We start from the raw sequence: 56,769 nt of genomic DNA, 5'->3' as shown, positions 1-56,769 counted from the left end.
TGGCCGGCGCGGCCATCGGCACCTTGCTGGCTATCGGCGGCATGTACGAGATGCTGATTCCCTTCCTGATCCTGCTCGGCTCGATCATCCCGCCGATTGGCGGTGTGATCATGGCCGACTTCTTCTACGGCCACCGCGCGCGCTACCCGAAACTCGCCGATGTGCTCCTGCCCGCATTCAACTGGGTCGGCCTGGGCGCCTACCTGATCGGTGCGCTGAGCGCCTACTTCTCGCCCTGGGTCGCGCCGCTGGTGGGCATCGCCGTGGCTGCCCTGGCCTACGTCGTGCTGTTCGAACTGAACAAGGCCCTGGTCGGCCGCCAACAGGTCGCCGGCGCGTGAGCCTGACCGTCGCCGATGTACTCGCCCTGCCCGACCTGGCCAGCATGCACCTGCGTGCCGGCCAGGCCGGGCGCGACAATTCCGTGCGCTGGCCCTACGTGGCCGAGAACGAAGGCATCGCCGACTGGGTGATGGGCGGCGAGCTGATCTTCGTCACCGGCATCAACCATCCGCGTGACGAAGCCAACCTGCTACGCCTGGTGCGCGAAGGCCATGAGCGCGTGGTGGCCGGCATGGTCATCCTCACCGGCGCCGAGTTCATCCAGGCCATCCCGCCCAGCGTCATCGCAGAAGCCGAGCGCCTGAACCTACCACTGATCGAGCAGCCCTACGCGCTGAAGATGGTGGTGGTCACCCAGGCCATTGGCACCGCGCTGGTGCAGGCGCAGCAGCTCGGCCGCTCACGCCAGCATGTGCTGGAGCAGGTGCTCGAGGGTGACTACCAGTCACTCGAGGTGCTGCTGCAACGCGGTGACAGCCTCGGCCTGGCACTGCATGTGCCGCGTCAGGTGGCACTGCTGCGCCTCGACGGCAGCGAGCAACTGTTCGGTGACCTGCCCGACGAAGACGCCGAACGTCAGCTACAGACTCGCCAACAACTGCTGCAACGGCGACTGGAGCAGAGCCTCGGCGAACTCGGTAATGCGCTGCCGTTGGTCAGCCAGGGCCGTCACTGGATCGCCCTGCTGCCCTGCCCCGATGCCCACGCCGAAGCGCGTAATCGTCAGGCCATGACCGTGCTGCTCGATGAACTGCGCCCGCAACTCGGCCCGCTACGGCTGTTCCTTGGCCTAGGCAGCGCCGGCTGCGAGGCGCCGCGTTTCGCCCAGGGCCTGGGTGAAGCACGCCAGGCACTGGCCGTGGCGCAGCGCTTTCCCGAGCGCCTGGGCCTGTGCAGTTTCAATGAATTGGGCGTGCTGGAGCTGCTCGGTGCGATCCGCGACCGCAGCCTGCTCGATCGCTTCGTCGAGCGCGTGGTCGGCCCGCTGATCGGCGACGACTCGCGCCACCAACCGGTGCTGATGCCGACGCTGGAGGCCTGGTTCGCCGAGAACGGCAACCTGGCCCTGGCCGCGCAACGCCTGAACGTTCACCGCAATACCCTGAGCTACCGTCTACAGCGCATCGAAGCGCTGACCGGCTGCTCATTCGAAGATCCGCACGACCGCCTGAACATCAGCGTTGCGCTGTTGATCCGGCGCCTGTCGTCGCCTGCCTGAGAGGAAACCTGATGATCATCCACAATGCCCGCCTGCGCGGCCGCGACGGCCTGCACCGCATCACCCTGGACGGCGAGCGCATCGCTGCCATCGACGCCCAGCACGCCTTGCCCCCCATCGCCGAGGGCGATCTGAACGCCGCCGGCAACCTCGTGGTGCCGCCCTTCGTCGAGCCGCACATCCACCTCGACGCCACCCTCACCGCTGGTGAGCCGGCCTGGAACATGAGCGGCACGCTATTCGAGGGCATCGAGCGCTGGGCCGAACGCAAGGCGCTGGTCACCCATGAAGACACCAAGACCCGCGCCAAGAAGACCATCGACATGCTGGTCGACCATGGCATCCAGCACGTGCGCACCCACGTCGACGTCACCGACCCGACCCTCGCTGCCCTCAAGGCCATGCTCGAAGTGCGCGAGGAAACTCGCCACCTGATCGACCTGCAGATCGTCGCCTTCCCGCAGGAGGGCATCGAGTCCTACGCCAATGGTCGCGCGCTGATGGAGCAAGCCGTGGAACTGGGCGCCGATGTGGTCGGCGGCATCCCGCACTTCGAGAACACCCGTGACCAAGGCGTGTCGTCGATCAAGTTCCTCATGGACTTGGCCGAGCGCAGCGGCTGCCTGGTGGACGTGCACTGCGACGAAACCGACGACCCGCAGTCGCGCTTTCTCGAAGTGCTGGCCGAAGAAGCTCGCGTGCGCGGAATGGGCGCACGTGTCACCGCCAGCCACACCGTGGCCATGGGCTCCTACGACAACGCCTACTGCTCCAAGCTGTTCCGCCTGCTGAAGATGAGCGGCATCAGCTTCATTTCCTGCCCCACCGAAAGCATCCACCTGCAGGGCCGTTTCGATACCTACCCGAAACGCCGCGGCCTGACTCGCGTGGCGGAGATCGACCGCGCCGGGATGAACGTCTGCTTCGGCCAGGATTCCATCGTCGACCCCTGGTACCCGCTGGGTAACGGCAACATCCTGCGCATCCTCGAAGCCGGCCTGCATATTTGCCACATGCTCGGCTACGAAGACCTCAAGCGCAGCCTGGATCTGATCACCGACAACTCGGCGCGGGCGCTGAACCTGGGTGAAGGTTATGGGCTGGAAGTAGGTCGCCCAGCCAACCTGCTGATCCTCTCGGCGCCGGACGATTACGAGATGGTGCGCAGCCAGGGGCATGCACTGGTGTCGGTGCGCCACGGCAAGGTACTGATGCGCCGCACGCCGGCACAGATCGAGCGCGCCTGATCACGTTCAATTGGTCGCAGGGTGGATGACGCTTCTTTCATCCACCATTGCGTCAGTCCAAGCGGTGGACAAGCTTCGCGTTGTCCATCCTTCGAACTGTAGGAGCCCCGCCCCGGGGCGAATAGTGGGTTCAACTCATTATCGACGTTGCCTGAACCATTCGCCGCGAGGCGCGGCTCCTACCAGTCAGAATCGCGCTACTCCACCCGCACGCTGGCAGTCATGCCGGCGCTCAGCACCACTCCCTCGGGCACCTGATCCAGCCTGATCCGTACCGGAATGCGCTGCGCCAGGCGCACCCAGTTGAAGGTCGGCTCGACATTGGCCAGCAGTTGCCCATCCGGGCTGGCATTGCGGTCGGTGATGCCACGGCTGATGCTTTCGACCTCGCCGCGAATCTGCTGATCACCGCCCATCAACCAGACCTCCACCGGCGCGCCGACCTGGATGCGCGGCAGCTTGGTCTCCTCGAAATACGCCTGTACGTAGAATGACTGGGTATCGACCAGCGCCATCACCGCCTGCCCGGCATTCACGTAGTTGCCCTGGGCCAGCACCAGGTTGGTGATCTGTCCGTCGCGCGGGGCATGCACTTCGCTGCGCGCCAGGTTCAGCTCGGCCACACGCAGATCGGCCTGCGCTTCGCGGTATTCGCTGCGCGCCATCTCGGCATTGATCTGCGCGTTTTCCAGCAGCTCGGCGCTGATCGCCTGGGCGCCCAGACGGGAACGGCGCGATGCCTCGTGTTCACGCAGGCTCAACTGCTGGCGGCGAATATCCACCACCGCCCTGGCCTTCTCCACCGCCGCCTGATAGCGGTCGCGGTCGATGCTCATCAGCAGGTCGCCTGCCTTGACCTGCTGGTTGTCACGCACCTTGAGTTCGACCACCCAGCCGGACACGTCCGGGGCGATGGTCACCACGTCGGCGCGCACGCGGGCGTCGCGCGTCCAGGGCGAGTACATATAGTGCTGCCAGATCCAGGAGCCGGCGAAGATCGCCGCCACCACCATGGCCAGGGTGATGCCGACTCGAATGGTCGAACGCATGCTTTTCTCCTTACCGCCCCAGCACGGCGATCACCGCAGCCAGGACACAGACATACAGGGCACAGTCGAACAGGGCTTCGTGCCAGATCCAGCGCGACAGCCCGATGCGCTGCAGCCCCAGGCGCAACACGCCGGTCAGCAACAGCGCCAATACCGCGTAGGCCGCCATCGGGCTCAGCAATACGCCGCCCAGCGACCATTCATGCAAACCCATGCGCTCCTCCCTCCAGAACCAGTGTACGACCTGCTGCGCGTCGGCCCTGCTGCGTTAAAAACAGGCTCAGACTGCTCATTTACCGCTTGTAAACTCCGCGTCTTCGCCTGTTTTTGCCTTGCACGGCTCTAGCTCGCTAGGCCCTACACAGGTTCTGAGTTGGCACCAGTGGCGCCAGCCGTTTTGCAGCTGCAACAGCGCCGCCTCGGCCAGGCGCTTGTCGATGCTCGGCGTGCAGGCGCGCAGGGCCTCCTGCAGTTCGGCCACCGCAGCGTTCAGATCGTCTTCACGCCCTGGTGCGGGACCACGCTCCAGCGCGTCGTCGAGGCGCTCCAGGAAACGCCGCTGCGACCGCGCCAGGCCAGCATCGGCATTGGCCAGGCACTTGCGCAGGTGCAGCAACTCGTCGCCCAGATCAAGGCCGGCCACGCCATCGTCCCAGCGGCTGCGCGCCTGATCCGGCCGCGCCGGATAATGCCGCGCCAACTGCAGCAGACGATCAGCCATACGCCCGCCGAACCAGTTTTCGGCACGCCCCAGGTCGCGGCGGCTCAACCGCCCAAGGTCGGCCAGGATCGCCTGCATCAGGCGCCGGCCATGCCAGACCGGATTGCGCAGCACCACCAGCTTGAAGGCCATCACCGCACAACCCACGCCTATCAGCATGCCTGGCGCTTCATTGAGGAAGAACTCGACGTTGTAGCCGACACCCGGCGCCGGCAGGCAGAGCACGATGAAATGCAGGCAGAACGAAGTGGATGTGGCGGCCGTCGCCGGCTTGGCCATGCCCAACACGCCAAAGAACAGCGGTACGCCCAGCACCAGGCAGAGCATCACGAAGCCGTCGATCTGCGGCATCAGAATCTGCCCGACGAAGAACGCCACTGGCAGTGCGTAGAAGATCCCGCGCAGGAACATCATGCCGATCTGCGGCGCCGCTTCGAGCCGGGCGAACAGGCTGCACACCACGCAGGCCAGCAGCAGCGCACCGGTGGCGTGGGTCCAGCCAGTGGCCAGCCAGAATGCAGCCAGAACCAGGAAGGTCAGCGCACTGCGCGAGCCATACACCAGCGCAGTCTGCCAGTCGTAGTGCCAGGACAAGGCGCGCGGCGCATCGGCCGGCGCTCTGCCCTCCTCGACTGCGAGCAAGGCACGACTGGCGTCCTCGACACGCAACAGCAGCACCATCAACCGCTCCAGACACAGTTGCTGGCCACTGCTCAGTTCATCGTCCTGCGCCGCCTGGCGCAGTTGCTCGACCAGCTCCAGCAGGCCCGCTGGCTGCTCCTGCTGCAAGCGCTCGTCCACCACCTGCAACCAGGGCGCGACCGCCTGCGTCTCGCTGCTGCTCAGTAGCCGCCACTGTCGCGCCACACCGCGGGCCAGACGCAACATGCCGAGCAGATCACGGCTCAGCACCCTCAGCGCCACGGCTCGCTGGCGCCCTTGCGCGCCCTCGAACCAGGCATGCTCACGCTGAGCATCCACGGCGACGATTCGCGCCAGCACTTCCAGCAAGCCTTGCCGCGCGTCGGCCTCACCAGCCAGCGCCTGGCGCGACGCCGCTACTCCAGCCTGCCAGGCGTTACGCGCCTGCTGCGCCAGTTGTCGTTCGACCCGCTGCGGCCAGAGCAAGACGCTGCTCAGGGTGGCGCAGGTGATGCCCAGGCAGATTTCCGTGCAACGGGCGATGGCCTCGTCGAACACCACATGCGGCTTGCCAATGGCCGGCAAGGCGATGATCGCCACCGTGTAGCCGGCCAGCACGAAAGAGTACGACCAGGCGCTGCGCAACATGGTCGAGGATGCCGTGCACAGCGCCAGCCACAGGGCGAACGCCAGCACGAACAACAGCGGCGCCTGGGCGAACAGCCCCATCATCACCACGGCCATGCAGGTGCCGACCAGCGTGCCGAACAGCCGCGCCAGGCCCTTCTGCACGACCATGCCGGACAGCGGCTGGGCGACGATGAACGCGGTCATCAGCGCCCACTGCGGCTGTTCCAGGCCGAAACGCAACGCGCACCACAGCGCCAGACCACCGCCGAGCAGGGTCTTGATGGCAAATTGAACGGCTTGCGAGCTTGGCGCGAGAAACGCCAGCAAGGAATCACGCACAATGGCGACCTGAAAGAATCTCAGCCCTGAACATAGCTGTAGCGATTGAGTTGCGCCTCCGTGCGGAACCAAATTATTAGCTAGCTAAGTATTTATGTCCAGAAGGTGCTGCGACCTCAGGCGGGCAAGGCGCAAATAAAAAAGGGCGACCGAGGTCGCCCGAATTGCCTTGCGTGCCCAGTGAACTGGAAGGATCAGCTCTGCTTGCGCTTGTGCGCATCCTTCCAGATGAAGTAACCAACCCCCCCGAAGAACGCGACCATCAGAAGTACGGTGCCGACTCCGGCGAGAACCACTGTATCGACGAACATGGGCTGCCTCCTGTTGTGCCTGTCTGTCTGGGATGGCTTCACGTTATCAGCACGAGCGGCGGGAAAATTGACCTGGATCAATGGCTGGAGAGCAGGCGTGACCAGGCCTTGGGGAATACTGACCCAGGTCAAGAAATCGGGGGGGGGGTACGGGGCGCGAAGCACAGCCTGGCAGCTGTGCCTGACACGCAAACGGCGGGAGTTTCAGCGCTTCTTGGGCTTGCTCTTGGACTTCTTCCTGCCCTTGCCGATCGGCAAGACCTGCTCGAACACCTGGCGCATCTCGTTGAGGCGCTTGTCGTTGAGATCGTGGATACGCTTGTCGCGCTCGGCGGCGAAGTCGATCAGCTTGTCGTCATTGCTCATAGCGGAAACCGGATCAGGCGAAAGGTCAGGTTCAGGCGTGGCGCGCAGCGTTGGCGCGTCTTCGCCACTTGATGTTGCCAATGATGCTGGGTTGGCCCGCGCATGACCAGTAGCGAAGCATGCTCCAGCGTCAGCGAATGCTCGATGCGCATGCTGCCAAGCCGACGCAGATCGAAGCGCCGGCTGCCGCCCAGATTGAGCGAGGCGATCAACGGATTGCGCCCCAGCTCAGGCTCGGCATCGCTGTGCCAGCCCATGGAGTCCTGGCCGTCGCGGTAATGATTGAGCAGCACGGCATTGAGCGATTGCTCGACTTCTTTCTCGACCCGTTGGCGAATCTCGTCCAGCAGCGGCGTCCAGGGCAAGGGCTCGTGGATCTTCCCGGAATAGCGGTAACGCGCCTCGGGCTCGCCATACCAGGCGGTCAGCCGTGGCGTGCGGTGATAGCGACCATGGATGAACAACTCGGGTTGCTGCCAGGGCGTTTGCTCGACCAGTGCTTGCAGCCAGCTATCGGCCAGGGCAGCGTCGACCCAGCCGGGCAGATAATCCAGCTCGGCATCGGCAAGTGCGGGCAAGGGGTCGGCGAACAGCATCGTGAGGTCTATGAATAAGAGGATGAAATCAGTGTCTCAGACTTCAACGTCTACCCACAGCCCCTGCCTGGGCAGATCACCTAGCGCTTGCTCCAGCTCTTCCGGCTCGGCCTCAGCCAGTTGCTCGGGGGTGTAGCCGCGCCGCTGACGACGACGCTGCTCTTCACGCAGCAGCTCCTCGGTTTCCTGCGGGTGCCGCTTGTCCAAGCTCAGCGCACTTTCCTTGGCGCTCTCCGAAGCCGGGGTCACCGGAGGAATCTCGGGCCTGGGCTTGATCACGTCTTGCGTAGCAGTGACCGGCACCAGACTGTGGGGGATCGGCGGTAGCACGTTTCAGCACCTCCTTTGGTCAGGCTGTCGGCCCCGTGAGCCGCGACTTTAGCCGGTGCTCGCTACACTTTTGACTAAGCCGCACGGCAATAGTGTCATGACTGCTTTGGCCGTGGCGCTGCATCCGTTACCATAGCCGGCTTTTCACGCGGGAGACAGACAGGCATGGCGCAATATCAACCGGGGCAACGCTGGATCAGTGACAGCGAAGCGGAATTGGGTCTGGGAACCATCCTCGCCGAGGATGGCCGCCTGCTCACCGTGCTTTACCCGGCCACCGGCGAAACCCGCCAGTACGCTACGCGCAATGCTCCGTTGACCCGTGTACGCTTCGCCCCGGGTGACGAGATCACCCATTTCGAGGGTTGGAAGCTCACCGTGCAGGAAGTCGAGGACGTCGACGGCCTGCTGGTCTACCACGGCCTCAATGCCCAGCATCAGCCGGTCACCATGCCGGAAACTCAGCTGTCGAACTTCATCCAGTTCCGCCTGGCCAGCGACCGCCTGTTCGCCGGCCAGATCGACCCGCTGGCCTGGTTCGCCCTGCGCTACCACAGCCTCGAACACAACAGCCGCCTGCTGCAGTCGTCACTCTGGGGCCTGGGCGGTGCTCGCGCTCAACCGATCGCCCACCAATTGCACATCGCCCGCGAAGTGGCCGACCGTATCGCTCCGCGCGTCCTGCTGGCCGACGAAGTGGGCCTGGGCAAGACCATCGAAGCCGGCCTGGTGATTCATCGCCAGCTGCTCTCCGGCCGCGCCAGCCGCGTGCTGATCCTGGTGCCGGAAAACCTGCAGCACCAGTGGCTGGTGGAAATGCGCCGGCGTTTCAACCTCGACGTCGCCCTGTTCGACGCCGAGCGTTTCATGGAAAGCGACGCCAGCAACCCCTTCGAGGACTGCCAACTGGCGCTGGTCGCCCTGGAATGGCTGAAGGAAGACGAGAAGGCCCAGGACGCCCTGTTCGCCGCCGGCTGGGATCTGCTGGTGGTCGACGAAGCCCATCACCTGGTCTGGCACCCGGAACAGGCCAGCGCCGAGTATTCGCTGGTCGAGCAACTGGCCGAGGTCATCCCCGGCGTGTTGCTGCTCACCGCCACCCCGGAACAGCTCGGCCAGGACAGCCACTTCGCCCGCCTGCGCCTGCTCGACCCGGCGCGCTTTCACGACCTGGAAGCCTTCCGCGCCGAAAGCAGCCAGTACCGCCCGGTTGCTGAAGCCGTGCAGGAACTGCTCGATCAGGGCAAGCTCAGTGCCCAGGCCCGAGAGGCCATCGGCAGCTTCCTCGGTGCTGAAGGCCGCGAGCTGCTCGATGCGGTAGACAGCGGCGATGAAGCAGCCCGCGCGCGCCTGGTGCGCGAGCTGCTGGATCGCCACGGCACCGGCCGCCTGCTGTTCCGCAACACCCGCGCCGCCGTGCAGGGCTTCCCCGAGCGCGAGCTGCACCCCTACCCGCTGCCGAGCCCCGACGAATACCTGGAACTGCCGCTGGGCGAGCACGCCGAGCTGTACCCGGAAGTCGCCTACCAAGCGCAGGACGAAGTGGACGAGGAGCAGCGCTGGTGGCGCTTCGACCCGCGCGTCGAGTGGCTGATCGACACCCTGAAGATGCTCAAGAAGTTCAAGGTGCTGGTGATCTGCGCTCACGCCGAGACCGCGCTGGATCTGGAGGACGCCCTGCGCGTGCGTTCCGGCATCCCGGCCACTGTGTTCCACGAAGGCATGAGCATCCTCGAGCGCGACCGTGCCGCCGCCTACTTCGCCGATGAAGAATTTGGCGCGCAGGTGCTGATCTGCTCGGAGATCGGCTCCGAAGGCCGCAACTTCCAGTTCGCCCATCACCTGGTGCTGTTCGACCTGCCGGCACACCCGGACCTGCTCGAACAGCGCATCGGCCGTCTCGACCGCATCGGCCAGAAACACCGCATCCAGCTGCACGTGCCGTACCTGGAGAACAGCCCGCAGGAGCGCCTGTTCCAGTGGTACCACCAGGCGCTGAACGCCTTCCTCGCCACCTGCCCGACCGGCAACGCCCTGCAGCACCAGTTCGGCCCGCGCCTGCTGCCGTTGCTGGAAAACGGTGACGACGGCCAGTGGCAGCAACTGCTCGACGAAGCCACCGCCGAACGCATTCGCCTCGAAGGCGAGCTGCACAGCGGCCGTGACCGCCTGCTGGAGCTGAACTCCGGCGGCGCCGGTGAAGGCGAAGCCTTGGCCTCCGCCATCCTCGAGCAGGACGACCAGTTCACCCTGCCGATCTACATGGAAGAGCTGTTCAACGCCTTCGGCATCGACAGCGAAGACCACTCCGACAACGCGCTGATCCTGCGCCCCAGCGAGAAGATGCTGGATGCCAGCTTCCCCCTGGGCGACGACGAGGCGGTGACCATCACCTACGACCGCGAACAGGCCCTGGCCCGCGAGGACATGCAGTTCCTCACCTGGGAACACCCCATGGTGCAGGGCGGCATGGACCTGGTGCTGTCCGGCTCGATGGGCAACACCGCCGTGGCGCTGATCAAGAACAAGGCGCTCAAGCCCGGCACGGTGCTACTGGAGCTGCTCTACGTCAGCGAAGTGGTCGCCCCGCGCAAACTGCAACTGGGGCGCTTCCTGCCACCGGCGGCGCTGCGTTGCCTGTTCGACGCCAATGGCAACGACCTGGCCGCCAAGGTCGGCTTCGAAACCCTCAACGACCAGCTCGAAAGCGTGCCGCGGGCCAGTGCCAACAAGTTCGTCCAGGCCCAGCGCGACGTGCTGGCCAAGCAGATCAACGATGCTGAAGCCAAGGTCATGCCGCGCCATATCGAGCGCGTGGCCGAGGCCAAACGCCGCCTGATCGCCGAACTGGACGAAGAACTGGCGCGCCTTATCGCCCTACGCGCCGTCAACCCGAGCGTGCGCGACAGCGAGATCGACGCCCTGCGCGAGCAGCGCGAACAGAGCCTGGCGATGTTCGACAAGGCCGCCCTGCGCCTGGAAGCGATTCGCGTGCTGGTGGCCGGTTAAGTGCTGCTAGCCCCTCTCCCCCTGGGAGAGGGGTGGGGTGAGGGTGCAATGCCCGCCACCTGCTGCCTAACCTGCGCAGTAGCCCAATGTAATCCGGAAGCATGGTGCCGACCATCCCCGGATTGCATCCGGCTACGAACAGGTGCGTTACCAGCCCAGCTCCTCCAGCCTGTTGTGCAGAAACTGCCGATCCGGTCCCTGCTGCGTCAGCGCCAGGGCCCGTCACGCATGGCCAGCGCCACGGCGCGGTTGAGTTCGATCACCGGCGACGGGTTCAGGCGCAGCAGCTCGTCATACAGCCCGACAATCTGCACCCAATCGGTTTCTTCCAGACTGGCGGCCTCGGCATGTACTGCAGCAATAGCCGCTTGCAGGCTGTAGGGGCCGAAACGCCGCGAGTGCAGCGCACTGCGACACCAGCGCCTCGCCTTCGGCGATAATCTCGCGATTCCACAGGCTGCGATCCTGGGCTTCCAGCAAAATCACCTCGCCATCAACGCCGCTGCGCGTAGCGCGTCGCGACTCGTGCAGCAGCATCAACGCCAGCAGCCCCTGCACGTCCGGATCGGGCAGCAGCTCCAGCAGCAAGCGGCCCAGGCGAATCGCCTCGTCAGACAGTTGGCTGCGGGTCAGCGAATCGCCGGAGCTGGCGAAATAGCCTTCGTTGAACACCAGATAGATCACCCGCAACACCGCCTCCAGACGCTCGGGCAGCTCGCTGCGCCCCGGCACCTCGTAAGGGATGCACGCGTCGCGAATCTTCGCCTTGGCCCGCACGATGCGCTGGGCCAGGGTCGACGGGCTGGAGAGGAAAGCGCGGGCGATCTCCTCGGTGCTCAGGTCGCACACCTCGCGCAGGGTCAGCGCCACCTGGGCATCACTGGCCAGCGCCGGGTGGCAGCAGGTGAAGATCAGGCGCAGACGGTCGTCCCCGAGCAGCTCACCTTCCTCGACACCACTCTCATCTAGCAATTCGACCTGCTCGCCCAACGGCTGGAAGCGACGTTGCCGACGCAGGTTGTCGATGGCCTTGAAGCGCCCGGCGGAGACCAGCCAGGCACGCGGGTTGTCCGGCACACCGCCTTGCGGCCACTGCTCGACCGCACTGCGAAAGGCCTCATGCAGCGCCTCTTCGGCCAGGTCGAAATCGCCGAGCAGGCGAATCAGGGTGGCGGCGACTCTTCGCGGTAAAGGCGCTCGATCAGCTCGGTGACAGGTGGCGATATCGTATGCGCTGCTCCTGAACGAACGCATACGTTGCCCAATACTGCCGATGGCGTCGAGTGGCGGCACGATCCGCCCCTCGATTTGGCATCCCTCGCATTGGCAGCCGTCCGGTCGCTGGGCATAGTCGCGCCATTCCAATAACGAAGGGAGTCTTGCTATGCGTTGGTTGCTGCTCGGCCTGGCGGGTGCTGCGGTATTTCTTTATGGCCGGATCACCGGCGATGCGCAGCTCAGCCTGCTGACCAAGGGCATCCCGGTGATCGCCCTGCTGCTCTGGCTGCGCCAGGCACCGGCTGGCACCTACCGCCGCTGGATCTGCATCGGCCTGGTATTTTCCCTGGCCGGCGACATCCTTCTGGACTGGCCTGGCGACCTCTTCGTGTTCGGCCTCGGCGCCTTCCTGATCGGCCACCTGGCCTATCTGCGCGCCTACGTTTCCGATAGCCGGCTGCCGGCCCTACCCGCCTTGCTGCTGGCGCTGATCGCCGGTGGCGCGATGTTCGCCATACTGGCCAGCAGCGGTCTGGGCGAGCTGCTGATTCCGGTGGCCTGCTATGCCACCGCGATTAGCCTGATGCTCTGGCGCGCCCTGGCCCGCATCGGCCACCCGGACCTACAGCCGGGCTCCACCTGGCTCGCCGCAGTTGGTGCGGCGCTCTTCGTGCTGTCCGACAGCCTGATCGGTATCGACCGCTTCGTCACCAGCTTCGACGCCGCCCCCTACGCCATCATCCTTACCTACTGGCTTGGCCAGTGGGGTATCGCCGCCTCGGCCTTTCGACGCACCAAGGCCTAGGGTCTGTTGCCGTTTCGACGCGAGCCGCGTTGCTGCGCCAAATTGCGCCACGCGAGGCGCGGGATGCAGGTAATGGTCGTTCCCTTGCCAAATCCCGCAACGACGCATGGCGCAATTTGCCGCGCAACCCGAAGGGACGGGCCAGTTTTTGCCTGGTACGTCGTTACTCGACGGCTCATTTGGGCGACCAAACTTCGCGTCTCGCGCCTAGCCCCACGCAAAAACTGGCTCCGTCGCGGCCGTGCGCGAAACGGCAACAGACCCTAGAGCTGTTGCTGCGGACGGACGAACAATCGGGAAAGCCCTGACTATTGCCCGCACTTGGCCAGGCTTTGTACGAAAAGTGCCTACGCTCGGTGATGCTTCGTTAAAAACTGGTTCAGCAAGCCGCTTACGGCTAACGCGCTTCAGCGCGGCCCGGAGGGCGAGCGCAGCGAGTCATGCTCATTTACAACTCGTAAACTTCGCTTCCTCACCCGTTTTTGCCTCGCCTGACCATCGCTCGACGACTTTTCGTACAAAGCCTAAAATGCCGGCCTTTTCCGCTAGCTATTGCGACCGCCGTGAGCCAAGAACCTGATCGTCTATTCGCCCAGCCTCTGCCCGAGGTGCCCGATTTCGTCTTCAACGAGGACGTGGTACGGGTCTTCCCTGACATGATCAAGCGTTCGGTCCCCGGCTACCCGACTATCGTCGAGAACATCGGCGTGCTCGCTGGCCAGTTCGCTCAGCCGCAGACCACCCTGTACGACCTCGGCGCCTCGCTCGGCGCGGTGACTCAGGCCCTACGCCGCCACGTGCGCGTCGATGGCTGCAAGGTGATCGCCGTGGACAACTCGCCGGCCATGGTCGCGCGCTGCAGCGAATACCTGCATGCCCAGGACGCCATGTTCCAGGAGCTGCTGCCGGTAGAGGTGATCGAGGCCGACATTCTCGCCCTTGATCTGCACCCCACCTCGCTGGTCACGCTCAACTTCACCCTGCAGTTCATCCCCCCGGAGCGCCGCCTGGAATTGCTCACGCGCATTCGCCAGGCGCTGCTGCCCGGTGGCGCGCTGATTCTCTCGGAAAAGCTGCGCTTCGAGGATGCCGCCGAGCATGAGCTGCTCACAGAGCTGCATGTAGCCTTCAAACGTGCCAACGGCTACAGCGAGCTGGAAATCGCGCAGAAACGCAGCGCCATCGAGAAGGTGATGCTACCCGACAGCCTCCAGCAGCACCGCGAACGCCTGCTGGCTGCCGGTTTCAGCAAGGTGGTGCCCTGGTTCCAGTGCCTTAACTTCGCCTCGCTGGTGGCCCTGCCATGATGCGCGACCTGGATCTCGACGCGCTGCAGGCGCAACTGGCCGGCACCCCGCTGCTGGACTGGGCTTGTGAGCTGCCCGGCCAGCTCGATGCCAAGCTGGCCATCGGTCACGGCGACCTGGCGCGCTGGTACGGCGCCGTGCAGGCACTGCCTGAATTACCGGTGAGTGAGGTGGAGCTGCTGCAGCGCTTCGCCTTCGGCGGCGCCTGCGATGACGCCACCCGCGCGCAATTGAAAACCGCTCTGCAGGGCCTGATTCCCTGGCGCAAGGGGCCGTTCGAGCTGTTCGGCGTACACATCGACACCGAATGGCGCTCGGACTGGAAATGGCAGCGCGTCGCCCCGCACCTGGACCTGGCCGGCAAACGCATCCTCGATGTCGGTTGCGGCAACGGCTACTACATGTGGCGCATGCTCGGTGCGGGCGCAAACAGCGTGGTCGGCATCGACCCCAACTGGCTGTTCCTCTGCCAGTTCCTGGCGATGAAGCGCTACCTGCCGGATCAACCAGTGTGGCACCTGCCACTGGCCTTTGAGGAGCTGCCAGCCAAGCTGCAAGGCTTCGACACCGTGTTCTCCATGGGTGTGCTGTACCACCGTCGCTCGCCCATCGATCACCTGCTCGATCTGAAGGATGCCTTGGTCAAAGGCGGCGAACTGGTGCTGGAAACCTTGGTAGTCGAGGGCGACAGCGAGCAGGTGCTGGTACCGGAAGACCGCTACGCACAGATGCGCAACGTCTGGTTCCTGCCCTCGGTGCCGGCGCTGGAGCGCTGGCTGCGCCGTGCCGGTTTCGAGGACGTACGCTGCGTCGACGTCAGCACCACCTCGGTGGAAGAACAACGTGCCACCGAGTGGATGCGCTTCCAGTCGCTACCCGAATTCCTCGACCCTGCCGACCACAGCCGTACCGTCGAAGGCCTGCCGGCACCGACCCGCGCCGTGCTTGTCGCGCGCAAGCCCTAGGCACAGCGAGTCTCGTAGGGCGGGTGCAACCCGCCAGACTGCAATTGGCGGGTTGCACCCGCCCTACGGTCGCAGCCAACGCGCACGCCGCTGAGCGATCAAAAGCAGCGGTTCACCGGCGCTCTGCTCTACCACACCACGGGCACCGCCCAGGCGGATCCTTCCCTCGATGTCCTGCGCCAGCAGACGACGCATGCGCCGACGCCAGAACCAGGCGCCAACCCAATCGACGATGGCGTTCTGCAGATCCAACGGCCACATGGCCGGCATATAGAACTCGGGCATGGCTGGGCGCGACTTGTCGCGATTGCTCGAACTGTTCATGACCTTTCCTCCGTTTCGCTGCCGGCCTGTGCCGGGCTTGCGATCAGGATGAAACGCGCCTATCGTTCAAAAAAACGACAAATATCAAACGCTGAATTAAGTAATATTTAACGATCATGAACGCGACAGTTCCCATCTCCCTGCCGCTTCTGGAAAGCGATGTGCTGCGCACCTTCGTCGCCATCGCCGACAGCGGCAGCTTTACCCGCACCGCTGCACAGGTATTTCGCAGCACGGCGGCCGTCAGCCTGCAGATCAAGCGCCTGGAAGAAACCCTCGGCCAGCGCCTGTTCATCCGCGAGGCACGACAGGTTCGCCTGACCGCAGAAGGCGAGGTGCTACTCGGCTATGCCAGGCGCCTGCTCAAGCTAAACGAGGAAGCGGTGGCACGCTTTCTCACCCCGACGCTGACCGGCCGCGTGCGCTTCGGTACGCCGAACGATATCGGCGACCGCGTACTACCGAGTGTCTTGACTCTGTTCGCCCGCAGCCATCCGGCCGTAGAAGTCGAGGTCAATGTCGGGCGCAGTGTGGATCTGGTGGCGAAGCTGGATGCCGGCGAGCTGGACCTGACCCTGATCAACACCGGCAACGACGCCTGGATGATGCGCGTGGCGAAGTGATCTATTCCGAGGAGCTGGTCTGGGCCGGGCGTGACGGTGGCCTGGCCATGCAGCGCTCGCCCTTGCCGCTGGCCCTGGCCAACCCGGGCTGCGCCTGGCGCCGCACCGCGCTCGATGCGCTGGATCGGCAGGGGCTTGCCTATCGCATCGCCTACTCCTGCGAGCAGTGCGCTGGCCAAGAAGCGGCAATGACCGCCGACCTGGCCATCGCGCCTTTCCCCCGCAGCCTGGTCAGACCACCCCTACGCCGACTCGGCGCAGAACAAGGCTTGCCCGCCCTTGGCGAGTACCACATCAAGCTGATTCTCGGCCATCAACACAACGACACCGTCGAGGCGCTCGCCAGGCAGATGGTTCAGGCTTTCAGCCAGGATTGAACGAACGAAGTGGGAGGCGCTTCAGCGGCGATAGACCATCGAAAGTCGCGGCTGAAGCCCCTCCCATAAAGTACGCTAGCCGCGATAGGCAGCGGCGACGATCAGCGCCTTCATCTCGGCGACGGCCTGCTTGAAACCAACGAACAACGCATGGGCGACGATGGCGTGGCCGATGTTCAGTTCGTTGATGCCGGGAATCGCGGCGACAGCCTCGGCATTGTGGTAGTGCAAACCGTGACCGGCGTTGACGATCAGCCCGTGGTTCAGGCCGCAGATAACGCCATCGCGAATGCGTGAAAGCTCATGCGCGGCTTCTTCCGCGGTGTGCGCATCAGCATAGCGACCGGTATGCAGTTCGATGGCCGGCGCGCCGACGCGCATGGCCGCTTCGATCTGCCGCTCTTCGGCGTCGATGAACAACGACACCTCGCAACCGGCCAGCGTCAGACGCTCCACCGCCGCGGCGATACGCGCCTCCTGCCCGGCCACGTCCAGACCGCCTTCGGTGGTCAGTTCCTGGCGGGTTTCCGGTACCAGGCAGACATGCGCCGGACGGATCTGCTCGGCGAATCCGAGCATGAAATCGGTGACGCCCATTTCGAAGTTCATCCGCGTCTGCAGCACGTCGGCCAGCACGCGCACATCACGATCCTGGATATGTCGGCGATCTTCGCGCAAGTGCACGGTGATGCCATCGGCACCAGCTTCTTCGGCGTCCAGCGCGGCCTTGACCGGGTCCGGGTAGCGTGTGCCACGAGCCTGGCGCAGGGTGGCGACGTGGTCGATGTTCACGCCGAGCAGAATACGATTGGCCTCAGTCACGCTTGGACTCCTTGAGCGTCATGAAAAGTTCGCGGCTGACCAGGGGCCTGCCGCCGAGATGAGGTGCCAGCGCCTGGCGCATCAGACGCTTGGCGGCAGCCAGCGCGCCTGGGGTCTGCCAGTCGGCTTCGGCCATGGCCAACAGTTCGCGGCCCTGGAATACACCGGGTTGCAGTTGTACCACCGGCACCAGGCCTATGTCCTGCTGCCAACGGTAAAGTGCTGTCGGATCGATGGGTTGGTCGTGCTGATCACGATCCAGGGCGAAACCATAGCCCAGCTCGTCCAGTAGACGCCATTCGAACGCGCGCAGTAGTGGCTCCAGCGCCCGACCGGCAGCCAGTGCCTGCAGCGTCAGGCCGTAGTGCTCGAGCATCACAGGATGCGGGTCTTCGGCCGGCAGCAGGCGGATCAGCAGTTCGTTGAGATAAAGCCCTGAAAACAGCGCCTCGCCAGTCAGCAACAGAGGAATCCCGGCGCTTTCCAGGCGGCCGACGGTCTTCAACTCGCCGCGCCCGCGCAGTTCCAGCTCCAGCGGGGCGAACGGCCGGGCAATGCTGCCGACCTTGCCGCGCGCGGCGCGCAGCACCGCGCGAATACGGCCCTGGGCAGTGAAGAAATCCACCAGGGCGCTGCTTTCCTTGTAGGGACGGCTATGCAAGACATAAGCGGCAAGCTGCACGTTGCAAGCCTCAGGCAAAAGCCGCGCAGCACTGAACTGGCGGCAGATGACTCAATCCAGGTACCCCAATGAACGCAGGGCGCGTTCGTCGTCGGACCAACCGCCTTTGACCTTGACCCAGAGGTTGAGCATCACCTTGGAGTCGAACATGGTTTCCATGTCCTTACGGGCATCGGCACCAATGCGTTTGATACGCTCGCCCTTGTCACCGATGATGATCTTCTTCTGTCCGTCGCGCTCTACCAGGATCAAGCCGTGGATGTGCAGAATGCGGCCTTCCTGCTTGAACTCCTCGATCTCCACGGTGATCTGGTACGGCAACTCGGCACCGAGCTGGCGCATGATCTTCTCGCGGATCAGTTCGGCTGCGAGGAAGCGGCTGGAGCGGTCGGTGATCTGGTCTTCTGGGTAGAAGTGTTCGGACTCCGGCAGGCGCTCACCCACCAGCTTCTCCAGGGTGTCGAGGTTCTGCCCCTGCAGCGCGGAAATCGGCACGATCTCGGCCTGCGGCAACTGCTCGGCCAGCCAGTTCAGGTGCGGCAGCAGCTCGCTCTTGTCTTCCAGCCGGTCGGCTTTGTTCACCGCCAGCAGGATCGGGCATTTGACGTGCTGCACCTTTTCCAGCACCAGCTGGTCTTCATCGGTCCAGCGCGTACGGTCGACCACGAACACCACCACATCGACGTCCTTCAGTGCGCTCGAGGCGCTGCGGTTCATGTAGCGGTTGAGCGCCTTGTCGTTGTGCTTGTGCAAGCCGGGCGTGTCGACATAGACAGCTTGGATCTCGCCCTCGGTCTTGATCCCGAGCATGTTGTGGCGGGTGGTCTGCGGCTTGCGCGAGGTGATCGCCAGCTTCTGTCCGAGGATGTGGTTGAGCAGCGTCGACTTGCCCACGTTGGGCCGGCCGACGATGGCGACGTAGCCGCAGCGCGTTACAGGTGCATCAGTCATTGCCATTCTCCACCCCGAGGGCGATCAGCGCCGCAGCCGCAGCGACCTGCTCGGCGATACGCCGGCTGCCGCCCTGGCCCAGGGTCTTTTCATTGAGCAGGGATACCTGGCACTCGACCATGAAGGTACGGCAGTGCGGCTCACCCTGTACGTCCACCACCTCGTAACGAGGCAGTTCACAGGCACGTGACTGCAGAAATTCCTGCAGTCGCGTTTTCGGATCCTTGTTGGTATCGACCAGGGTCAGGCCGTCCAGCTCGCCGGTCAGCCAGTCCAGCACGCGCTCGCGTGCCGCATCCATCCCGGCATCCAAATAGATGGCGCCGATCAGCGCCTCCAGGGCATCGGCCAGGATCGACTCACGACGAAAACCGCCGCTTTTCAGCTCACCGGAGCCCAGGCGCAGATACTCGCCCAGCTCGAAACCACGGGCCAGCACGGCCAGCGTCTCGCCCTTGACCAGGCGCGCGCGCAGGCGCGACAACTGGCCCTCACGGGCTTGCGGGAAACGCTCGAACAGCGCTTCACCGGCGACGAAATTGAGGATGGCATCACCGAGAAATTCCAGCCGCTCATTGTTGCGGCCGGCGAAACTGCGATGGGTCAGGGCCAGAACCATCAGGTCCTGGTCCTTGAAGCGATAGCCGAGCTTGCGCTCGAGGCGGGAAAGGTCAGGGTTCACGGCATTCGTACACGAAATTCTTTATCGAAATTGACCACCAGATCGAGGTTCTCGATCAGCGGCTCGCGTTTTTCATATTTGAGGTGGACCAGAAACTCGTTGTTCTCCACCTTCACCTGCAGGGCGTCGCGCATGTTCAGGTCGCGAATGTTGTTGACCTGCATGCCCTTGCTCACATGGTTGTAAAACTCACCGACGGTGCGCACATCCGACGCCTTGTCGGTTTCCACCGAAGTGATGATCTTCTCCAGCGACATATAGTCGAGATAGTGCGGCATCACCTTGAATGCAGTGCTGGCGAAGAATGCCACCACGGCCAAAACCATCAGCCAACCCAGAATTGAAAGCCCCTGCTGCGAGCGCGCGAATTTCATGTATATCACCAGAAGATTCGGTCTTGTTGGAATGCCGATACGGCAAGACTAGTTATAGCCTGGCGCGCTGTATTGAACAGCGCGCCAGTGCTCAATGAATCAGGCCGACACGAGAGAAGTTGGGCAGATTGCTGGTCTTGGGTTCCGGCCAGCTCATCCAGATGGCGAAGGCCTTGCCGACGATATGGTCGTCCGGGACCATGCCCCACAGCTCCTGAGGAATATGACGATCGCGCCAGTAACGGCTGTCGTTGGAGTTGTCACGGTTGTCGCCCATCATGAAGTAGTGCCCTTCCGGCACCACCCATTGGCCGCCGGGCTCGCGGCGCATGCGGGTCATTTCCTTGCGGATGGTGTGTTCGACCTGGCCCAGACGCTCCTGATAGAGCATCGCACCACCCAGGCTGCCCGGCTCCTCACCGATCAGCTTCTCAGCCACCGGCTCGCCATTGATCAGCAGACGCTTGCCCTGGGTGTACTCGATGCGATCACCCGGCAGTCCCACCACGCGCTTGATGTAGTTGATACGGGGATCGCTGGGGTAGCGGAATACCATCACATCGCCGCGCTGCGGGTTATCCACCTCGATGATCTTCTCGTCGATCACCGGCAAACGAATGCCATAAGCGAACTTGTTGACCAGGATGAAATCACCCACTTCCAGAGTCGGCTTCATCGACCCGGAAGGAATCTGGAACGGCTCGACCAGAAACGAGCGCAGCACCAGCACGATAGCCAGCACCGGGAAGAAGGATTTGCCGTACTCGACGAGCAACGGCTCCTTGTTCAGGCGCTCCAGCACCCTGTCGTCGGGATCGTCGACCCGCCCCTGGTACGCCGCAATCGCCGCACGGCGGCGCGGAGCCAGCAGGATCAGATCGATCAGGGCCAGGAAGCCGCAAACGGCAACCGCGATAACCAACAGAAGCGGGAAATTGATCGACATAGAGCCTTAGCTATCCAACCTGAGCACGGCGAGGAAGGCTTCCTGTGGGATCTCCACGTTACCGACCTGCTTCATGCGTTTCTTACCGGCCTTCTGCTTCTCCAGCAGCTTCTTCTTACGGCTCACGTCGCCACCGTAACATTTGGCCAGTACGTTCTTTCTGAGCGCCTTGACAGTGGTCCGCGCGATGATCTGACCGCCGATGGCTGCCTGGATCGCCACATCGAACATCTGCCGAGGAATCAGTTCCTTCATCTTCTCGGTCAATGCACGGCCTTTGTAGGCGGCGTTATCGCGATGCACGATCAATGCCAGGGCATCGACCTTGTCGCCGTTGATCAGTACATCCAGCTTGACCAGATTGGCGGACTGGTAGCGATCGAAATGATAGTCCAGCGAGGCATAACCCCGGCTGGTCGACTTCAGACGGTCGAAGAAGTCCAGCACCACTTCGTTCATCGGCAGGTCGTAACGCACCTGAACCTGGGAACCGAGGAACTGCATATCACGCTGCACACCACGCTTCTCGATGCACAGGGTGATGACATTACCCAGGTGCTCCTGGGGCACCAGGATGGTGGCGGTGACGATCGGCTCGCGGAAGTCAGCGACAGCCGAGACGTCCGGCAGCTTGGACGGGTTGTCAACGGTGATGGTTTCACCGGTCTTTAGCTCGATCTCGTAGATCACGCTCGGCGCAGTGGTGATCAGATCCAGGTCGTACTCGCGCTCCAGGCGCTCCTGGATGATTTCCATGTGCAGCATGCCGAGGAAACCGCAGCGGAAGCCAAAGCCCAGCGCATCGGAGCTTTCCGGCGCGTATTGCAGCGACGAATCGTTGAGGGTCAGCTTCTGCAGGGCATCGCGGAAGTCCTCGAAATCGTCTGAGCTGACCGGGAACAGGCCGGCGTAGACCTGCGGCTGGATCTTCTTGAACCCCGGCAGCACTTCGACATCGGGGGTTGAGGACAGGGTCAGGGTGTCACCGACCGGCGCACCGTGAATGTCCTTGATGCTGGCGATGATGAAGCCTACTTCACCGGCTTTCAGATCAGCAGTAGCGGTGTGTTTCGGCGTGAAGACACCGACGCTGTCGACCAGGTGCACCTTGCCGGTGGACTTGACCAGAATCTTGTCGCCCTTCTTCACGCGGCCATGGCGCACACGCACCAGCGAGACCACGCCCAGGTAGTTGTCGAACCAGGAGTCGATGATCAGCGCCTGCAGCGGTGCATCGATCTCGCCGGTCGGCGCCGGGATGGTCTGCACCAGGCGTTCGAGCACCTCGTCCACGCCCATGCCACTCTTGGCACTGCAGGCCACCGCGTCGGTGGCGTCGATGCCGATGATCTTCTCGATCTCGTCCTTGACGCGATCCGGGTCGGCCTGCGGCAGGTCCATCTTGTTCAGCACCGGCATGACCTCAAGGCCCTGTTCGATGGCGGTGTAGCAGTTGGCAACCGATTGCGCCTCGACGCCCTGACCGGCATCGACTACCAGCAGCGCACCTTCGCACGCCGCCAGCGAACGCGAGACTTCGTAGGTGAAGTCGACGTGACCGGGGGTATCGATGAAGTTCAGCTGATAGGTTTTACCGTCCTGCGCCTTGTAATGCAGCGTGACGCTGTGAGCCTTGATGGTAATGCCGCGTTCACGCTCCAGATCCATGGAGTCTAGAACCTGAGCCTCCATTTCACGCGCGGTGAGGCCGCCGCACATCTGGATGAAACGGTCAGCCAGGGTGGACTTGCCGTGGTCAATGTGGGCAATGATGGAAAAATTGCGGATATGACTCAGGTCACTCACAGATCAACACTCAAAGAAGGCACGGGCAAGACGCTTGCCGAAAATAGCCGCGGATTGTACCCGATCCCTCGCGACGGCGTCACGTCTGCACAGCGCTGGTGCAGATACGAAGAAGGGCGCCCGAAAGCGCCCTCTTCAACGTACCTGGGTTACTCAGCCAGCTTGAAGGTGATGAAGCTGGCTCGCCCCTGACGCAGCACACGCATGGATACCGAACGGTTCTTCGGCAGATCCTGCGCCACCTGAGTGAAGGTGCGAGTGGAATCGATGGCCTGATTGTTCAGATGAGTGATCACGTCACCAGGACGCAGGCCAATCATAGCCGCAGGACCACCGAGCACTTCCTTGACCACAACACCGCCCTTGAGGTCGAGACCTTTCTTCTGCTCGGCCGTCAGTTCGACCACTGTCACACCCAGGCGATTGCTGCTGCGCTCACCGCCCTGCGCCGGCCCCGACGCAGCCAGCTCCTGCCCTTCTTCCGGCAACGTACCGACGGTGACGCTGAGTTTCTTGCGCGAACCGTCACGCACGACATCCAGCTCTGCCTTCTGGCCCGGCTTCAGCCCGCCGACCAGATGCGGCAGATCGGCGGACATGATGATCGGCTTGCCATTGAGGCTGAGAATCACGTCCCCCACCTGCAGGCCACCTTTGTCTGCCGGGCCGTCTTCCAGCACCTGGGCAACCAGTGCGCCGGCCGGCTTGTCCAGACCGAAGGATTCGGCCAGGTCCTTGTTCACTTCCTGAATCACCACGCCGAGCCAGCCACGAGTGACCTTGCCGTCGGCCTTGAGCTGATCGGCCACCTGCATGGCCACTTCCATCGGAATGGCGAAGGACAGCCCCATGAAACCGCCGGAACGGGTGAAGATCTGCGAATTGATGCCCACCACCTCACCTTGCAGGTTGAACAGTGGGCCGCCAGAGTTGCCCGGGTTGATCGCCACATCGGTCTGGATGAACGGTACGTAGCTGTCGCTCGGCAGGTTACGCCCCTTGGCGCTGACGATCCCTGCCGTCACCGAGTGATCGAAGCCGAACGGCGAACCGATGGCCAGCACCCACTCGCCGACCTTCAGGTCATCGGCTTTACCCAGACGCACCACAGGCAGGTGCTTGCCCTCGACCTTGAGCAACGCGACGTCGCTACGCGGATCGGCACCAATCAATTTGGCTTCCAGCTCGCTGCGATCGGACAGACGCACGATGATTTCATCGGCATCGGCGACCACATGATTGTTGGTCATGATGTAGCCGTCCGGCGAGATGATGAAACCGGAACCCAGCGACTGCGCTTCGCGCTGGCGACCGCCCGGATTATGCGGCATCTGCGGAATGCTGCGCTCGAAGAACTCGCGGAACATCGGCGGCAGGCCTTCCAGATCAGGCAGCGCCGGATGGCCGGCAACGGCGCGCTCGGGCATCTTCTGCCGGGTACTGATATTGACCACCGCAGGCGAGGCCTCTTCTACCAGATCGGTGAAATCAGGCAGGCTGGCCTGAGCCAGCAGACTTTGCCCCCAGAGCAAGGCAACCGCCAACAACGGCGCAATGGACTTGAGTTTTCTCATCGAACTACCACTCCCCATGTAAATCAACCGACCGCTGGCGCAGTGGCCAGCAACGTACGTAGGACAACAGGCTGCAATAAGGGGTTCTCGGCAACGCGAGCGGCGCGCCAGCGAACCATCAGCCAACTGGCGAACAGGCCACTCAGGCCTGCCAGGATCACCAGAGGTTCGGAAAGACCTAGACCGTTCGCCAGCAGCGCAGCGGCAAACAGACCCAGAAGCGGAAGCAGATAAACCAGCAGAGAACTGCGCACCAAGAGATCTTCACGCACACCGATGATCACACTATCGCCAACCGCCAGCTGCATTTGACTGAGCGCGCGCACATAACCGCGCTGCCGCCCTACACCAAGACGATCCATCAGGCCCTGACCACAGGCGGCATTGGCCGAACAACTGGAGCAGGTGCTCTTGCGCAGCGTCTCGACCCAGACAGCGCCGGGCTCGAGCGCCACTACACGCCCCTGCTCCTCGATCATTGGCTAGCCTGTTCGGGCACTCCGGCGCGCATTGACAGTGCGATGCGTTCGGCGGTCCCCAAAGGAATCTCACCCACCACGGTCACCATCACGTCACCAGAGTCGGTACTCATCCGCCGCGAAACCGCGACGGTTGGGCCCAGCTGACTGCGCGCATCGTCGACAACGCTGCCGTTGAGGGGCTCGATGAAAACGGAGAAACGTGCGAGACCGTCGCCATACATCAGGTAGGCGACAGCTTCATCGGAAGCAGGATCCCGACGCATCTGCGCCGCAATAAGGGTAAAGCCCGGCGGCAACCAGTCGGATCGCCAGGTACCTTCGGCCATGCTGTCGGCAGCACGAAAACGCACCGGCCTGCAGCTCGAACTCGGTTGCATGGCGTTTTCAACAGGGGTAGAAGTGTCCAACTGGGCGAACTGAAAGCGCTCCAGAAGCTGGCCGCGCTCGTTCAATAGGAGGGATTTCAACGGCAGACCGGTCTCCCGATCCAGGTGCAATTCGAAGCCGTAGCGATGCTGGTCCTTGGGTTCAAGCACCAGTACATCGGCTGCGCGGTTGGCAATGCGCGACTGGCCAGCAACACGCATGTTGTACCAATTGCTCAACTGCTCCGCATCCAGCTGACGGGCAGGCCAGGCCTGCCCTTCACTGACCTGGTCGGCCAGCGCGCCCGTGACGCACTGAGTCTGGCCATCGACTTTCAGCACCTCTTGGGCAGGCCCATCGAGCTGCAGAAGACGCTCGCGAATCTGCCCCCCCTCTTCCACTCGGTGCCATACGGCATGAGTGGAGAAACTTCCATTGCGCTCATATATGAACGTGCCCTGGAAGCTTTGCTGGCGTTCTGCCGCAGCGAGGCGCCCGAGTAAGTCTTGCACCCCGGAGGCCTGAACCGGCAATGCCAGCAGACCTCCAAGCAGGCAGAGGGGAATCGCGCGCATGTGACTCCTTAGCGCTTAGCGGTTTTCCAGGCTCGCAGCACGAGCATAAGGCAGAGCGGTTTCACCGGCACCCATCACGGCTTCCTGCGCATGCTGGCGCAGATAGTTCGGCAGACGCTGCTCATGCCAGCTGGCAGTGCCAGCCTCGGCAGACTCGCCGACTTCCTCGCTGCTGTTGTAACCGGCCAGCAGTGCAGGACCCTGCACCTGCGGTACCGAGAGTACCGGAGAAGCATCCTGTTGAGCCAACTGAACGCCGCTCAGATCATCCTGATTGTAGAAACGCACACCCGCCAGCACAGCAACGGTCACCGATGCCGCCACGGCTACACGCCCGACGCTGCGCCAGATCGACGTCTTGCGCGCCGGAATGGCCTCGTCGGCCAATGCCGCGGAAACCGCTGATGCGATGTCCAGCTGCGGCACCACCAGCTCTCGGTGCATGGCTGCACGGGCGATCTGGTAACGCGACCAAGTGCCACGCAGCTCGCCATCCTCGCTGGCTGCGAGCACGCGCCGCAATTCCAGTTGGTCCGCTTCGTTATCCATCACCGCGGACAGCGATTCCTGCAGGGTTTCACGACTCATGGCGTTCCTCTCTTGGCTGCCGCCGCTGCCTTAGGCATCCTGCAACAGAGGTTGCAGGGACTTATCAATTGCCTCACGTGCGCGGAATATCCGCGAACGCACTGTACCTACCGGACACTGCATGACGCCGGCAATGTCCTCGTAACTCAAGCCTTCGAACTCACGCAGGGTCAGGGCCGTGCGCAAATCATCCGGCAACTGGGCGATGGTTCGATGCACGGTGGCTTCGATCTCGTCGCGCAGCAATGCCCGCTCCGGTGACTCGATGTCCTTGAGGCCGTGGTCGCCGTCATAGAACTCCGCGTCATCGCTACTGACATCGCTATCCGGCGGCCGACGGCCGCGCGATACCAGGTAATTCTTCGCCGTGTTGATGGCGATGCGATACAGCCATGTATAGAACGCGCTGTCACCGCGAAAGTTTCCAAGCGCTCGGTAAGCTTTTACGAACGTTTCCTGAGCAACATCCTGAGCCTCGTGAGTGTCGTGCACGAATCGCACGATCAGACCAAGGATCTTGTGCTGATACTTCAGCACCAACAGATCGAAGGCACGCTTGTCACCGTGCTGCACTCGCTCGACCAGTTGCTGATCATCTTCCTGGATTAGCATGCACTCTCCTCACAACGCTCGGAGGAGGTCTGCACCCGTAAGCGAATCAGCTTGCCAAGATAGACTCGGGTCTTAAGCAAAAGTTCTCCCCTCCAAGCAAGCTTCCCGCAGAGTTTTCTTCCCTCTGCCTGGAATGGCGCCAGCGGAACCTTTCCGCCCGCGCAAATAATCTTATCGCCGCTCATTTCCACACCCTCCGCTGACTTCAGATGCAGGCACGCGCAAGCGATCTCCCTTATATGGGCGACCCTCAATGGAACCTTAATGACTAAGAAAGTTCCCGAGCACCGAGGTCGGTCATAAGCCACCTATTGTGCCGCTGCCCCTCTCTATATACTAGGGCTCGCTTTCACGCGGAACTCGGACATGAGCCAACACTTCCAGCATGATGTTCTGGTCATCGGCAGCGGCGCCGCTGGCCTGACGCTCGCCCTCACCCTACCCTCCCATCTGCGCATCGCGGTATTGAGCAAAGGCAAGCTGGCCAATGGCTCGACCTACTGGGCGCAAGGTGGCGTGGCAGCCGTTCTGGACGATACCGACACGGTCGAATCACACGTCGCCGACACCCTCAACGCCGGGGCCGGCCTGTGCAACGAAGACGCCGTGCGTTTCACCGTAGAACACAGCCGCGAGGCCATCCAGTGGCTGATCGATCAGGGCGTCCCCTTCACCCGAGACGATGAAACCGCGCGCGAGGACGGCGGCTTCGAGTTCCATCTGACCCGCGAGGGCGGCCACAGCCATCGGCGCATCATCCACGCCGCCGACGCGACTGGTGCGGCAATTTTCAACACGCTGCTGGAACAGGCCCGACAACGCTCGAACATCGAATTACTGGAGCAACGCGTCGCCGTCGACCTGATCACCGAGGGCAAGCTCGGCCTGGATGGCGAGCGCTGTCTGGGCGCTTACGTACTGGATCGTGACCGCGGCGAAGTCGACACCTTCAGCGCGCGCTTCGTGATTCTCGCCACCGGCGGCGCGGCCAAGGTCTACCTCTATACCAGCAACCCCGACGGTGCCTGTGGCGACGGCATCGCCATGGCTTGGCGTGCCGGCTGTCGCGTCGGCAACCTGGAGTTCAACCAGTTCCACCCCACCTGCCTGTATCACCCGCAGGCCAAGAGCTTCCTGATCACCGAAGCCGTGCGTGGCGAAGGCGGCCTGCTCAAGCTGCCCAATGGCGAACGCTTCATGCAGCGCTTCGATGAGCGCGCCGAACTGGCACCGCGCGATATCGTCGCCCGCGCCATCGACCATGAGATGAAGCGCCTGGGCGTCGACTGCGTGTACCTGGACATCAGTCACAAGCCGGCCGAATTTATCAAGAGTCATTTCCCCACCGTCTACGAACGCTGCCTGGGCTTTGGCATCGACATCACCAAACAGCCCATCCCGGTAGTGCCCGCCGCCCATTACACCTGTGGCGGCGTGGTGGTCGATCAGCATGGGCGTACCGACGTGCCCGGGCTGTACGCCATCGGCGAGACCAGCTTCACCGGCCTGCATGGCGCCAACCGCATGGCCAGCAATTCGCTGCTCGAATGCTTCGTTTATGCGCGCTCAGCCTGCGCCGATATCGTCGAGCAGTTGGACACTATCGGCATGCCCAGCAACCTCCCGGACTGGGACGCCAGCCAGGTGACCGACTCCGACGAGGACGTGATCATCGCCCACAACTGGGATGAGCTGCGGCGTTTCATGTGGGATTACGTCGGTATCGTGCGCACCAACAAGCGCCTGCAGCGCGCGCAACACCGCGTGCGCCTGCTGCTGGACGAGATCGACGAGTTCTATTCGAACTACAAGGTCAGTCGTGATCTGATCGAGCTGCGCAACCTCGCACTGGTCGCCGAGCTGATGATCCGCTCGGCCATGCAGCGCCATGAAAGCCGCGGGCTGCACTACACCCTCGACTACCCCGAGCAGTTGGCCGAAGCCCGAGACACTATTCTGACGCCGACGTCCCAGGCTCAGCCCAGCGCCGTCGGCTGAACTTCAGACGCAAGCGCAGGCGCCGGTGGTGCTCGGGCGCCAGCGCATCGTGGGCAATGCACAGCCCACGACTGAAACGCTGGCCTGGCAGGCGATAGCGCAGCACCACCGCCAGCGGCAACGCCAGACTGTCCGGGCGCAGTTGCACCGCCTGCCAGCCTGCTGCAACGCTATATAGATGCCAGCCGAATCCATCACGGCGCAAACCCGTGATGGCCTGTGGCGCAGTCAGCAAGACGTGTCGCGGTAGCACCCAGGCGGCATGTGCCAGGCAAGCCACGAGTGACAGCAGCCTGGACCAGGTGGGAATGTCGGCCAGCCACGGCGCCAGCAAGGCCAGTGCCTGGACCGACAGGTAGAGCCTCAGCAGCCAGCGTGATGGCTGCCAACGGCACTCGAAGACATCACTTGGGTTGGACACGATCCAGGATCATGCGCACGATATGGCGCAGGTCGGCATCCTCGGGCTCGCCGCGCTGCATGAACCAGCCGAACATGTCCTGATCCTCGCATTCCAACAACTTGCGATAGCGCGCCTGGTTCTCGGCATCCAGGCTCGGGTACACCTCCCTGACGAAGGGCACCAGCAGCACGTCCAGCTCCAGCATGCCACGGCGGCTATGCCAGAACAGGCGATTCAGTTCACTTTGCTCAACCATGCAACGGACTCCTCGAACGAGGCCGGCAGTATAACGGCGAATTACCTCGCTGTTCACCGAGACGCTGCGTAATAGCGCTGACAAGGCCCCACCCTGCCCACTATGATGATGCCCCTGACCTTTATTCAGTGATTCGATTTGCATCATGGCCGATAGCGCTTACTTCACACTCCTCGATCACGAAGGCCTGCTCGCCGTACGCGGCGCGGACGCAGCCAAGTTCCTGCAGGGCCAAGTGACCTGCAACCTCAATTACCTCAGTGCCAACCAGTCCAGCCTTGGCGCCCGCTGCACGCCCAAGGGCCGCATGCTGTCGAGCTTTCGCATCGTCCCGGTAGAAGACGGCTACCTGCTGGCCATGGCACGCGAACTGATCGAGCCGCAGCTGGCCGATCTGCAGAAATATGCGGTGTTCTCCAAATCCAAGCTCAGCGACGAAAGCGCCGCCTGGGTCCGTTTTGGCCTGGCGGGCGCCGATGCCGTGCTGAGCGAACTCGATTTGCAGCTGGGCACCGCCAGTGATTCCCTGGCCAGCGCCGGCCAACTGCTCGCCGTACGCCTGAGCGATGGCCGCGCCGAACTTTGGGCGCCAGCAGAGGAAGCGCCAAAGCTGCAAGCCCAATTGGCCGCTCAACTGCCGCAGGCGCCACTGAACGACTGGTTGCTGGCTCAGGTCCGTGCGGGCGTGGGCCAGGTGTTCGGCGCGACACGTGAGCTGTTCATCCCGCAGATGATCAACCTGCAGGCCCTCGGCGGCGTGAGTTTCAAGAAAGGCTGCTACACCGGCCAGGAAATCGTCGCGCGCATGCAGTACCTGGGCAAGCTCAAGCGCCGCCTGCAGCGCCTGCGTCTGGTCGCTGCAGAGCTACCGGCCGTCGGCGTCGAATTGTTCTCACCGGTGCATGGCTCCAGCGTTGGCGAAGTGGTGCTGGCGGCCCAGGCCGGCGACGCCATCGAGCTGCTCGCCGTATTGCAGGAAGACGCCGTGAACGACGGCCGCATTCATCTCGGCAGCAGTGAAGGCCCGCCCCTGACCCTGCTCGACCTGCCTTATCAGCTGGATGCTAACCAGGAAATCCAGCGCTGACTAAACTTCCCCGGCGCCGCATCGGATCGCCAAAGAGAGCTACTTCATGAGCAAGCTTGCCGAAAAAGTCCAACAGGAACTGATCCACGCCATCGAAAACGATGAGCTGGTACTGCCCACCCTGCCCGAGGTGGCATTGCGGGTGCGTGAAGCAGCCGAAGACCCGGGTGTGGGTATTCCGCAGATCAGCAAGGTAATCGGTAACGACGCCGCCCTCACCGCTCGCATCATCAAGGTGGTCAACAGCCCGCTGCTGCGCAGCAACAAGGAAATCACCGACCTGCAGATGGCTGTCAGCCGTCTGGGCATCAACTACACCTGCAACCTGGCCACCGGCCTGGCCATGGAGCAGATGTTCCAGGCCACCAGCGATGTGGTCGACCGCAAGATGCGCGAGGTGTGGAACAAGAGCACCGAGATCGCCGGTATCTGTCACGTGCTGTGCCGTCACTACACCCGCCTGATGCCGGATCAGGCTACGCTCGCCGGCCTGGTGCACCAGATCGGCGTGCTGCCGATCCTCACCTACGCCGAAGAGCATAACGAACTGCTGGCCGACTCCATCAGCCTCAATCACGTGATCGAGCAGATTCACCCGATCATCGGCGACAAGATCCTGCGTACCTGGGAGTTCCCCGAGCCCATCGCCATCGTGCCGAGCCAGTATCTGGATTTCACCCGCGACTCGGCCAAGGTCGATTACGTCGATATCGTTCAGGTCGCCACGCTGCAAAGCTACCTGGGCAGCGAGCACCCCTACACCCAGCTGGACTGGAGCAAGGTCCCGGCCTTCGCCAAGCTCGGCCTCGACCCGCAGGTCGACATGCAGGCCGACGAAGACCTCTCCGCTGCCATGGAGGCAGCCATGAGCATGCTGCAATAAAAGCATCTCGCCATGGATGGCAAAAAATTGTCGGGAGCAATTTTTGACGTCGCTGCGCGACGGCCCGAAGGGTGATCTACAGGGACGCAGATCACAAAATGTCTCTACACTCGAGCCATTCGCTTGAGGAAGTAGAGCCATGCGTTACGCATTCTTCCTGCTCGTCCTGTTGCTCGGCAGTGCCCAGGCTGCCGAGCAGGTACGTCTGACCAACGGCGAATGGCCGCCCTATCTCGGTGAAACCCTGCCCTACCATGGTGTAGCGTCACGCATCGTCGCCGAGGCGTTCGCACTTCAGGGCATCGAAGTGCAGTGGGAGTTTCACCCCTGGGCGCGCTCGCTGAAAATGGCCAAACAAGGCGTGCGCGACGGCAGCGCCGTCTGGTTTCACAACCCCGAACGTGAACGGCACTTTCATATCAGCGAGCCGGTGGTCGAAAGCCGCTACTACTTCTTTCACCGCAAGACCCACGCGTTTGACTGGAACGATGTCACAGATCTGCGCGGCCTGCGCATTGCCGCTACTCGTGGCTATGACTACGGCGAAGCCTTTCAACGCGCCGAAGCCGCCGGAGAGCTCGAGGTGGTACGTCTGACCGGTGATGAGCAGGGCCTGCGCCAGTTGCTGGCCGGGCGCATCGATGTGTTTCCCGTGGACAAGGTGGTGGGCTTCGACCTGCTCCATCAGCAATTCAGCGCTGCCGAACGTCGTTTGCTGAGTTTTCACCCGGTGCCACTGCGTAGCGACAGCCTGCACCTGCTGCTGTCACGAGAAGTGCCAGGCAATGCCGAACTAATGCAGCGCTTCAACCGGGGCCTGGCACGACTGCGCGACAGCGGCAAAATTTCGCAGTACCTGCTGGAAATCCAGCAGCCGTTAAGCCTCGGGCACTGAAACCGGGAACACCACCCGCACCCGCAAGCCATGCGGCATCGCCTGATGCAGGCTGATCTGCGCACGATGCGCTCGGCAGATCTCGCCGACGATAGCCAACCCCAAGCCGGCGCCACTGCCCTGTGCGCTGCGTCGATAGAAGCGTTCGAACACCTTGTCGCGCTCCTCTTCGGGAATGCCCGGCCCATCGTCTTCGACTTCCAGTACCGCTGGCGCCAAAACCCGCAGCACCAGGTTACCGCCAGGTGGCGTATATGCCAGGGCGTTATCGATCAGGTTGCTGAGCAGTTCATTGAGCAAGGTCGGTTCACCGTCGACCCAGACCGGCTGCTCGGCCTCGAGTGCCAGCGCGACACCGCGCGCATGAGCCAGCGGCGCCATGGCCAGGCCCAGTTCCCGGGCCAGCAAGCTGAGATCGATGCGTTGCGCGCCGCCTTCGGTGATGGCCCGCGCGCCACTTTCGATGCGTGCCAGCGACAGCAACTGGTTAGCCAGATTGGTCAGCCGGTCGCTGTGCTCGGCGGCCTGTTCCAGGGTCTGGCGCCAGTCATCGGGGTTATCGGCACGCAGCCCCAGGGCGATTCGCGCCTTGAGCGCGGCCAGCGGCGTGCGCAGTTCATGAGCCGCATCGGCGATAAAGGCCGACTGCCGCTCGAACAACGTCTGCAGGCGCTCGTTGAACTGATTCAGCGCCTCGACCAGCGGGCCGATCTCGCGTGGCAACTCGGCGTCTGGCAATGGCCGCAGGTCATCGCTGGCGCGCTCGGCCACGGCGCGGCGCAAGGTCTCCAGCGGTCGCAGTGCCAGGCTGACTGCGACCCAGATCAACAGCAGCGCCACCGCCACCAACAGGCCGATGCGCCACAAGGTGCCGATCAGCAACTCTCTGGCCATGCGTTCGCGGGCCCCCTGAGTTTCGGCCACGCGAATTTCCGCCATGCCTTTGATGGTGGTCTCGCTGACCGGCTGCAACAGGCTCACCACACGCACGCCCTGGCCGCGGTACATACCGTCATAGAAGCGCGCCAGCGCCGGGTAATCCTCAGTGCGTGGTGTATCGGCAGGCGCCGAAGGCAGGTCTTCGTAGCCGGAGATCAGCTCGCCTTCGATCCCCAGCACCTGGTAATAGATACGTCCGGCGCTGTCATAGGCGAAGGCATCCAGCGCCATGTAGGGCACGTTGGCGCGCAGTGCCCCCCCGGTGCTGTACAGCCCATCGGCGATGGCCCTGGCCGACGCCAGCAGCGTACGGTCATAGGCCGTGTCCGCCGCGTGACGCGCGCTCCAGTAGGCACTGAGGCTGCTGACCAGCAGGATCACCGACAACAGCAGCGCCAATCGGCGCAGCAGGCGACCGCGCAGGCTGCCGATGCGGGTCATGCCTCCACCGCCTCCAGCAGGTAACCCAGCCCGCGGAAGGTGACGATACGCACGGCATGCCCTTCGAGCTTCTTGCGCAGTCGATGGATATAGATCTCGATGGCATCGGGACTGGCCTCCTCGTCCAGGCCGAAAACCTGAGCCGCCAACTGCTCCTTGCTCATGACCCGACCCAGGCGGGCGATCATCGCCTCCAGCACCGCCTGCTCACGCGCAGTCAGCGTCAGCGTCTCACCGGCCAGGGTGAAACGTCGAGCTCCGAGGTCGTAGACCAGCTCGCCACAGCGTTGCAGTTGCTCACCACCCAGCACGCTGCGACGCAACAGCGCTTTGACCCGCGCCTCCAGCTCGGAGAGTTCGAAGGGCTTGGCCAGATAATCATCGGCGCCAAGATTGAGACCGTGCACCCGATCCTTCACCTCACCACGTGCGGTCAACATCAGCGCCGGCAGGGTCTGGCCGCGGTCACGCAAGCGTGCCAGCACGGCGAAACCATCGAGCCGCGGCAGACCGATATCGAGGATGGCCAGCGCATAGTCCTCGCTGGCAAGCGCCAGGTCGGCGGCCATGCCATCGTGCAGCACGTCTACCGTCCAGCCCGCGCCCTTGAGGGCCTGGGCCACGCTTTCCGCGAGCTGCAGATGGTCTTCGACCAGCAGAATTCGCACCTTAAACCTCCACCACAAGATCGTTCGAGGCGCGCAGTGTAGCGCCGCCATCGCCACTGTGAATTGCCGAAATGCCGAACGAGTCGAAACAGCCCTCGTAGGGGAATGCCAGTCCGTCAGGCACCAGGAGAAGGATAGGTAGGGTGCGCCGTGCGCGCCGCTGACACTCGCACTGGCACGTCGGTGCGCACGGCGCACCCTACCCCCGAATGACGGGCCCGCGCAGGCCACAAAAATCGCGCCCGGCATTTTTTTGCTGCCTGCCATCCCTGGCGGCAACCCTACGGGCCGTCGGCGGAGCCGACGTCAAAAATCGCTCCCGGCGATTTTTCATCAATGAAAGGTTGCTGAAAGCTTGAACATCTAGGATCGCCCCTCAGGTGGCTCGACCCACCTGCCTGAACGGCCTGCAGTGGAGCAGTGCCGTTACAAGAACAAGAACGGAGACCACACCATGTTTGCTGCCTCGCGTCAGGCTTTCCCGCCTGCACATCTGCTTAGTCTGGCCATCGCCGCCAGCCTCGCCGCCCCCATCGCTCAAGCCGCTTTCGTCGAAGACAGCTCGGCTAGCCTCACCGCCACCAACATCTATTTCAATCGCGACTTCCGTGAAGGTGACGGACAGAACAAGCGTGAAGAATGGGGCCAGGGTTTTCGCCTGGATGTTCAGTCCGGCTTCACCGAAGGCACCGTAGGTTTTGGTCTCGACGCCATGGGCCTGCTGGGTATCAAGCTCGACTCGGGCAAGGGCCGCACCGGTACCGACCTGCTGCCGGTGCACGACGATGGCCGTTCAGCTGACGAGTTCAGCCGCCTCGGCATGACCGCCAAGGTCAAGGTCTCCGCAACCGAATTCCGTTATGGCTCGCATGTTCCCGAGCTGCCCGTGGTCAAGGCCAGTGACAGCCGCCTGCTGCCGCAGGTATTCGAAGGCGGCCTGCTGACCTCCTCCGAACTGGAAGGCCTGACCTTCACCGGCGGTCGCCTGGACAAGGTGATCGACCGCGCCTCGACCAACGAGGAAGACCTGGTACTCGCCAGCAAGAACCGTCGTTTCGCCGCCGGCATCAGTGCCGACCACCTGGATCTGGCCGGTGTCGACTACAAGTTCGCTCCAGGCTTCACCGGTCGTTATTACTTCGCCGACCTCGACGACCTCTACCGCCAGCACTTCTTCGGCCTGCTGAGCAGCCACAAGCTGGGCGCCGGCACCCTGAGCAACGATCTACGCCTGATCCTCAGCAAGGACAGCGGCGCATCGAAGGCCGGCAAGGTGGATAACCGTGCGATCAACGCCATGCTCAGCTACGGTATCAGCGGCCACAAATTCGGCCTGGGCTTTCAGGACATGAGCGGTGACACCGGTTTTGCCTACATCGACGGCAGCGACCCATTCCTGATCAACTTCGTGCAGATCAACGACTTCGCCAACGCCGACCAGCGCTCCTGGCAGGCCCGTTACGACTACAGTTTCGCCAGCTTCGGTCTGCCCGGCCTGAGCTTCATGACCCGCTACATCACCAGTGACGACGCGCGCGTCGCCGGTAGCAACCAGCGTGGTGGCGAATGGGAACGCGACATCGAACTCAAGTACGTGGTGCAGAGCGGCCCGCTCAAGGATCTCTACATTCGTGCGCGTAACGCCAGCTTCCGCTCCGACTTCGCTCGCGATGCGGACGAAAATCGCATCATCGTCGGCTACAGCCTGCCCATCTGGTAAATCACAATAAGATTAGCGAGGAGATCCACCATGAAACCTGCCCTGATCCGTGCTGCAATCGCCGCCTCCTGCCTGGCCTTCGCCAGCCAACTGATGGCCGCCGAACCGAAACGCCCAGAATGCATCGCCCCGGCAGCCCCAGGCGGCGGCTTCGACCTGACCTGCAAACTGGCGCAAAGCGCGCTGGTAGACAGCAAGCTGCTGTCCTCGCCGATGCGTGTGACCTACATGCCGGGCGGCGTTGGCGCCGTGGCCTACAACGCAGTGGTCGCTCAGCGCCCGTCCGAAGCCGGCACCATCACCGCTTTCTCCAGCGGCTCCCTGCTGAACCTGGCGCAAGGCAAGTTCGGTCGTTTCGACGAGAATGCCGTGAAGTGGCTGGCCGGCGTCGGCACCAGCTATGGCGCCCTGGCCGTACGTAGCGACTCGCCGTACAAGACCCTCGATGATCTGGTCGCTGCCATCAAGACCGAGCCCGGCAAAGTGGTGATCGGTTCCGGCGGCACCGTCGGCAGCCAGGACTGGATGCAGACCGCGCTGATCGCCCGCGCCGCCGGCATCGACCCGCGCCAACTGCGCTACGTGGCCATGGAAGGTGGCGGTGAGCTGGCTACGGCCCTGCTCGGCGGTCACATCCAGGTCGCCAGTACCGATATCTCCGACTCCGTGCCGCACATCGAAAGTGGCGACATGCGCATCCTCGCGGTGTTCTCCGACGAGCGCTTGCCGGGCGAAGTAGTGTCGAAGATCCCGACCGCCAAGGAACAAGGCTACGACGTGACCTGGCCGGTGATCCGCGGTTTCTACGTTGGCCCGAAAGTCAGCGACGAAGCCTACGCCTGGTGGAAGAACGCCTTCGACCAACTGCTGGCCTCGGAAGACTTCGCCCAATTGCGTGAGCAACGCGAACTCTACCCCTTCGCCATGACCGGCGACGAGCTTGACGCCTACGTCAAGAAGCAGGTCGTGCAGTACAAGCAACTGGCTCAGGAATTCGGCCTGATCCAGCAGTAACCCGCATGACGCCGACACCTTGTGGGGTCGGCGTCCGGCCCGTTCCCACCACCCTCAACCGCCTGGAGCTTCGTGCTCACGGGCTGGCGTCGTTCACGCCAGGAAACCCGGCAGGCACCACAACATCACGAGGATTTCCTCATGTACCAACGCATCTTCGGCATCGTGCTGTTGCTCTGCTGCCTGGGCCTGGCCGCCGCAGCCTGGGGCTACCACGCGCCGTTCTCCTACGAACCTGTCGGGCCTCGCGCCTACCCGCTGCTGCTCCTGACGCTGATGGGCCTCGGTGCCATCTACCTGATTGCCAAGCCGGCCAGCGCCACGGCGGAACATGACGAGCCACCACTGGATCGCCACGTACTGAGCAAGGTCGTTGGCTGCGTGGTGATGCTCAGCATCTACGCCGCCGTGTTCGAACTCCTCGGCTTCATTCCGGCAAGTATCCTCTTCGCCATCGCCATGGCCCGCCTGTATGAAGGCTCCTGGAAGGTCAGCGTGATCGCTGGCGTGGCACTCAGCGTCGGTCTGTATCTGCTGTTCGACAAAGCCCTCGACGTACCCCTGCCGCTCGGCATCCTCGCCGCGCTGGAGAATTAATCATGGATACCCTCAGCTATCTCGGTCAGGGCTTCGGCGTCGCCCTGAGCCCCTACAACCTGCTCACCGCCCTGTGCGGCACCCTGATCGGCACGGTCGTCGGCCTGCTTCCCGGCCTGGGCCCGATCAACGGCGTGGCGCTGCTGATCCCCATCGCCTTCGCCCTCGGCCTGCCGCCGGAAACGGCGCTGATCCTGCTCGCTGCCGTGTACCTGGGCTGCGAGTACGGCGGCCGTATTTCCTCGATTCTGCTGAACATCCCGGGCGAAGCCTCGGCCGTGATGACCACCCTCGACGGCTACCCGCTAGCGCGTCAGGGCAAGGCTGGCGTTGCCCTGTCCATCTCCGCCTGGAGCTCCTTCGTCGGCGGCCTGATCGCCACCTGCGGTGTGGTCATCTTCGCCCCGCTGCTGGCGAAGTGGGCCGTGGCCTTCGGCCCCGCGGAATACTTCGTGCTGATGGTATTCGCCATCGTCTGCCTGGCCGGCATGGCCGGCAACAAGCCGATGAAAACCGCCATCGCCTGCTGCATCGGCCTGTTCCTGTCGTGCGTCGGCATCGACTCGAACAGCGGCGTGTATCGCTTTACCTTCGGCAGCCTGGGCCTGGCTGACGGCATCCAGTTCGTGGTGCTGGTACTGGGGCTGTTCTCGGTCAGCGAGATTCTGGTGCTGCTCGAACGCACCCACCATGGCCAGAAAGCCATCCAAGCCAAGGGCCGCATGCTGTTCAACCTCAAGGAGGGCATGTCGGTACTGGCCACCAACCTGCGCAGCGGCGCAATCGGCTTCGGCCTGGGCATCCTCCCGGGTGCCGGTGCGACCCTGGCCAGTGCCGTGGCGTACATGAGCGAAAAACGCCTGGCGCACAAGGACAACAAGTTCGGCAACGGCGACCTGCGCGGCCTGGCTGCCCCGGAAACCGCCAACAGCGCCTCGGCTTGCGGCTCCATGGTGCCGATGCTGACCCTCGGCGTTCCCGGTTCGGGCACCACCGCGGTCATGCTCGGCGCACTGACGCTGTACAACATCACCCCTGGCCCGCTGCTGTTCCGAGACCAGCCGGATATTGTCTGGGGCCTGATCGCCTCGCTGTTCATCGCCAACATCATGCTGATCGTGATGAACGTGCCGATGATCAAGATCTTCACCAAGATCCTCGCCGTGCCGTATTGGGCACTGGTACCGGCCATCGCCATCATCACCTCGATCGGTGTCTATGCGGTGCATGCCACCACCTTCGACCTGTTCCTGATGATCGGTATCGGCGTCGCGGGCTACATTCTGCGCAAGCTGGACTTCCCGCTGTCGGCCATTCTGCTGGGCTTCATCCTCGGCGGCCTGATGGAGCAGAACCTGCGTCGTGCACTGTCGATCTCCAATGGCGAGCTGGGCATCCTGTTCGCCAGTCCGATCACCTGGGGCGTGTGGACGCTGATCGTCGGCATGATCGCCCTGCCCTTCTACCGTAGCTGGCGCAAGCGTAACCAGCGTCAGGCTGAAGTGGCTGACGCCGCCTAAGGAAGATGTGTGTCGTTAAGCGTTTCCTCCTTTAACCCCCGCGGCTGGTGGCCCACGCCACTGGCCGGCGCGGTGGGTGGTTACCTGGCCAGTCTCGCAGACTGGCCTTTGCCGTGGATGGTCGGTTCGTTGTTGGCGGTAATCGTTGTGCGCTGCCTGGCCAATCGCGCCTTCAGTGAACTGCCGGGCGGGCGCAAGGCCGGCCAATGGCTGGTCGCCAGCGGCATCGGTCTGCACTTCACCAGCGACGTGCTGCAGCAGGTGCTCAGCCACTTGCCCGTGATCGTGATGGGCGCCTTCGGCACGCTGCTGCTGAGCCTGATCGGCATTGCCATCCTGCGTCGTGCTGGCGTAGACCGCGCTACCGCCTTCTTCGCCAGCATGCCTGGCGGTGCCAGCGAGATGGTCAACCTGGCCCTGCGTCACGATGCCCAACCCGCGCGCGTGGCGGCGGCGCACAGCCTGCGTCTGCTGCTGGTGGTGCTGCTGATTCCGGCGCTGTTCACCTGGGGCCTGCCCGCCGTCAGCGCGCCGACTCGTGCACCGGTGGACTGGACCTGGCTGATCGGCCTGCTCGCCGCTGGCGCTCTACTAGCAATGCTCTGGGGCCGCCTGAAACAACCCAACCCATGGATGCTCGGCCCACTGACTGTCTGCGCCGTTGCCAGCGCCGGCTTCGACCTGCATCTGGGCCTGCCGCCAGGCCTCGGCCAGCTCGGCCAGTGGCTAATTGGTTGCGCTCTGGGCTGTCACTTCGATCGCGCTTTCTTCCGCAGTGCACCGGGTTTTCTCGCCCGCGTGCTGGCCTTCACCTTGCTGGCGATGCTCGCCGCTGCCGTGCTCGGCGAAGCCCTCGGTTGGTTGGCTGGCGAAGACCACCTGTCGCTGATGCTGGGCATGATGCCCGGCGGCATTACCGAGCTGTGCCTGACCGCCGAAGCCTTGCAGCTGTCGGTGGCGCTGGTGACTGCATTGCAGGTGCTACGGCTGTTTCTGGTGATGTTCCTGGCAGAACCCTTATTCAAGCTCTGGTGCAAGCGCCACGCGTAGGGCGGACCGGAACGCCGGCCGCTCGTAGCGCCAGCGAACAGTCCGCCGGTTGGACTGCGAGCTTGCGCCACCCCGGCGGCGTACTGCTGCGCGAGTACGCCCTACGCGACTGTGGAAGACGCTTTCGGCTCTGGCATCCAACTCTACCTCCAGCATCCATGCAGTCGTAGCGGCGAAAAACTCGCGGCTGAAGCCCCTCCCACGACCGGACGCTACCACTGCAACTGCAGATGGCTATCAAACTCACGCATCTGCCCGCTAAGCGGATCGACGAAACGCAAGCCTCGCGCCAGCAGTTTGAGCGGCTTGCTGTAGTCATCCGGCAGATTACGCGATTCCCGCAGCAGCGGATAGAAATCGTCGCCGACGATAGGCGCGCCGAGCCCGGACAGATGCACGCGCAGCTGATGCTTGCGTCCGGTCACCGGCGACAAGCCGTAACGCCACAGTTCGCCGCGTCGTTCCAGCACCTCGATTCGGGTTTCGCTGTTGGCCTCGCCTGCGACTTCCTGCATGCGAAAGAACGGCTCACCGTCGACCATGCGTGAACGATGCAGGTAGGGAAACTGCAACTGCGCCAATGCCGGAGCGATAGCCTCGTAGCGTTTCTCCACCGCGCGCTGGCGAAACAGCGCCTGATACTGGCCACGACTGGCCGGGTTGACCGAGAACAACACCAGGCCAGCCGTCAGTCGGTCGATGCGGTGGATCGGCACCAGGTCAGGATTGCCGGTGCGCTTGATCATGCGTGCCAGCAGGGTCTGCTCGACGTACTCACCGGCAGGCATCACCGGCAGAAAATGCGGTTTGTCGGCGACCAGCAGGTGCTCGTCCTGCCACAGCACCTGTTCGACGAAAGGAATTGGCGTCTCATTCGGCACTTCACGGAAATAGCGCACCTTGAGACCAGCCCGATAGGGATGCGTGGCGTCGATGGGCGTGCCCGCCGCATCCAGCACCCGACCGCGCGCCATACGTTGCAGCCAGGTGGCGCGGTCGATGGCGGGAAAGTGATCGCACAGGCAATCGAGCACCGTCGCCCAGCGGCCCTGGGGCAAATGAAGCGTGCTGGGACGCATGGCGGGGTTGGGCATTGCAGAAGCTGCTCGACGGCTTATGAAGGGGCGAATTAGGCCGTACTCGCGCGGCTCAGTCAAAGCCAAGCGCACCCCGGTTCAGCGCTTCGCGACAGCTCTGCCAGAGGAAGAAGCACACTGCGCGACTTTCGAGCTCACGCCTTGAGCCTGGGGCGCACTCTGGCTATGGTGGCCGCTCGTATCTGGAGAGACCCATGTCCATCACCCGCTCCCTGCTTACCAGCGTCGCCCTCCTCCCGCTTCTGGCTGCCTGCCAGGTCTACACCGGCAAGCCGGAAGGCCCACCTCCGGCCACCCGCCTGCAGGGTCAAGTCCAGATTGAAAATGGTCAACTGGTCCTCACCCCCTGCCAGGAACAGCGCCGCTTCGTGCTGATCGATGGCGGCAGCACAGGCATCGAGCGCGAAGTCGTGCAGCTCGGCAGTGATGGCCAGGCCAGCCTGTTCGCCGATCTGACCGGTCGCCTGGGCGGCAGCCAGGGCAAAGGCAACGACGGCCGTTTCGAGGTCAACCAGATCTATCGCCTGCAAGGTGAGGGGCCTAGCTGCGACGACCTCAACTTCAAACGCCTGGCCCTGCGCGCCAGCGGCAACGAGCCGTTCTGGCAACTGGAAGTCGGCAGCAAGGGCCTGGTGCTCAATCGTCCCGAGCAGGAGCCGCTGGCCCTGCCCTACCTGGAAGAGCAGCTGCCGGATGGCCGCCTGAATTTCAGCAGCGAAGCCAACGGCCAGCATCTGGATCTGTGGGTGGCGCCGCAGCGCTGCGTCGACAGCATGAGCGGCACGGTCAATCACCTCAGCGCCGAACTGCGCCTCGACGGCCAGGTACTACGCGGCTGCGCGCATTTCGGCGCCATGCGTAACTGATGAGGCCTGAGCGAGCGTACGGGCCTCTGGGACAGCGATCCTGTACAATTGCCGCCCTTTTCCACCTTGCCGGATCACCACCGGCCAACCAGGACACTGCCCATGCTTCGCCTGACCGAACTGAAACTGCCCCTCGACCATGCCGATGATGCCCTGCGCCCGGCTATCGTCCAGCGCCTGGGCATCGCCGACAATGACCTGCTGACCTTCAGCGTGTTCAAGCGCAGCTACGATGCGCGCAAGAAGTACGGCGACATGCCGTTCATCTACACCATCGACTGCGAGGTGAAAGACGAAGCCGCCCTGCTCGCTCGCCTGAGTGATGACAAGCATGTCGGCCCGGCACCGGACATCACCTACAAGCCGGTCGGCAAGGCCGAAACGCCGTTGGACGAACGCCCCATCGTCGTCGGCTTTGGTCCCTGCGGCATCTTCGCCGCGCTGATCCTGGCCCAGGCCGGCTTGCGCCCCATCGTGCTGGAACGCGGCAAGGAAGTACGCCAACGCACCAAGGACACCTGGGGCCTGTGGCGCAAGAACGTGCTCGACCCGGAATCCAACGTGCAATTCGGCGAAGGCGGCGCTGGCACCTTCTCCGACGGCAAGCTGTACAGCCAGATCAAGGACCCGCATCACCACGGACGCAAGGTGCTGCAGGAGTTCGTCAAGGCTGGCGCACCGGACGAGATCCTCTACGTCAGCAAGCCGCATATCGGCACCTTCCGCTTGACCGGCGTGGTCGCCACCATGCGTGAAGAGATCAAGGCTCTCGGCGGCGAAGTGCGTTTCCAGGAGCGTGTCAGCGACCTGCTGATCGAAGACGGCCAACTCACCGGCGTGGTGCTGGAGAACGGCGAGCAGTTGCTCAGCCGCCATGTGGTGCTGGCCCTCGGCCACAGCTCACGCGACACCTTCCGCATGCTCCATGCCCGCGGCGTGTACCTGGAAGCCAAGCCCTTCTCGGTCGGCTTCCGCATCGAACACCCGCAGTCGCTGATCGACCGCGCCCGCCTGGGCAAATACGCAGACCACCCGAAACTCGGCGCTGCCGATTACAAGCTGGTGCACCACGCCAGCAACGGTCGCTCGGTCTACAGCTTCTGCATGTGCCCGGGCGGCACCGTGGTCGCCGCCACCTCCGAGCCTGAGCGCGTGGTCACCAACGGCATGAGCCAGTATTCGCGCAACGAGCGCAACGCCAACGCCGGCATCGTCGTCGGCATCACTCCCGAGCAGGACTATCCGGGTGGCCCGCTGGCCGGTGTGGAACTGCAGGAACGCTTGGAATCGCACGCCTACGTGCTCGGCGGGCGCAACTACGAGGCGCCCGGACAACTGGTCGGCGACTTCATAAAAGGCAAGCCGTCCACCGCCCTCGGCGAAGTGCAACCCTCCTACAAGCCGGGCGTGAAACTGGGCGATCTGGCGCCCTCGCTGCCGGACTTCGCCATCGAAGCCATCCGCGAAGCATTGCCGGCCTTCGGCAAGCAGATCAAGGGCTTCGACCTGGCTGATGCGGTACTCACCGGCATCGAAACGCGCACTTCATCGCCGGTGCGCATCACCCGTGGCGATGACCTGCAGAGTCTGAATCTCAAGGGGCTGTATCCGGCCGGTGAAGGTGCCGGCTACGCCGGCGGCATTCTTTCCGCTGGGGTCGACGGCATTCGCGTGGCCGAAGCCGTGGCCAAAGACATGCTTGGGTTGAATCGCTAAGCCCCTTCGTGTCACACACCCCGTAGGGTGGGTTAGCGGCGCCAAACCTGCGAAGGTCCGATCACCGCCATCGTAGTGCGCCGCGTACCCCACCAGGCGATTGTCCTGCTCTGCGCCAATGGTGGGTTACGGCGCAACGGACTTTGCGGGCTCATCAAGATAGCTGACAGGCGCCTAACCCACCCTACGGATCTCGGGCATCCTGGTAGGGTGGGTTAGCGGCGCCAAGCCTGAGAATGTCCGATCACCGCCATCGCAGTGCGCCGCGTAACCCACCAGGCGATAGTCCTGCGTTGCGCCAATGGTGGGTTACGGCGCAATGGACCGTGCGGGCTCATCAGGATAGGTGACAGGCACCTAACCCACGGATATCGGTCAGTCGCGATAGCGCGCAGCCGTAGAAGTATCAAAGATCCGCGTGGCGCTGGCAGCAAAGGGTCGAACGCCGCGAACCATTCGGTCGACGCGCCGGGTCGGCATAGGTCAGCAGCTCACTGACACCAGCCTTGCGCATCATCCCTGCCGATGCCGCATTCTCTTCGTGACGATCGATATAGATATCGCTGACGCCCAGCCGCCACAGTTCGGTGACGGCCTCGCGCAGAAGGCGCGCACCCAATCCTCGGCCGACAGAGTCGCGATGCACCACCGCCTCGCAGATGTAGCCATGCACCTGACTGGTACGCGCCGCAGGTTGATAAGCGGCGAAATCCTGGGTCAGGCGATAACTGACGAAACCCAGCAGTTGCCCCTGCTCCTAGGGTCTGTTGCCGTTTCGACGCGAGCCGCGTTGCTGCGCCAAATTGCGCCACGCGAGGCGCGGGATGCAGGTAATGGTCGTTCCCTTGCCAAATCCCGCAACGACGCATGGCGCAATTTGCCGCGCAACCCGAAGGGACGGGCCAGTTTTTGCGTGGTACGTCGTTACTCGACGGCTCATTTGGGCGACCAAACTTCGCCTCTCGCGCCTAGCCCCACGCAAAAACTGGCTCCGTCGCGGCCGTGCGCGAAACGGCAACAGACCCTAGGCCAACACCGCCAGCGTCGTACTTGCTGCAATACCTTGCAAGTGCTGGCGAACCTCGACTTCGGGCAGATGATTCCAGGGGTTGGGCCCATGCTCGAGAATCAACGCGCAGAGCGCCTCGATATCCTCGACACAAGCTTGACGCATGACCAGCTCGCTCATTTCCTGACGCCCCTGTCGCTTGATTCAAGAGCGCAGTCTAGAGTGGGCAATTGCCTGACGACAGTGACAGCCAGGCGCGAGAAATGCCTGACAGTGGATCAGTGATCATCGTCCCACGGCTGACCATGGGTGCGCTCGGTCAACTCGACCTTCTGCTGCATCGCGGCCTTGGACAGGATATGCGCACTGACCGGCGCAGTCAGGAACAGGAACAGAGTGATCAGCAGTTCGTGCAGGCTGAGGTTGCCGGTGTGGTGAGCGAAGAACAGCATCGAAGCGATCAGCGTAGCGCCGACGCCCAGCGTCGTGGCCTTGGTCGGCCCATGCAGACGCGTGAAGAAGTCCGGCAGACGATACAGGCCAATGGCGCCGACCAGGGCAAACAGGCTACCCAGAATCAGGCAGGCGCAAATCAACAGTTCCAGCCAGAATGGCATGGGCATTCTCCCTTAATCGATGATGTCGCCGTGCAGCAGGTGCTTACCCACTGCGACCGTGCCGACGAAGCCCATCACCGCGATCAGCAGCGCGGCCTCGAAGAACAGATCCGATGCCAGCCAGATACCAAACAGCACGATCAGCGCCAAGGCGTTGATGTACAGGGTATCCAGTGCCAGCACGCGGTCGACGATGCTCGGGCCTTTGACCAGTCGAGCGACGTTGAGGAGCATGGCCAACGTGATGATGCCCATGCACAGAAAGACTACGTTTTCGAGCATTCGAAAATCTCCAGCAGCGGCGTTTCGTAACGGCTCTTGACCTCGGCGATCAGCTCGTCGTGATCCGGCACGTCGAGCCCGTGCAGCAACAGGGTCTTGTGATCGGAGCTGAGTCCGGCGGACACCGTCCCAGGCGTCAGCGAAATGATGCAGGCCAGGACCGACAGGAGGAATTCATCCTCGATCTCGACTGGCACCTCGACGAATGCCGGATTGAGGCGCGACTTCGGCCCCAGCACCAGCCGGACCACCTGCAGGTTGGCCACCACGATGTCGTAGAACACCTTGCCGATGAACAGCAGCAACCCCAGGGGCTTGCGTACTTTCGGCACGGTCAGCAGGAAATCGCCGCACAGGTGCACGATCGACCAGCCCAGAAACAAACCGAGCAGGATATGCCCCAGGTTGAGGGTGTTGACCAGCAGCAGCCAAAGCACCGTCAGCACCAGCATCATCCGCGGGTGGGGGAACAAACGCCTCATGCCGCACCTCCGGCGATGATCGACAGGTAGGGTTGCAGATCGAGCAACTGCGCCGCGGCAGCCTCCAGATACGCCAGGATGGGCTTGGCAGCGATCAGCAGCAGCGGGCTGGCCAGCAACAGGCCAAGCGCAGCCAGGAGGCTGACGCGGTCAGCCGGTTCGGCTTTAGCAGGTGCCGCATCGGCGCCATGGCCCAGCCAGAACAGGCTGGTCCCGGCGCGGCTCAGCGCCACAAGCGTCAACAGCCCGCCGATCAGCACCACCGGCCACAGGCTCCAGGCCTGCCAACCTGGCTCCGCCGCGCGCAGCAGCAGCATCTTGCCGAGGAACCCGGAGAACGGTGGCAGACCGGCCACGGAAATCGACGCGAAGAAGAACATGCAGCCCAGCACCAGAGGCTGGCGCAGCACGCGCTCCTGCTGCAGGTCGCCGCCGGCGCTGTCACGCTGGGCAACCACCAGGCCTGCCAGCAAGAACAGCGCAGCGCTGATCAGCGTGCTGTGCAGCATGTAGTAGAGCGCCGCGCTCAGCGCCGCCGGGCTGCCCATAGCGAAACCGGCCATCAGGGTGCCCACCGAGACCACCACCAGATAGGCCAGCAACGCCTGCAGCTGACGTGCACCTAGAGCGCCAATCACACCGAAGGCAATGGTCAGAAGCGCCAGCCACCAGAGCAGCTCATGACCAAGATTGGCCAGCGTCCCGGCCTGTTCGCCGAACACCAGGGTGAATACACGCACGATGGCGTAGAAGCCCACCTTGGTCATGATCGCAAACAACGCCGCCACCGAAGCAGGCGCGGCGGCGTAGGCACGCGGCAGCCAGAAGCACAGCGGCAACACGGCGGCCTTGAGGCCAAAGACGATCAGCAGCAGATAGGCAGCCGCCTTGAGCAGCGGCGCGTCGGCGACATCGACACTGGCCACCCGCGCAGCCAGGTCCGGCATGTTCAGGGTTCCGGTCAGGCCGTACAGCAGGCTGACGCCGATCAGGAAGAACGACGAACCCAGCAGGTTGAGCACCACATAGTGCACGCCCGCCTTGACCTGGCTGGCGCGGTTGCCATGCAACAGCAGCGCGTAGGACGAGATCAGCAGGATCTCGAAGAACACGAACAGGTTGAACAGGTCGGCGGTCAGGAATGCACCATTGATACCCAGCAGTTGAAACTGGAACAGCGCATGGAAGTTCGGCCCACGCTCATCGTCGCCACGACAGGCATAGATCAGGGCGAAGCCGGCAAGCACGGAAGTCAGCAGCAGCAGCGCAGCGTTGAAACGGTCGAGCAGCAGCATGATGCCGAACGGCGGCGCCCAGTTACCCAGGGCATAAACCTGTAATTGCCCCGCACCAGCCAACAGCACCAAGTACAGGCACACCGGCAGCAACGCCAGGCAGCCGACCAGGGAAATGCCCCGCTTGACCTGGCGTGACCAGCTGTGACCGACCAGCAGCAGCGCACCGAAGAACAGCGGCAGCAGAATCGGGAGGATGATGGCGTGACTCATGCGCGCGGCTCCTCGCCATCGACGTGATCGGTTTTCAGCTCACCCAGGCCACGCAGCGCCAGCACTACGACGAATGCCGTCATGGCAAAGCCGATGACGATCGCGGTCAGTACCAGCGCCTGTGGCAGCGGGTCACCGTGCTCGGCGCTCTTGCCGATAACCGCTGGCACACCCGTGCCGAGCCGGCCCATGGAGAAGATGAACAGGTTGACCGCATAGGAGATCAGGGTCAGCCCCATCACTACCGGGAAAATGCGCGCCCTTAGCAGTAGGTACACGCCGCTGGCAGTCAGCACCCCGAGGGTGATTGCGAATACTGCCTCCATATCAGATGACCTCCTTGCACGACTCGTCCTGACTGACATGGCCGAGGTTGGAAAGAATCAGCAGGGTGGCGCCGACAACGGCCAGGTACACCCCAAGATCGAAGAGGATGGCGGTGGCCAGCTCGATTTCGCCGATCAGCGGAATATGGAAGTGATCGAAGGCCGAGGTCAGGAACGGCGAGCCGAAGGCCCAGCTGCCCAGACCGGTCAGGCCGGCAATCAGCACACCCCAACCGGCGGTGGCGTGATAGCTGAACTTCAGACGCTCCTGCGTCCAGGTTACGCCGTGGGAGATGTACTGCAGGATCAGCGCCACCGAGGTGATCAGGCCGGCGATGAAACCGCCACCTGGCAGGTTGTGCCCGCGCAGGAAGATGAACGCCGATACCAGCAACGCCATCGGCAGCATGGCGCGCGAGAGCATATCGAGAATCATCGGGTGCGCATCGGTCGACCACGGCCGCCCGTTCTTGTCGTGGCTCGGATGTGGCAGGTGCAAACCATACAGCAGCGCGTAGATGCCGATGGCGGCAATCGCCAAAACGGTGATCTCACCCAGGGTATCGAAACCACGGAAGTCCACCAGGATCACATTGACCACATTGGTGCCACCACCGCCGGAGACGCTGTTCTCGAGGAAGAACGAGGAAATGCTCTGATAGGGACGGGTCAGCACCGCATAGGTCAGCATCGCCACCATGGTGCCGCTGCCCAACGCCAGGGTCAGATCACGCAGACCACGCAGGCTGCTCGACTCCGCCGGGGTACGGTCGGTCATGAAGTACAGGGTGAGAATCAGCAGAATGATGGTCACCACCTCTACCGACAACTGGGTCAGCGCCAGATCCGGCGCCGAGAAACGGGCAAAGGCCAATGCCACCATCAGGCCGGCAGCGCTGAGGATCATCAGCGCCACCAGGCGACGACGATGGAAGACCACGGTGAGTACGGCGGTGACCATCAGAATCAGCATGCCGGTGACGGTCATCGGATCGAGCGGGGTCATCGGCACGCTACCGGCCAACTGCTCGAGCGGCGACAGCGCGATGATCACCAGAGTCAGGGCACTGCCCAGCATCCAGGCCAGATAGCGCTGCTGCGAGCCGCTTTCCAGCAGCACGGTGATGCGCACGGACAGGCGCGTCATGTAACGCACCACCTGATCGAAGGCATCCTTGGCATCCAGGTTGGGCAGCCCCTCGTACCAGCGGAACAGCGGTTTGCGGCAGGTGTAGACGATGATCCCACCGAACAGCGCAACGAAACTCATCAGCAGCGGCAGGTTGAAGCCGTGCCAGATGGCCAGGCTGTACTCAGGCAGCTCGCCACCCAGGGTCGAAGCGGCGGCGGCGGCCAACAACGGCGCTACCGTGTAGGCTGGCACGATGCCGACCAGCAGGCAGAGGAACACCAGCACCTCGACCGGCACCTTCATGTAGCGCGGCGGCTCGTGCGGCGGGTATTTGGGCAAGTCGATCGGCTCGCCATTGAAGAACACGTCGTGAATGAAACGCAGCGAGTAGGCCACCGAGAACACCCCGGCCAGGGTCGCGGCAGCCGGAATCACCCAGTTGAAACCGCCCAGCAGGTGCTGGTGCAAGGTTTCGGTGAAGAACATCTCCTTGCTCAAAAAGCCATTGAGCAGCGGCACGCCAGCCATGGCCGAAGCCGCCACCATCGCCAGCACCGCCGTATGCGGCATGTACTTCCACAAGCCGTTTATTCGCCGCATGTCGCGGCTACCGGTTTCGTGGTCGATGATGCCGGCAGCCATGAACAGCGAAGCCTTGAAGGTCGCGTGGTTGATGATGTGGAACACCGCCGCCACAGCCGCTAGCTGGGTATCCAGGCCGAACAGCAACGTGATCAGCCCCAGGTGGCTGATGGTCGAATACGCCAGCAGGCCCTTCAGGTCATGCTGGAACAGCGCCATGCCGGCGCCCACCAGCAAGGTGGCCAGGCCGGTCAGGCTGACGATGTAGAACCACCACTCGGAACCGGCCAGCGCCGGATACAGACGCGCCAGCAGGAAGACCCCGGCCTTGACCATGGTCGCCGAGTGCAGATAGGCCGATACCGGTGTTGGCGCCGCCATCGCGTGCGGCAGCCAGAAATGGAAAGGGAATTGCGCCGACTTGGTGAACACGCCCAGCAGTACCAGCACCAGCGCCAGCGGATACAGCTCGTGCGCGCGAATCGCGTAGCCGGCGGCCAGCACTTGAGACAGTTCGAAGCTACCGGCGATGTGGCCGATCAGCAGGATACCGGCGAGCAGCGCCAGACCACCGCCACCGGTGATTGCCAGCGCCATGCGCGCGCCCTTGCGGGCATCGGAGCGCGAACCCCAGAAGCCAATCAGCAGGAACGACGACAGGCTGGTCAGCTCCCAGAACATCAGCATCAGCAGCAGATTTTCCGACAGCACCACACCGAGCATGGCGCCCATGAACAGCAGCAGGAAGGCGAAGAAACGCCCCATGGGCTCGGTCTTGGCCAGGTAATAGCGCGCGTAGAGGATGACCAGTAGGCCGATGCCGAGAATCAGCAGGGCAAACAGAAAGCCCAGGCCATCGAGGCGCAGACTGAGATTCAGCCCCAGGTGCGGTAACCACTCCAGTTTGACCCGCAGCACCTCACCTGCGAACACCGCAGGCTGGTAGCTGAACAGCAGCACCAGCGCCACGATGGGCGCTATAGCCGCAGCCGCGGCACAGGCCGAGCGTCCAAGCCGATCGGCAAGCACCGGCAGAAACAACCCAAGAAATGGCAAGGCGACAATCAACGCTAGCGCCATCGGAAAAACCCCTTAAGCAGGCACGTCAGGTCAACTGACCCAACGACGAGAATTGGAGTCGCAACTCCCTGACGGTGATATTTCATGCACCACAACGGTTCAGCTAAGTTGTTGTCGGCACAAGCATAACGGCCGATTATCCATAACTATCAAGACAACGTCATGCATTGAATTATCGTTAAACACACTTGGTAACATGCAGGCGGCTGGAAGTGCTGCTGAAAGCCGACCACCACTATAGCGAGGCCACAAAAAATTGCCGGGAGCGCTTCTTTTGCGTAAGCCCGACAAGTTGTCGCCTGGGATGACAGGCAACAAAAAGCCGGAGCAACCAAAGCTGCTCCGGCTGGCTTGTAACGATCAGTGGGTAACGCGACTGGTACCGTTGACCGTCATGATGCGCACGCGCTCGCCGACGCGGAACACCTGGTTCGGCTCGACTTCCTGGACGTAGGCGCGCATGGTGCCGTCGTCCTCACGCACGGTGATCTCAACACCCTGAGTCCGGGTCAGGCCTTCCTCAGCAGCGGCGCCCAACAGACCACCGGCAACGGCACCGACCACAGCCAGGACCGCACTGCCGCGCCCGCCACCGAGGCCACTGCCACCGATACCGCCAACCACAGCGCCGGCACCCGCACCGATTGGTGTCTTGGTCCCTTCGATCTTCACCGGGCGCAGCGATTCGATGGTGCCCATGCGTACTGTTTGCACCGCTCGGGCCTCATCGCGGCTGTAGGTATCGCCGGTCAGGCTGGACTGACAGCCCCCGAGGGCCAGCATCGCGGCCAGCGAGGTAATGAGCAGAGTGGGTTTACGCATAGCAATTCCTCCAGAGGTATCTCAATCCATTAGACGCCGGGCGAGCGTAACTGTCACGGCGGAGCCTGAACAATAGTAATTTCAGACAGACCAAGTTCAGCCAGGTTCGCCCTATCAGGAGCGAGCAAGGCGCCAGAGCCGGGCGATATCCGCGGTACGCGCCTGCAACTCAGCCGCCGCACCGGCCATCGCCTGCTCCAGGGACAACGGGCCCGGCGCCAGGCTGAATGCAGCTTCGATACCCGCCTCGTACAGCGCTTGATAGTTGTCGCCCAGGCTACCGGACAAGGCGATGACCGGCACCCCGGCCGCACGCGCCACGCGCGCTACGCCGACCGGTGTCTTGCCGTGCAGGGTCTGGGCATCCATGCGCCCCTCCCCTGTAATCACCAGATCCGCGTTCTCCACCGCCGCGGCGAGGCCGGACAGTTCGGCCACCAGCGCGATACCGGGACGGAAACTGGCCTTGAGGAAGGCACGAGCAGCGAAACCGAGACCACCCGCCGCGCCCACACCGGGAAACTCGGCATGATCCTCGCCCAGCGTCGCCGCTGCGATACGGGCAAAGCGACCGAGCGCCGTATCCAGCTCCGCGACATGCTCCGGCGTCGCGCCCTTCTGCGGACCGAACACCGCAGATGCGCCGCGTGGCCCGCACAAGGGATTGTCGACATCGGCGGCGACCTCGATCTGCACCTTGAGCAAACGTGCATCGAGCCCGCTCAGATCAAGCTGGTCGAGACCGGCCAAAGCCGCACCGCCCGGCGCCAGTTCCCGCCCCTGAGCATCGAGAAAACGCATCCCCAGCGCCTGTAACAGGCCAACACCGGCGTCATTGGTGGCACTGCCACCCAACCCCAGGATGATTCGCGTAGCACCGGCGTCCAGCGCCTCACGGATCAGCTCGCCAGTGCCGAAGCTGCTGGCCAGACGGGCATCGCGCTGTTCACGCGGCACCCAGTGCAGGCCGCTGGCAGCCGCCATCTCGATGACCGCCGTACCCTGCCCCAGCCAGCCCCAATGCGCCTTGACCGGCTCACCCATGGGGCCACGCACCTCACGCTCACGGCGCTCGCCACCGACGGCAGCCAGCAACGCATCGACCGTACCCTCGCCGCCATCGGCCATGGGCCGCAGCAAACACTCGGCCTCGGGAAACACCTGCTGCCAACCGCGGGCGATGGCAGCGGCCACGTCGGGTGCGCTGAGGCTCTCCTTGAAGGAATCAGGAGCAATGACGATTTTCATGATAGGTACCTCGAAAGAAGGCAGGCGACCATAGCCGCCTGCCGATAAAGCGGATTACAGCAGAACCAGGCTGAGCAGCCAGACGGTGATGATGCCGGCGATCCCCTGGATCAGGGTTGCGACCGTCTGCGCACGGTAGGCCGTGGAGACCTTCATACGGCTGAACTGGGTCACGACCCAGAAAAAGCTATCGTTGGCATGGGACACCGTCATCGCACCGGCACCGATGGCCATTACGGTAAGCACGCGCCCCATCTCGCTATCGAGCCCCAACTGACCGAGCAGCGGTGCGACCAGCGCCGAGGTCGTGACCAGTGCCACCGTGGTAGAGCCCTGAGCACTCTTCAGCGCAGCGGCCACCACGAACGGCATGAACAGGCCGATCCCCAGCGCCGACAGGGTCGTACCCAGGTAATCACCCAGCGGCGTAACCTTGAGGATCGCCCCGAACGCGCCACCAGCACCGGTGATCAGCAGGATCGGCGCGGCGGACACCAGCCCATCGGCGACGTAATCATGGAATTCCTGACGCTTATCGTTGCTCTTAAGCAACGTGCAAGCCAGCGCCAAGCCGACCAACAGTGCCGCGATGGGCTGGCCGAAGAAATTCAGCAGACCGAACAGCAGGCCATCGCCAAAGGGCTTGCTAGGGAACACGGCAATCGAGCCTAGGCAGATCAGCACGATGGGCACGAAGATCGGCGCGAAGGCCTGGAAAGCACTGGGAAGCTTGCCATAGCGGGCCTTGAGCGCCTCGAAATCGACCGCATCGTCGAGCAGCTCGCTCGGCGCCTCTTCCAACAGCTCCTTGTCGTTCTGCTTGAGGAAGCGGTTGGCCCAGAGCATACCGGCCAACGCAGTGACCAAGGAGACAAACAGGCCGACGACAATCACCAGGCCCAGCGAGCTTTCAAGGCCGAGGTTACCGGCGGCGGCAATCGGGCCGGGGGTCGGCGGCACGAAGGTGTGGGTGGCATAGAGACCAGTGGCCAGAGCCACGCTCATGGCCACCACGGATACCTTCATGCGTGCGGCCAGGGCGTTTTTCAGCGAGTTGAGGATGACGTAGCCGGAATCGCAGAACACCGGAATCGACACCAGATAGCCGATGATCGACATGGTCAGCGTCGGGAACCGCTGGCCTAGTAAGCGAATCACGGTTTCCGCCATGGTGATGGCAGCACCACTACGCTCGAGGATCACACCGATGATGGTGCCCAGCGCGATGACGATACCGATGTATCCGAGGATGCCACCAAAGCCAGAAGCGACGGTCTTGAGAATCTCGGGAGCGGGAAGTTGATAGGCGAAGCCGGCGATGATCGCGGCGCCTAGCAAGGCGAGAAAAGGATGAAGTTTCAAACGTGTAGTGGACAGTACGATGAACGCGATGAGCGCCACCAGGATCAGGACCAGGCCCATGACCAGTCTCCTCGTTGTTGTTATGACCGGACTCGATGTCCGACTGGGAATGCCGACAGGCAGGCAATTGTGGCTCAGCCCTGAGCAACAGACCCTGTGCACCAGCACCAAAAGACAGGAAGCCTGGTGTGGTAATTTCGTTCAGCCGCACAACATTGCTCAGGACGCCTTGTTGTCTTCCACCCCCAGCAGACCAAGCCCCAGCGACAGCTGCAGACGCTGATCGAAGCGATTGAGGTCGAGCCCGCTCAACTCGCCGATGCGTTCCAACCTATAACGCAACGTATTGCGATGAATGCCCAACTCCTGCGCACAGGTTTGCACCTGGCCGTCATGCGCACACCAGGCTTCCAGCGTCGCCCTTAGCGTGCCTTGTGGGTCCTGCATCAGCACCTGCCGCAACGGCGCCAGCCAGCCCTGCAGCAACCAACTGTGGCGCTGGGCATAGAGCAGCGTCGGCAGACGCAATTCGTCCAGACGCAGCAGACGACGACCAGGAAAACGCGCCTGACCGTAGTCCTGAAGATCGCGCAGGACCAGGCTGGCCTGGCGCACCTCGGTCAGGTCATGCAGCGGATCGCTGAGCGCCAGCGAGCTCACGCCCCACTCGCGTTCGTCAGCCTGTTGCAGCCAGGCGCGATCATCGCGCGTGGTGCTGTAAGGCCGACACCAGAGCAGCTCATGACGCCCGAGCGGCGCTACCAGATGTTCACTCTTGCCCCCCAGTGCGGCGAGCAGACGCGCCTGACGCGGCAGCGGATCGCCCTCTCCATCGAGTTGCAGCAGGCACATCTGTCGTGGCCAGGTCAGTTGCAGGCCCAGGCGTTCGGCATCGACCTCGAGACTGGACAGGCGCAGCATGGGGTCGAGCAGCTGTCGCAACCAGGCCTCCTGCTGATGCCGCTGCCAATGCCGCTCGGCCTGCAACACGCGATGCTCGACCAGCATCTCCGCAGCCATACGCACCAGCTCGGCATAGGGCCGCACGATCTCGGGGTCACCGGTGATACCGAGCACGCCAATCAGGCGTTCGGCATGCAGCAAAGGCAGGTTGACACCGGGTTTGACGCCACGCAGGCAGGCCGCCGCCTGCGCATCGATTTCCACCACACGTCGGTTGGCCAGCACCAGCTGTGCACCTTCATGACGGGTGTGGAGGCGGCTGGGGTCGCCGCTGCCGATGATCATGCCCTGGGCATCCATCACGTTGATGTTGTGCGGCAGGATGGCCATGGCGCGGTCGACGATATGCTGCGCCAGGGTGGAGTCGAGTTCGAGCATGAGAAACGGCCTCGCGAATGAGGCCGTCATTGTAGGCGTGTCAGCGGCGCCTCACGAAGTATCCCTCGCAGCGCCGGCGAAACCTTCAGGTAGCCAGCATTTACTCCGCAGCAGGCGCTACAGCGCTCTCGGCGGCCTTGTCGTCCGCTGGTGCTTTCGCCTTGGCCTGATTGCGCCGAGCTTCAGCACGGTGCCGCCTGGCCTGCTGCTTGGCATGCAGCGCCTGCGCCGCCGTCACCACGCCAACGGGCTGGCCTTGCAGATCCAGACGCGGTGCATTTTCCGTCATGGCAGCCCAGTAGCGACCGCCGCGGCACCAGGCGGCAATACCTGCCTTGAGCTGCTCACTGGTGATGCCGAGCAACTGCAGATGCTGCTCAGCGTCCTTGAGAATGCCCTCTTTCAACGGCACCTTGGGCGCCGGATTGACCGGGAAGGCCAAGGGGAAGTGCTTCTGCAACCGCCAGATCGCCTCGACGGTAGGATCCTGCTCGCGCGGCTTGGCTTTGGGCGGTTGCTTGCGCTTTTGCGGCTTCGCGCTTTCGGTCTTTACCTGCTGGACCTGCTGCTTCTCGGCGCGCAGGCGGTCACGTAGCTCGGCTAATTGTTCAAAACCCATCGTTCGGTTCGCAGCGTCCTGGTTGGTTCGTGGCGCAAGGGTATCTTATGTGCTCGTTTCGTACAGCCTTATTGATAGCTGGGGTGCTTGGCTGCAGGTGATGGACAGACGTTTGAGGGACTTGTAGAGGGCCGCTTTCGGCAAAAAAGTGGGCCGGTGCGCAGGTTTAGCGGACCTCGATCAGGGCTTGGAAGCGCTTACGAAATACCAGCAAGATTCACCTGGCAGTTGATGCTCATGGACTGCCCATCGAGTTTGAAATTACGGGGGGTCAAATCAATGATTGCACCCAGGCTCCCGCATTGATTGCCAAGCTCCCGGAGGCAGAA

Annotated in this window: 55 protein-coding genes and 4 pseudogenes (1 of these 59 only partly in view); 20 read left to right on the top strand and 39 right to left on the bottom strand. The window is 63.2% G+C overall.

Translation table 11 applies throughout. The annotated features are described in order from the left end of the window. The 3 genes in view from codB to codA are tightly spaced (at most 11 nt apart) and all read left to right on the top strand, a layout consistent with a single transcriptional unit that may run on beyond the window. A protein-coding gene (gene codB / locus DBO86_RS02305; RefSeq protein ID WP_108232881.1) for a cytosine permease crosses the window boundary here: on the top strand, positions 1–341 show its end. The gene continues 931 nt to the left of window position 1, outside the view; the window shows 341 of its 1,272 coding nt (coding positions 932–1,272); its start codon lies beyond the left edge, outside the window; it ends in the stop codon at positions 339–341. Further along, positions 338–1,561, top strand: coding sequence for a PucR family transcriptional regulator (locus DBO86_RS02300; RefSeq protein ID WP_108232880.1), 1,224 nt, complete (start codon positions 338–340; stop codon positions 1,559–1,561). The genes codB and DBO86_RS02300 overlap by 4 nt, the downstream gene beginning before the upstream one ends. An 11-nt stretch (positions 1,562–1,572) precedes the next feature. Beyond that, on the top strand, positions 1,573–2,808 hold the full coding sequence (codA, locus tag DBO86_RS02295; RefSeq protein ID WP_108232879.1) for a cytosine deaminase: 1,236 nt from the start codon (positions 1,573–1,575) through the stop codon (positions 2,806–2,808). Between the two features lie 197 nt (positions 2,809–3,005). Here codA and DBO86_RS02290 read toward each other — a convergent pair whose 3' ends face one another. From DBO86_RS02290 to DBO86_RS02270, 7 genes are all read right to left on the bottom strand, one after another. After that, positions 3,006–3,857 (bottom strand): efflux RND transporter periplasmic adaptor subunit, encoded by an 852-nt coding sequence (locus tag DBO86_RS02290; RefSeq protein ID WP_108232878.1) that lies wholly within the window; start codon positions 3,855–3,857, stop codon positions 3,006–3,008. 10 nt (positions 3,858–3,867) lie between these two features. Next, entirely contained in the window at positions 3,868–4,071 is a 204-nt protein-coding gene (locus DBO86_RS02285) for a DUF1656 domain-containing protein (RefSeq protein WP_017361610.1), read from the bottom strand. 75 nt (positions 4,072–4,146) lie between these two features. Continuing rightward, positions 4,147–6,189 (bottom strand): FUSC family protein, encoded by a 2,043-nt coding sequence (locus tag DBO86_RS02280; protein ID WP_244185495.1) that lies wholly within the window; start codon positions 6,187–6,189, stop codon positions 4,147–4,149. A gap of 194 nt (positions 6,190–6,383) precedes the next feature. Beyond that, the gene (gene ccoM / locus DBO86_RS27015; RefSeq protein ID WP_017361612.1) at positions 6,384–6,500 is read right to left on the bottom strand and encodes a cytochrome c oxidase subunit CcoM; all 117 of its coding nucleotides are present in this window, start codon (positions 6,498–6,500) and stop codon (positions 6,384–6,386) included. A 204-nt stretch (positions 6,501–6,704) separates the two neighbouring features. Further along, on the bottom strand, positions 6,705–6,866 hold the full coding sequence (locus DBO86_RS25970; protein WP_167399091.1) for a hypothetical protein: 162 nt from the start codon (positions 6,864–6,866) through the stop codon (positions 6,705–6,707). Next, positions 6,863–7,462 (bottom strand): alpha-ketoglutarate-dependent dioxygenase AlkB family protein, encoded by a 600-nt coding sequence (locus tag DBO86_RS02275; protein ID WP_004423902.1) that lies wholly within the window; start codon positions 7,460–7,462, stop codon positions 6,863–6,865. Before DBO86_RS02275 ends, DBO86_RS25970 begins: the two co-directional genes overlap by 4 nt. A gap of 36 nt (positions 7,463–7,498) precedes the next feature. Continuing rightward, positions 7,499–7,792, bottom strand: coding sequence for a hypothetical protein (locus DBO86_RS02270; RefSeq protein ID WP_004423901.1), 294 nt, complete (start codon positions 7,790–7,792; stop codon positions 7,499–7,501). 165 nt (positions 7,793–7,957) lie between these two features. On the opposite strand from DBO86_RS02270, the gene rapA reads away from it, so the two are divergent. Continuing rightward, on the top strand, positions 7,958–10,801 hold the full coding sequence (gene rapA / locus DBO86_RS02265) for an RNA polymerase-associated protein RapA (protein WP_108232877.1): 2,844 nt from the start codon (positions 7,958–7,960) through the stop codon (positions 10,799–10,801). A gap of 215 nt (positions 10,802–11,016) precedes the next feature. Here the strand turns inward: rapA and DBO86_RS02260 are convergent. Further along, a pseudogene (locus DBO86_RS02260) lies at positions 11,017–12,025 on the bottom strand (RNA polymerase sigma factor); the annotation flags it as partial. Between the two features lie 160 nt (positions 12,026–12,185). Between DBO86_RS02260 and DBO86_RS02255 the strand changes: the two are divergent. From DBO86_RS02255 to cmoB, 3 genes are all read left to right on the top strand, one after another. Then, positions 12,186–12,824, top strand: coding sequence for a lysoplasmalogenase (locus DBO86_RS02255; RefSeq protein ID WP_108232876.1), 639 nt, complete (start codon positions 12,186–12,188; stop codon positions 12,822–12,824). Positions 12,825–13,387: 563 nt separating this feature from the next. Next, complete coding sequence (cmoA, locus tag DBO86_RS02245) at positions 13,388–14,131, top strand: carboxy-S-adenosyl-L-methionine synthase CmoA (RefSeq protein ID WP_108232875.1); 744 nt, start codon at positions 13,388–13,390, stop codon at positions 14,129–14,131. Further along, the gene (gene cmoB, locus DBO86_RS02240; RefSeq protein ID WP_004423897.1) at positions 14,128–15,096 is read left to right on the top strand and encodes a tRNA 5-methoxyuridine(34)/uridine 5-oxyacetic acid(34) synthase CmoB; all 969 of its coding nucleotides are present in this window, start codon (positions 14,128–14,130) and stop codon (positions 15,094–15,096) included. The genes cmoA and cmoB overlap by 4 nt, the downstream gene beginning before the upstream one ends. A 63-nt stretch (positions 15,097–15,159) precedes the next feature. Here cmoB and DBO86_RS02235 read toward each other — a convergent pair whose 3' ends face one another. Continuing rightward, positions 15,160–15,420, bottom strand: coding sequence for a hypothetical protein (locus DBO86_RS02235; protein ID WP_108232874.1), 261 nt, complete (start codon positions 15,418–15,420; stop codon positions 15,160–15,162). Between the two features lie 116 nt (positions 15,421–15,536). On the opposite strand from DBO86_RS02235, the pseudogene DBO86_RS02230 reads away from it, so the two are divergent. Then, positions 15,537–16,420: pseudogene (locus tag DBO86_RS02230) on the top strand (LysR substrate-binding domain-containing protein). A gap of 75 nt (positions 16,421–16,495) precedes the next feature. Here the strand turns inward: DBO86_RS02230 and pdxJ are convergent. From pdxJ to rpoE, 12 genes are all read right to left on the bottom strand, one after another. Next, positions 16,496–17,242, bottom strand: a complete 747-nt coding sequence (pdxJ, locus tag DBO86_RS02225; RefSeq protein ID WP_041977810.1) for a pyridoxine 5'-phosphate synthase — start codon at positions 17,240–17,242, stop codon at positions 16,496–16,498. Then, positions 17,235–17,924: a DNA repair protein RecO gene (gene recO, locus DBO86_RS02220; RefSeq protein WP_004423890.1), complete on the bottom strand. Its 690-nt coding sequence runs from the start codon at positions 17,922–17,924 to the stop codon at positions 17,235–17,237. Before recO ends, pdxJ begins: the two co-directional genes overlap by 8 nt. Positions 17,925–17,975: 51 nt before the next feature. After that, positions 17,976–18,881: a GTPase Era gene (era, locus tag DBO86_RS02215; protein WP_208598762.1), complete on the bottom strand. Its 906-nt coding sequence runs from the start codon at positions 18,879–18,881 to the stop codon at positions 17,976–17,978. After that, positions 18,868–19,557 (bottom strand): ribonuclease III, encoded by a 690-nt coding sequence (gene rnc, locus DBO86_RS02210; RefSeq protein WP_108232873.1) that lies wholly within the window; start codon positions 19,555–19,557, stop codon positions 18,868–18,870. Before rnc ends, era begins: the two co-directional genes overlap by 14 nt. Continuing rightward, positions 19,554–19,931, bottom strand: coding sequence for a DUF4845 domain-containing protein (locus tag DBO86_RS02205; protein WP_108232872.1), 378 nt, complete (start codon positions 19,929–19,931; stop codon positions 19,554–19,556). Before DBO86_RS02205 ends, rnc begins: the two co-directional genes overlap by 4 nt. A 91-nt stretch (positions 19,932–20,022) precedes the next feature. Next, entirely contained in the window at positions 20,023–20,877 is an 855-nt protein-coding gene (lepB, locus tag DBO86_RS02200) for a signal peptidase I (RefSeq protein ID WP_108232871.1), read from the bottom strand. A 6-nt stretch (positions 20,878–20,883) separates the two neighbouring features. Continuing rightward, complete coding sequence (gene lepA / locus DBO86_RS02195) at positions 20,884–22,683, bottom strand: translation elongation factor 4 (RefSeq protein ID WP_004423882.1); 1,800 nt, start codon at positions 22,681–22,683, stop codon at positions 20,884–20,886. Between the two features lie 149 nt (positions 22,684–22,832). Beyond that, entirely contained in the window at positions 22,833–24,257 is a 1,425-nt protein-coding gene (locus tag DBO86_RS02190; RefSeq protein WP_108232870.1) for a DegQ family serine endoprotease, read from the bottom strand. Between the two features lie 23 nt (positions 24,258–24,280). Further along, entirely contained in the window at positions 24,281–24,736 is a 456-nt protein-coding gene (locus DBO86_RS02185) for a SoxR reducing system RseC family protein (RefSeq protein WP_004423880.1), read from the bottom strand. Then, on the bottom strand, positions 24,733–25,680 hold the full coding sequence (locus tag DBO86_RS02180) for a MucB/RseB C-terminal domain-containing protein (RefSeq protein ID WP_104727091.1): 948 nt from the start codon (positions 25,678–25,680) through the stop codon (positions 24,733–24,735). Before DBO86_RS02180 ends, DBO86_RS02185 begins: the two co-directional genes overlap by 4 nt. Positions 25,681–25,695: 15 nt before the next feature. Continuing rightward, positions 25,696–26,268 (bottom strand): sigma-E factor negative regulatory protein, encoded by a 573-nt coding sequence (locus DBO86_RS02175; RefSeq protein ID WP_108232869.1) that lies wholly within the window; start codon positions 26,266–26,268, stop codon positions 25,696–25,698. A 30-nt stretch (positions 26,269–26,298) separates the two neighbouring features. Beyond that, entirely contained in the window at positions 26,299–26,880 is a 582-nt protein-coding gene (rpoE, locus tag DBO86_RS02170; protein WP_074855614.1) for an RNA polymerase sigma factor RpoE/AlgU, read from the bottom strand. Between the two features lie 366 nt (positions 26,881–27,246). On the opposite strand from rpoE, the gene nadB reads away from it, so the two are divergent. Further along, complete coding sequence (gene nadB / locus DBO86_RS02165) at positions 27,247–28,878, top strand: L-aspartate oxidase (protein WP_108232868.1); 1,632 nt, start codon at positions 27,247–27,249, stop codon at positions 28,876–28,878. Here nadB and DBO86_RS02160 read toward each other — a convergent pair. Then, positions 28,832–29,299 carry a protein YgfX gene (locus tag DBO86_RS02160; protein ID WP_004423875.1) on the bottom strand — a complete coding sequence of 156 codons (468 nt, stop codon included), beginning with the start codon at positions 29,297–29,299 and terminating at the stop codon, positions 28,832–28,834. The genes nadB and DBO86_RS02160 overlap by 47 nt on opposite strands. Next, entirely contained in the window at positions 29,283–29,537 is a 255-nt protein-coding gene (locus DBO86_RS02155; protein WP_004423874.1) for an FAD assembly factor SdhE, read from the bottom strand. Before DBO86_RS02155 ends, DBO86_RS02160 begins: the two co-directional genes overlap by 17 nt. A 145-nt stretch (positions 29,538–29,682) precedes the next feature. Between DBO86_RS02155 and ygfZ the strand changes: the two genes are divergently transcribed. The 3 genes from ygfZ (at position 29,683) to DBO86_RS02140 (ending at position 32,402) form a co-directional block, all read left to right on the top strand. After that, positions 29,683–30,624, top strand: a complete 942-nt coding sequence (gene ygfZ, locus DBO86_RS02150; protein ID WP_104727089.1) for a CAF17-like 4Fe-4S cluster assembly/insertion protein YgfZ — start codon at positions 29,683–29,685, stop codon at positions 30,622–30,624. A 46-nt stretch (positions 30,625–30,670) separates the two neighbouring features. Beyond that, positions 30,671–31,507, top strand: coding sequence for an HDOD domain-containing protein (locus DBO86_RS02145; RefSeq protein ID WP_075746295.1), 837 nt, complete (start codon positions 30,671–30,673; stop codon positions 31,505–31,507). A 139-nt stretch (positions 31,508–31,646) separates the two neighbouring features. Next, a complete protein-coding gene (locus DBO86_RS02140) occupies positions 31,647–32,402 on the top strand; it encodes a substrate-binding periplasmic protein (RefSeq protein WP_074855603.1) in 756 nt (251 codons plus the stop codon). Here the strand turns inward: DBO86_RS02140 and DBO86_RS02135 are convergent. Further along, on the bottom strand, positions 32,385–33,782 hold the full coding sequence (locus tag DBO86_RS02135) for a sensor histidine kinase (protein ID WP_108232867.1): 1,398 nt from the start codon (positions 33,780–33,782) through the stop codon (positions 32,385–32,387). The genes DBO86_RS02140 and DBO86_RS02135 overlap by 18 nt on opposite strands. Then, positions 33,779–34,450 (bottom strand): response regulator, encoded by a 672-nt coding sequence (locus DBO86_RS02130; protein ID WP_108232866.1) that lies wholly within the window; start codon positions 34,448–34,450, stop codon positions 33,779–33,781. The genes DBO86_RS02135 and DBO86_RS02130 overlap by 4 nt, the downstream gene beginning before the upstream one ends. Before the next feature lie 454 nt (positions 34,451–34,904). Between DBO86_RS02130 and DBO86_RS02125 the strand changes: the two genes are divergently transcribed. From DBO86_RS02125 to DBO86_RS02105, 5 genes are all read left to right on the top strand, one after another. Beyond that, positions 34,905–36,170 (top strand): OprD family porin, encoded by a 1,266-nt coding sequence (locus tag DBO86_RS02125; protein WP_108232865.1) that lies wholly within the window; start codon positions 34,905–34,907, stop codon positions 36,168–36,170. 93 nt (positions 36,171–36,263) lie between these two features. Beyond that, a complete protein-coding gene (locus DBO86_RS02120; RefSeq protein WP_241197907.1) occupies positions 36,264–37,184 on the top strand; it encodes a tripartite tricarboxylate transporter substrate binding protein in 921 nt (306 codons plus the stop codon). A 141-nt stretch (positions 37,185–37,325) separates the two neighbouring features. Then, positions 37,326–37,781 (top strand): tripartite tricarboxylate transporter TctB family protein, encoded by a 456-nt coding sequence (locus DBO86_RS02115; protein WP_084341052.1) that lies wholly within the window; start codon positions 37,326–37,328, stop codon positions 37,779–37,781. A 2-nt stretch (positions 37,782–37,783) separates the two neighbouring features. Further along, a complete protein-coding gene (locus DBO86_RS02110; protein ID WP_108232863.1) occupies positions 37,784–39,301 on the top strand; it encodes a tripartite tricarboxylate transporter permease in 1,518 nt (505 codons plus the stop codon). A gap of 9 nt (positions 39,302–39,310) precedes the next feature. Continuing rightward, on the top strand, positions 39,311–40,351 hold the full coding sequence (locus DBO86_RS02105) for an AbrB family transcriptional regulator (protein WP_108232862.1): 1,041 nt from the start codon (positions 39,311–39,313) through the stop codon (positions 40,349–40,351). Between the two features lie 212 nt (positions 40,352–40,563). Here the strand turns inward: DBO86_RS02105 and DBO86_RS02100 are convergent, their stop codons facing one another. Then, positions 40,564–41,445: an RluA family pseudouridine synthase gene (locus DBO86_RS02100; protein ID WP_108232861.1), complete on the bottom strand. Its 882-nt coding sequence runs from the start codon at positions 41,443–41,445 to the stop codon at positions 40,564–40,566. Between the two features lie 197 nt (positions 41,446–41,642). Between DBO86_RS02100 and DBO86_RS02095 the strand changes: the two genes are divergently transcribed. Together DBO86_RS02095 and DBO86_RS02090 are read left to right on the top strand one after the other, a co-directional pair. Then, positions 41,643–42,314: a COG3650 family protein gene (locus tag DBO86_RS02095; RefSeq protein ID WP_108232860.1), complete on the top strand. Its 672-nt coding sequence runs from the start codon at positions 41,643–41,645 to the stop codon at positions 42,312–42,314. A gap of 102 nt (positions 42,315–42,416) precedes the next feature. Continuing rightward, complete coding sequence (locus tag DBO86_RS02090) at positions 42,417–44,030, top strand: NAD(P)/FAD-dependent oxidoreductase (RefSeq protein WP_108232859.1); 1,614 nt, start codon at positions 42,417–42,419, stop codon at positions 44,028–44,030. 406 nt (positions 44,031–44,436) lie between these two features. Here the strand turns inward: DBO86_RS02090 and DBO86_RS02085 are convergent. From DBO86_RS02085 to DBO86_RS02025, 13 genes and pseudogenes are all read right to left on the bottom strand, one after another. Beyond that, a pseudogene (locus tag DBO86_RS02085) lies at positions 44,437–44,778 on the bottom strand (GNAT family N-acetyltransferase); the annotation flags it as partial. Between the two features lie 276 nt (positions 44,779–45,054). After that, positions 45,055–45,219 (bottom strand): hypothetical protein, encoded by a 165-nt coding sequence (locus DBO86_RS02080; protein WP_004423847.1) that lies wholly within the window; start codon positions 45,217–45,219, stop codon positions 45,055–45,057. Between the two features lie 98 nt (positions 45,220–45,317). Further along, complete coding sequence (locus DBO86_RS02075; RefSeq protein ID WP_108232858.1) at positions 45,318–45,656, bottom strand: Na+/H+ antiporter subunit G; 339 nt, start codon at positions 45,654–45,656, stop codon at positions 45,318–45,320. 12 nt (positions 45,657–45,668) lie between these two features. After that, complete coding sequence (locus DBO86_RS02070; protein ID WP_108232857.1) at positions 45,669–45,938, bottom strand: K+/H+ antiporter subunit F; 270 nt, start codon at positions 45,936–45,938, stop codon at positions 45,669–45,671. Next, on the bottom strand, positions 45,923–46,420 hold the full coding sequence (locus DBO86_RS02065; RefSeq protein WP_108232856.1) for a Na+/H+ antiporter subunit E: 498 nt from the start codon (positions 46,418–46,420) through the stop codon (positions 45,923–45,925). The genes DBO86_RS02070 and DBO86_RS02065 overlap by 16 nt, the downstream gene beginning before the upstream one ends. Further along, entirely contained in the window at positions 46,417–47,928 is a 1,512-nt protein-coding gene (locus DBO86_RS02060; protein ID WP_108232855.1) for a monovalent cation/H+ antiporter subunit D, read from the bottom strand. Before DBO86_RS02060 ends, DBO86_RS02065 begins: the two co-directional genes overlap by 4 nt. Further along, positions 47,925–48,254: a Na+/H+ antiporter subunit C gene (locus DBO86_RS02055; protein ID WP_084341320.1), complete on the bottom strand. Its 330-nt coding sequence runs from the start codon at positions 48,252–48,254 to the stop codon at positions 47,925–47,927. Before DBO86_RS02055 ends, DBO86_RS02060 begins: the two co-directional genes overlap by 4 nt. 1 nt (position 48,255) lies before the next feature. After that, complete coding sequence (locus tag DBO86_RS02050; protein WP_108232854.1) at positions 48,256–51,048, bottom strand: monovalent cation/H+ antiporter subunit A; 2,793 nt, start codon at positions 51,046–51,048, stop codon at positions 48,256–48,258. 360 nt (positions 51,049–51,408) lie between these two features. Further along, on the bottom strand, positions 51,409–51,870 hold the full coding sequence (locus tag DBO86_RS02045) for an outer membrane lipoprotein (RefSeq protein ID WP_017677796.1): 462 nt from the start codon (positions 51,868–51,870) through the stop codon (positions 51,409–51,411). Positions 51,871–51,984: 114 nt separating this feature from the next. Beyond that, positions 51,985–53,118 carry a glycerate kinase gene (locus DBO86_RS02040; protein ID WP_017677797.1) on the bottom strand — a complete coding sequence of 378 codons (1,134 nt, stop codon included), beginning with the start codon at positions 53,116–53,118 and terminating at the stop codon, positions 51,985–51,987. Between the two features lie 54 nt (positions 53,119–53,172). Next, entirely contained in the window at positions 53,173–54,540 is a 1,368-nt protein-coding gene (locus DBO86_RS02035) for a GntP family permease (RefSeq protein ID WP_084341323.1), read from the bottom strand. A gap of 159 nt (positions 54,541–54,699) precedes the next feature. Beyond that, positions 54,700–55,821: a sugar diacid recognition domain-containing protein gene (locus DBO86_RS02030; protein ID WP_104727075.1), complete on the bottom strand. Its 1,122-nt coding sequence runs from the start codon at positions 55,819–55,821 to the stop codon at positions 54,700–54,702. Between the two features lie 100 nt (positions 55,822–55,921). Then, positions 55,922–56,440, bottom strand: a complete 519-nt coding sequence (locus DBO86_RS02025; RefSeq protein ID WP_108232853.1) for a ProQ/FinO family protein — start codon at positions 56,438–56,440, stop codon at positions 55,922–55,924. A gap of 194 nt (positions 56,441–56,634) precedes the next feature. Here DBO86_RS02025 and DBO86_RS02020 point away from each other — a divergent pair. After that, positions 56,635–56,769: pseudogene (locus tag DBO86_RS02020) on the top strand (transposase); the annotation flags it as partial.

The sequence above is a fragment of the Ectopseudomonas oleovorans genome, assembly GCF_003052605.1.
GTDB lineage: Bacteria > Pseudomonadota > Gammaproteobacteria > Pseudomonadales > Pseudomonadaceae > Aquipseudomonas > Aquipseudomonas oleovorans_A.
Note: the sequence above shows the minus strand (reverse complement) of the source record. Positions and strands in the feature narration are given on the sequence as shown.

Excerpts from the sequence above, each read along its gene's own strand:
- DBO86_RS02090 (WP_108232859.1), top strand. The coding sequence starts at position 42,417 with ATGCTTCGCCTGACCGAACTGAAACTGCCCCTCGACCATGCCGATGAT.
- codA (WP_108232879.1), top strand. The coding sequence starts at position 1,573 with ATGATCATCCACAATGCCCGCCTGCGCGGCCGCGACGGCCTGCACCGC.
- DBO86_RS02190 (WP_108232870.1), bottom strand. The coding sequence starts at position 24,257 with ATGAGAAAACTCAAGTCCATTGCGCCGTTGTTGGCGGTTGCCTTGCTC.
- DBO86_RS02205 (WP_108232872.1), bottom strand. The coding sequence starts at position 19,931 with ATGAAATTCGCGCGCTCGCAGCAGGGGCTTTCAATTCTGGGTTGGCTG.
- DBO86_RS02235 (WP_108232874.1), bottom strand. The coding sequence starts at position 15,420 with ATGAACAGTTCGAGCAATCGCGACAAGTCGCGCCCAGCCATGCCCGAG.
- DBO86_RS02055 (WP_084341320.1), bottom strand. The coding sequence starts at position 48,254 with ATGGAGGCAGTATTCGCAATCACCCTCGGGGTGCTGACTGCCAGCGGC.
- DBO86_RS02035 (WP_084341323.1), bottom strand. The coding sequence starts at position 54,540 with ATGGGCCTGGTCCTGATCCTGGTGGCGCTCATCGCGTTCATCGTACTG.
- rpoE (WP_074855614.1), bottom strand. The coding sequence starts at position 26,880 with ATGCTAATCCAGGAAGATGATCAGCAACTGGTCGAGCGAGTGCAGCAC.
- DBO86_RS02115 (WP_084341052.1), top strand. The coding sequence starts at position 37,326 with ATGTACCAACGCATCTTCGGCATCGTGCTGTTGCTCTGCTGCCTGGGC.
- DBO86_RS02110 (WP_108232863.1), top strand. The coding sequence starts at position 37,784 with ATGGATACCCTCAGCTATCTCGGTCAGGGCTTCGGCGTCGCCCTGAGC.
- DBO86_RS02255 (WP_108232876.1), top strand. The coding sequence starts at position 12,186 with ATGCGTTGGTTGCTGCTCGGCCTGGCGGGTGCTGCGGTATTTCTTTAT.
- DBO86_RS02040 (WP_017677797.1), bottom strand. The coding sequence starts at position 53,118 with ATGAAAATCGTCATTGCTCCTGATTCCTTCAAGGAGAGCCTCAGCGCA.
- nadB (WP_108232868.1), top strand. The coding sequence starts at position 27,247 with ATGAGCCAACACTTCCAGCATGATGTTCTGGTCATCGGCAGCGGCGCC.
- DBO86_RS02080 (WP_004423847.1), bottom strand. The coding sequence starts at position 45,219 with ATGAGCGAGCTGGTCATGCGTCAAGCTTGTGTCGAGGATATCGAGGCG.
- DBO86_RS02030 (WP_104727075.1), bottom strand. The coding sequence starts at position 55,821 with ATGCTCGAACTCGACTCCACCCTGGCGCAGCATATCGTCGACCGCGCC.
- DBO86_RS02275 (WP_004423902.1), bottom strand. The coding sequence starts at position 7,462 with ATGCTGTTCGCCGACCCCTTGCCCGCACTTGCCGATGCCGAGCTGGAT.
- ygfZ (WP_104727089.1), top strand. The coding sequence starts at position 29,683 with ATGGCCGATAGCGCTTACTTCACACTCCTCGATCACGAAGGCCTGCTC.
- cmoB (WP_004423897.1), top strand. The coding sequence starts at position 14,128 with ATGATGCGCGACCTGGATCTCGACGCGCTGCAGGCGCAACTGGCCGGC.
- era (WP_208598762.1), bottom strand. The coding sequence starts at position 18,881 with ATGGCAATGACTGATGCACCTGTAACGCGCTGCGGCTACGTCGCCATC.
- DBO86_RS02180 (WP_104727091.1), bottom strand. The coding sequence starts at position 25,680 with ATGCGCGCGATTCCCCTCTGCCTGCTTGGAGGTCTGCTGGCATTGCCG.
- DBO86_RS02065 (WP_108232856.1), bottom strand. The coding sequence starts at position 46,420 with ATGAGGCGTTTGTTCCCCCACCCGCGGATGATGCTGGTGCTGACGGTG.
- DBO86_RS02290 (WP_108232878.1), bottom strand. The coding sequence starts at position 3,857 with ATGCGTTCGACCATTCGAGTCGGCATCACCCTGGCCATGGTGGTGGCG.
- ccoM (WP_017361612.1), bottom strand. The coding sequence starts at position 6,500 with ATGTTCGTCGATACAGTGGTTCTCGCCGGAGTCGGCACCGTACTTCTG.
- DBO86_RS02120 (WP_241197907.1), top strand. The coding sequence starts at position 36,264 with ATGGCCGCCGAACCGAAACGCCCAGAATGCATCGCCCCGGCAGCCCCA.
- DBO86_RS02185 (WP_004423880.1), bottom strand. The coding sequence starts at position 24,736 with ATGATCGAGGAGCAGGGGCGTGTAGTGGCGCTCGAGCCCGGCGCTGTC.
- DBO86_RS25970 (WP_167399091.1), bottom strand. The coding sequence starts at position 6,866 with ATGAGCAATGACGACAAGCTGATCGACTTCGCCGCCGAGCGCGACAAG.
- DBO86_RS02140 (WP_074855603.1), top strand. The coding sequence starts at position 31,647 with ATGCGTTACGCATTCTTCCTGCTCGTCCTGTTGCTCGGCAGTGCCCAG.
- DBO86_RS02070 (WP_108232857.1), bottom strand. The coding sequence starts at position 45,938 with ATGCTCGAAAACGTAGTCTTTCTGTGCATGGGCATCATCACGTTGGCC.
- DBO86_RS02025 (WP_108232853.1), bottom strand. The coding sequence starts at position 56,440 with ATGGGTTTTGAACAATTAGCCGAGCTACGTGACCGCCTGCGCGCCGAG.
- DBO86_RS02060 (WP_108232855.1), bottom strand. The coding sequence starts at position 47,928 with ATGAGTCACGCCATCATCCTCCCGATTCTGCTGCCGCTGTTCTTCGGT.
- DBO86_RS02095 (WP_108232860.1), top strand. The coding sequence starts at position 41,643 with ATGTCCATCACCCGCTCCCTGCTTACCAGCGTCGCCCTCCTCCCGCTT.
- DBO86_RS02155 (WP_004423874.1), bottom strand. The coding sequence starts at position 29,537 with ATGGTTGAGCAAAGTGAACTGAATCGCCTGTTCTGGCATAGCCGCCGT.
- DBO86_RS02045 (WP_017677796.1), bottom strand. The coding sequence starts at position 51,870 with ATGCGTAAACCCACTCTGCTCATTACCTCGCTGGCCGCGATGCTGGCC.
- DBO86_RS02175 (WP_108232869.1), bottom strand. The coding sequence starts at position 26,268 with ATGAGTCGTGAAACCCTGCAGGAATCGCTGTCCGCGGTGATGGATAAC.
- DBO86_RS02050 (WP_108232854.1), bottom strand. The coding sequence starts at position 51,048 with ATGGCGCTAGCGTTGATTGTCGCCTTGCCATTTCTTGGGTTGTTTCTG.
- DBO86_RS02125 (WP_108232865.1), top strand. The coding sequence starts at position 34,905 with ATGTTTGCTGCCTCGCGTCAGGCTTTCCCGCCTGCACATCTGCTTAGT.
- DBO86_RS02075 (WP_108232858.1), bottom strand. The coding sequence starts at position 45,656 with ATGCCATTCTGGCTGGAACTGTTGATTTGCGCCTGCCTGATTCTGGGT.
- DBO86_RS02100 (WP_108232861.1), bottom strand. The coding sequence starts at position 41,445 with ATGCCCAACCCCGCCATGCGTCCCAGCACGCTTCATTTGCCCCAGGGC.
- DBO86_RS02135 (WP_108232867.1), bottom strand. The coding sequence starts at position 33,782 with ATGACCCGCATCGGCAGCCTGCGCGGTCGCCTGCTGCGCCGATTGGCG.
- DBO86_RS02285 (WP_017361610.1), bottom strand. The coding sequence starts at position 4,071 with ATGGGTTTGCATGAATGGTCGCTGGGCGGCGTATTGCTGAGCCCGATG.
- DBO86_RS02145 (WP_075746295.1), top strand. The coding sequence starts at position 30,671 with ATGAGCAAGCTTGCCGAAAAAGTCCAACAGGAACTGATCCACGCCATC.
- rapA (WP_108232877.1), top strand. The coding sequence starts at position 7,958 with ATGGCGCAATATCAACCGGGGCAACGCTGGATCAGTGACAGCGAAGCG.
- lepB (WP_108232871.1), bottom strand. The coding sequence starts at position 20,877 with ATGTCGATCAATTTCCCGCTTCTGTTGGTTATCGCGGTTGCCGTTTGC.